General features: G+C 58.0%; 49 protein-coding genes, 2 tRNA genes and 1 pseudogene (2 of these 52 running past the window's edge). 21 read left to right on the top strand and 31 right to left on the bottom strand.

Annotated features, from left to right (window positions below; translation table 11 throughout):
* From F5897_RS03990 to F5897_RS03945, 10 genes and pseudogenes are all read left to right on the top strand, one after another.
* Positions 1–551, top strand: partial view of an LpqB family beta-propeller domain-containing protein gene (locus F5897_RS03990; protein ID WP_183304553.1) — the 3' portion only. Its footprint begins 787 nt before the window's first position; only the last 551 of its 1,338 coding nucleotides appear in the window; its start codon lies beyond the left edge, outside the window; it ends in the stop codon at positions 549–551.
* Positions 552–685: 134 nt separating this feature from the next.
* Positions 686–1,450, top strand: a complete 765-nt coding sequence (locus F5897_RS03985) for a ComF family protein (protein WP_124824814.1) — start codon at positions 686–688, stop codon at positions 1,448–1,450.
* A gap of 107 nt (positions 1,451–1,557) precedes the next feature.
* Complete coding sequence (gene hpf / locus F5897_RS03980) at positions 1,558–2,196, top strand: ribosome hibernation-promoting factor, HPF/YfiA family (protein ID WP_183304552.1); 639 nt, start codon at positions 1,558–1,560, stop codon at positions 2,194–2,196.
* Between the two features lie 148 nt (positions 2,197–2,344).
* Positions 2,345–4,840: pseudogene (secA, locus tag F5897_RS03975) on the top strand (preprotein translocase subunit SecA); the annotation flags it as partial.
* 241 nt (positions 4,841–5,081) lie between these two features.
* On the top strand, positions 5,082–6,023 hold the full coding sequence (locus tag F5897_RS03970; RefSeq protein ID WP_183304550.1) for a DsbA family protein: 942 nt from the start codon (positions 5,082–5,084) through the stop codon (positions 6,021–6,023).
* A 108-nt stretch (positions 6,024–6,131) separates the two neighbouring features.
* Positions 6,132–6,207 (top strand) — tRNA-Thr (locus F5897_RS03965).
* Between the two features lie 315 nt (positions 6,208–6,522).
* Complete coding sequence (gene ccsB, locus F5897_RS03960; protein ID WP_183304566.1) at positions 6,523–7,362, top strand: c-type cytochrome biogenesis protein CcsB; 840 nt, start codon at positions 6,523–6,525, stop codon at positions 7,360–7,362.
* A 21-nt stretch (positions 7,363–7,383) separates the two neighbouring features.
* Positions 7,384–8,754, top strand: coding sequence for an O-antigen ligase family protein (locus F5897_RS03955; RefSeq protein ID WP_183304549.1), 1,371 nt, complete (start codon positions 7,384–7,386; stop codon positions 8,752–8,754).
* Positions 8,755–8,823: 69 nt separating this feature from the next.
* Complete coding sequence (locus F5897_RS03950; protein WP_183304548.1) at positions 8,824–10,875, top strand: acyltransferase family protein; 2,052 nt, start codon at positions 8,824–8,826, stop codon at positions 10,873–10,875.
* A gap of 284 nt (positions 10,876–11,159) precedes the next feature.
* Positions 11,160–11,540, top strand: a complete 381-nt coding sequence (locus tag F5897_RS03945; RefSeq protein ID WP_183304547.1) for a hypothetical protein — start codon at positions 11,160–11,162, stop codon at positions 11,538–11,540.
* Positions 11,541–11,598: 58 nt separating this feature from the next.
* Here the strand turns inward: F5897_RS03945 and glf are convergent, their stop codons facing one another.
* A complete protein-coding gene (gene glf / locus F5897_RS03940) occupies positions 11,599–12,750 on the bottom strand; it encodes a UDP-galactopyranose mutase (RefSeq protein WP_183304546.1) in 1,152 nt (383 codons plus the stop codon).
* Between the two features lie 35 nt (positions 12,751–12,785).
* On the bottom strand, positions 12,786–14,678 hold the full coding sequence (locus F5897_RS03935; RefSeq protein WP_183304545.1) for a DUF6541 family protein: 1,893 nt from the start codon (positions 14,676–14,678) through the stop codon (positions 12,786–12,788).
* A gap of 196 nt (positions 14,679–14,874) precedes the next feature.
* Here F5897_RS03935 and F5897_RS03930 point away from each other — a divergent pair, with 196 nt between their 5' ends.
* From F5897_RS03930 to F5897_RS03915, 4 genes are read left to right on the top strand one after another with little or no spacing between them, the layout of a single operon-like run.
* Positions 14,875–16,545, top strand: coding sequence for a glycosyltransferase (locus F5897_RS03930; RefSeq protein ID WP_183304544.1), 1,671 nt, complete (start codon positions 14,875–14,877; stop codon positions 16,543–16,545).
* Positions 16,533–17,423, top strand: a complete 891-nt coding sequence (locus tag F5897_RS03925) for a glycosyltransferase family 2 protein (protein WP_183304543.1) — start codon at positions 16,533–16,535, stop codon at positions 17,421–17,423. The genes F5897_RS03930 and F5897_RS03925 overlap by 13 nt, the downstream gene beginning before the upstream one ends.
* 44 nt (positions 17,424–17,467) lie before the next feature.
* Positions 17,468–18,343, top strand: a complete 876-nt coding sequence (locus F5897_RS03920; RefSeq protein ID WP_233574364.1) for an ABC transporter permease — start codon at positions 17,468–17,470, stop codon at positions 18,341–18,343.
* Positions 18,344–18,368: 25 nt separating this feature from the next.
* The gene (locus tag F5897_RS03915; protein ID WP_124824854.1) at positions 18,369–19,115 is read left to right on the top strand and encodes an ABC transporter ATP-binding protein; all 747 of its coding nucleotides are present in this window, start codon (positions 18,369–18,371) and stop codon (positions 19,113–19,115) included.
* A 60-nt stretch (positions 19,116–19,175) separates the two neighbouring features.
* Here F5897_RS03915 and F5897_RS03910 read toward each other — a convergent pair whose 3' ends face one another.
* The 5 genes from F5897_RS03910 to galE are packed head-to-tail and all read right to left on the bottom strand — an operon-like array spanning position 19,176 to position 24,910.
* Positions 19,176–20,516 (bottom strand): M20/M25/M40 family metallo-hydrolase, encoded by a 1,341-nt coding sequence (locus F5897_RS03910; protein WP_183304542.1) that lies wholly within the window; start codon positions 20,514–20,516, stop codon positions 19,176–19,178.
* Positions 20,516–21,391 (bottom strand): glycosyltransferase, encoded by an 876-nt coding sequence (locus F5897_RS03905; RefSeq protein ID WP_183304541.1) that lies wholly within the window; start codon positions 21,389–21,391, stop codon positions 20,516–20,518. Before F5897_RS03905 ends, F5897_RS03910 begins: the two co-directional genes overlap by 1 nt.
* On the bottom strand, positions 21,388–22,434 hold the full coding sequence (locus F5897_RS03900; protein WP_246332227.1) for a glycosyltransferase family 2 protein: 1,047 nt from the start codon (positions 22,432–22,434) through the stop codon (positions 21,388–21,390). Before F5897_RS03900 ends, F5897_RS03905 begins: the two co-directional genes overlap by 4 nt.
* A 13-nt stretch (positions 22,435–22,447) precedes the next feature.
* Positions 22,448–23,830, bottom strand: coding sequence for an LCP family protein (locus F5897_RS03895; RefSeq protein ID WP_183304540.1), 1,383 nt, complete (start codon positions 23,828–23,830; stop codon positions 22,448–22,450).
* Between the two features lie 54 nt (positions 23,831–23,884).
* A complete protein-coding gene (gene galE, locus F5897_RS03890; RefSeq protein WP_124824800.1) occupies positions 23,885–24,910 on the bottom strand; it encodes a UDP-glucose 4-epimerase GalE in 1,026 nt (341 codons plus the stop codon).
* 87 nt (positions 24,911–24,997) lie between these two features.
* Here galE and F5897_RS03885 point away from each other — a divergent pair, with 87 nt between their 5' ends.
* Positions 24,998–26,095, top strand: coding sequence for a glycosyltransferase family protein (locus F5897_RS03885; protein ID WP_124824799.1), 1,098 nt, complete (start codon positions 24,998–25,000; stop codon positions 26,093–26,095).
* Between the two features lie 151 nt (positions 26,096–26,246).
* Here F5897_RS03885 and F5897_RS03880 read toward each other — a convergent pair whose 3' ends face one another.
* The 8 genes from F5897_RS03880 to F5897_RS03845 all read right to left on the bottom strand — a co-directional run bounded on the left by F5897_RS03880 (position 26,247) and on the right by F5897_RS03845 (position 34,442).
* Entirely contained in the window at positions 26,247–28,775 is a 2,529-nt protein-coding gene (locus tag F5897_RS03880; RefSeq protein WP_183304539.1) for an LGFP repeat-containing protein, read from the bottom strand.
* Between the two features lie 99 nt (positions 28,776–28,874).
* Positions 28,875–29,387 (bottom strand): 5-(carboxyamino)imidazole ribonucleotide mutase, encoded by a 513-nt coding sequence (purE, locus tag F5897_RS03875; RefSeq protein ID WP_124824797.1) that lies wholly within the window; start codon positions 29,385–29,387, stop codon positions 28,875–28,877.
* A gap of 115 nt (positions 29,388–29,502) precedes the next feature.
* Positions 29,503–30,705, bottom strand: a complete 1,203-nt coding sequence (locus F5897_RS03870; protein WP_343048788.1) for a 5-(carboxyamino)imidazole ribonucleotide synthase — start codon at positions 30,703–30,705, stop codon at positions 29,503–29,505.
* Positions 30,706–30,880: 175 nt separating this feature from the next.
* The gene (locus F5897_RS03865; RefSeq protein ID WP_183304537.1) at positions 30,881–32,347 is read right to left on the bottom strand and encodes an aldehyde dehydrogenase (NADP(+)); all 1,467 of its coding nucleotides are present in this window, start codon (positions 32,345–32,347) and stop codon (positions 30,881–30,883) included.
* Between the two features lie 138 nt (positions 32,348–32,485).
* Positions 32,486–33,322 carry a PP2C family protein-serine/threonine phosphatase gene (locus F5897_RS03860; protein WP_183304536.1) on the bottom strand — a complete coding sequence of 279 codons (837 nt, stop codon included), beginning with the start codon at positions 33,320–33,322 and terminating at the stop codon, positions 32,486–32,488.
* Positions 33,323–33,335: 13 nt separating this feature from the next.
* Positions 33,336–34,037, bottom strand: a complete 702-nt coding sequence (gene nusG, locus F5897_RS03855) for a transcription termination/antitermination protein NusG (protein WP_124824793.1) — start codon at positions 34,035–34,037, stop codon at positions 33,336–33,338.
* A gap of 35 nt (positions 34,038–34,072) precedes the next feature.
* Positions 34,073–34,333: a preprotein translocase subunit SecE gene (secE, locus tag F5897_RS03850; RefSeq protein WP_124824792.1), complete on the bottom strand. Its 261-nt coding sequence runs from the start codon at positions 34,331–34,333 to the stop codon at positions 34,073–34,075.
* Positions 34,334–34,366: 33 nt separating this feature from the next.
* Positions 34,367–34,442 (bottom strand) — tRNA-Trp (locus F5897_RS03845).
* A 144-nt stretch (positions 34,443–34,586) separates the two neighbouring features.
* On the opposite strand from F5897_RS03845, the gene F5897_RS03840 reads away from it, so the two are divergent.
* Positions 34,587–35,789, top strand: coding sequence for an aminotransferase class I/II-fold pyridoxal phosphate-dependent enzyme (locus F5897_RS03840; protein WP_183304535.1), 1,203 nt, complete (start codon positions 34,587–34,589; stop codon positions 35,787–35,789).
* A gap of 79 nt (positions 35,790–35,868) precedes the next feature.
* On the opposite strand, the gene F5897_RS03835 is transcribed toward F5897_RS03840, so the two are convergent.
* Both F5897_RS03835 and F5897_RS03830 read right to left on the bottom strand, forming a co-directional pair.
* A complete protein-coding gene (locus F5897_RS03835) occupies positions 35,869–37,269 on the bottom strand; it encodes an aspartate aminotransferase family protein (RefSeq protein ID WP_183304534.1) in 1,401 nt (466 codons plus the stop codon).
* A gap of 26 nt (positions 37,270–37,295) precedes the next feature.
* Positions 37,296–37,952, bottom strand: a complete 657-nt coding sequence (locus F5897_RS03830) for a Maf family protein (RefSeq protein WP_124824789.1) — start codon at positions 37,950–37,952, stop codon at positions 37,296–37,298.
* A 110-nt stretch (positions 37,953–38,062) separates the two neighbouring features.
* Between F5897_RS03830 and F5897_RS03825 the strand changes: the two genes are divergently transcribed.
* Positions 38,063–39,349 carry a class I SAM-dependent RNA methyltransferase gene (locus tag F5897_RS03825; RefSeq protein WP_183304533.1) on the top strand — a complete coding sequence of 429 codons (1,287 nt, stop codon included), beginning with the start codon at positions 38,063–38,065 and terminating at the stop codon, positions 39,347–39,349.
* 130 nt (positions 39,350–39,479) lie between these two features.
* Here F5897_RS03825 and F5897_RS03820 read toward each other — a convergent pair whose 3' ends face one another.
* The 3 genes from F5897_RS03820 to ubiE form a co-directional block, all read right to left on the bottom strand.
* Positions 39,480–40,880 carry an FAD-dependent oxidoreductase gene (locus tag F5897_RS03820; protein ID WP_246332226.1) on the bottom strand — a complete coding sequence of 467 codons (1,401 nt, stop codon included), beginning with the start codon at positions 40,878–40,880 and terminating at the stop codon, positions 39,480–39,482.
* 101 nt (positions 40,881–40,981) lie between these two features.
* Positions 40,982–42,037, bottom strand: a complete 1,056-nt coding sequence (locus F5897_RS03815; RefSeq protein WP_183304532.1) for a polyprenyl synthetase family protein — start codon at positions 42,035–42,037, stop codon at positions 40,982–40,984.
* 3 nt (positions 42,038–42,040) lie between these two features.
* Complete coding sequence (ubiE, locus tag F5897_RS03810; protein ID WP_183304531.1) at positions 42,041–42,766, bottom strand: bifunctional demethylmenaquinone methyltransferase/2-methoxy-6-polyprenyl-1,4-benzoquinol methylase UbiE; 726 nt, start codon at positions 42,764–42,766, stop codon at positions 42,041–42,043.
* 68 nt (positions 42,767–42,834) lie between these two features.
* On the opposite strand from ubiE, the gene F5897_RS03805 reads away from it, so the two are divergent.
* Complete coding sequence (locus F5897_RS03805; protein ID WP_183304530.1) at positions 42,835–44,199, top strand: chorismate-binding protein; 1,365 nt, start codon at positions 42,835–42,837, stop codon at positions 44,197–44,199.
* Between the two features lie 89 nt (positions 44,200–44,288).
* On the opposite strand, the gene menD is transcribed toward F5897_RS03805, so the two are convergent.
* Entirely contained in the window at positions 44,289–46,073 is a 1,785-nt protein-coding gene (menD, locus tag F5897_RS03800) for a 2-succinyl-5-enolpyruvyl-6-hydroxy-3-cyclohexene-1-carboxylic-acid synthase (protein WP_183304529.1), read from the bottom strand.
* Positions 46,070–46,594, bottom strand: a complete 525-nt coding sequence (locus F5897_RS03795) for a PLD nuclease N-terminal domain-containing protein (protein WP_183304528.1) — start codon at positions 46,592–46,594, stop codon at positions 46,070–46,072. Before F5897_RS03795 ends, menD begins: the two co-directional genes overlap by 4 nt.
* Before the next feature lie 65 nt (positions 46,595–46,659).
* On the opposite strand from F5897_RS03795, the gene F5897_RS03790 reads away from it, so the two are divergent.
* The gene (locus tag F5897_RS03790) at positions 46,660–47,082 is read left to right on the top strand and encodes a DUF4229 domain-containing protein (protein WP_158608083.1); all 423 of its coding nucleotides are present in this window, start codon (positions 46,660–46,662) and stop codon (positions 47,080–47,082) included.
* On the opposite strand, the gene F5897_RS03785 is transcribed toward F5897_RS03790, so the two are convergent.
* The 3 genes from F5897_RS03785 to F5897_RS03775 form a co-directional block, all read right to left on the bottom strand.
* Positions 47,079–47,975: a 1,4-dihydroxy-2-naphthoate polyprenyltransferase gene (locus tag F5897_RS03785; protein ID WP_246332233.1), complete on the bottom strand. Its 897-nt coding sequence runs from the start codon at positions 47,973–47,975 to the stop codon at positions 47,079–47,081. The two genes, F5897_RS03790 and F5897_RS03785, sit on opposite strands and share 4 nt — an antisense overlap.
* A gap of 64 nt (positions 47,976–48,039) precedes the next feature.
* Positions 48,040–49,236 (bottom strand): AMP-binding protein, encoded by a 1,197-nt coding sequence (locus F5897_RS03780; RefSeq protein WP_246332225.1) that lies wholly within the window; start codon positions 49,234–49,236, stop codon positions 48,040–48,042.
* A gap of 8 nt (positions 49,237–49,244) precedes the next feature.
* Positions 49,245–50,171: a 1,4-dihydroxy-2-naphthoyl-CoA synthase gene (locus F5897_RS03775; RefSeq protein WP_183304526.1), complete on the bottom strand. Its 927-nt coding sequence runs from the start codon at positions 50,169–50,171 to the stop codon at positions 49,245–49,247.
* A gap of 62 nt (positions 50,172–50,233) precedes the next feature.
* On the opposite strand from F5897_RS03775, the gene F5897_RS03770 reads away from it, so the two are divergent.
* Entirely contained in the window at positions 50,234–51,289 is a 1,056-nt protein-coding gene (locus tag F5897_RS03770) for an o-succinylbenzoate synthase (RefSeq protein ID WP_343048785.1), read from the top strand.
* A gap of 129 nt (positions 51,290–51,418) precedes the next feature.
* On the opposite strand, the gene F5897_RS03765 is transcribed toward F5897_RS03770, so the two are convergent.
* The 6 genes from F5897_RS03765 to F5897_RS03740 all read right to left on the bottom strand — a co-directional run bounded on the left by F5897_RS03765 (position 51,419) and on the right by F5897_RS03740 (position 57,076).
* Entirely contained in the window at positions 51,419–53,152 is a 1,734-nt protein-coding gene (locus F5897_RS03765) for an ABC transporter ATP-binding protein (protein WP_183304525.1), read from the bottom strand.
* Positions 53,152–54,810, bottom strand: coding sequence for an ATP-binding cassette domain-containing protein (locus F5897_RS03760; protein WP_183304524.1), 1,659 nt, complete (start codon positions 54,808–54,810; stop codon positions 53,152–53,154). Before F5897_RS03760 ends, F5897_RS03765 begins: the two co-directional genes overlap by 1 nt.
* A gap of 55 nt (positions 54,811–54,865) precedes the next feature.
* On the bottom strand, positions 54,866–55,180 hold the full coding sequence (locus F5897_RS03755; protein ID WP_183304523.1) for a glutaredoxin family protein: 315 nt from the start codon (positions 55,178–55,180) through the stop codon (positions 54,866–54,868).
* Positions 55,181–55,332: 152 nt separating this feature from the next.
* Positions 55,333–55,431: a 30S ribosomal protein bS22 gene (locus F5897_RS03750; RefSeq protein ID WP_005504750.1), complete on the bottom strand. Its 99-nt coding sequence runs from the start codon at positions 55,429–55,431 to the stop codon at positions 55,333–55,335.
* Between the two features lie 103 nt (positions 55,432–55,534).
* Positions 55,535–56,608: a nucleoside hydrolase gene (locus F5897_RS03745; protein WP_183304522.1), complete on the bottom strand. Its 1,074-nt coding sequence runs from the start codon at positions 56,606–56,608 to the stop codon at positions 55,535–55,537.
* Between the two features lie 9 nt (positions 56,609–56,617).
* On the bottom strand, positions 56,618–57,076 hold the full coding sequence (locus F5897_RS03740) for an ArsR/SmtB family transcription factor (RefSeq protein ID WP_124824775.1): 459 nt from the start codon (positions 57,074–57,076) through the stop codon (positions 56,618–56,620).
* Positions 57,077–57,236: 160 nt separating this feature from the next.
* On the opposite strand from F5897_RS03740, the gene F5897_RS03735 reads away from it, so the two are divergent.
* Positions 57,237–57,671 carry the 5' end (the start) of a potassium transporter TrkG gene (locus F5897_RS03735; protein WP_233574359.1) on the top strand. The gene runs 1,026 nt beyond the window's last position, so the window shows 435 of its 1,461 coding nt (coding positions 1–435); the start codon lies at positions 57,237–57,239; its stop codon lies beyond the right edge, outside the window.

Genomic DNA, 57,671 nt, shown 5'->3' with positions numbered 1-57,671 from the left:
CGCCAACCATTGACCGCTGGGGATTCGTGTGGTCAGCCACCGCTGCTGATCAAGCACTATTACAAGTGTCCAATGCGAGCAATAAAACTTTCGAGTTTGCAATGCCGAGTTTTGCGCCCGCAACCGTGCACGGCATCCGACTCTCGCCTGATGGTTCGAAGCTGGCCGTGATGCTCACAACCAGTGTTGGCACCCAGGTCATGGTTACCGAAGTGCGCCGTGACGCGCTGGGGCTGCCGCTCGGTCTCGGCAGCAGTTTTCAATTGGTGGCACACAGCGCCGGGGCACCTATTGATTTGGCCTGGCTCGACAGCTCTCGCATCGCGATCCTCAGCAGCAGCGCTGGTGGCAGCAGTAAGGTTACCGTCGGCGGTGTCGGATTATTTGGGGTGGATCGCGGCATCGTGCCCGGCGGCACCGCAATCTCTGGCACGTGGCGTACAAACAGCCTACGGGTGTTAGGCGGCGACGGCAAAGTTTATCGGCCACAGGGCAATTCGCGGTGGGAACAAATTTTCAGCGACGTCAACCTGCTTATCAAAAACAACTAGGATTCTGCGGCGCCGCCACCTCATTGCGCTCCGCCGCCCCCAATTAAGAGCCGCCGCGCTGTGGAAAACCGTGTTTTGCACCGCTTTGCGGACCCGCTGCCATCGCGCACGACCGGGATCCGATACTTTAAGACATGAGCACCCTCAAGATGTCATACCTAGCCGTAGCCCTGCAGCTATTGTCGCAGTGCCGTAGCTTCGTGTTGCCGGCGCAGTGCTGCTGCTGCGGGCGTCACGGTTTAAGCCTGTGCGCTGGCTGCAAACGCCGACTGCACGCGCTGCCCGCCGCCCCGCTGCGCACCCTGCTTCCAACCCCCGCCGGGCCACCGCTCAGAGTCTACAGCGCAGCTGTTTACAGCGGAGCACCGCAAAAGCTGTTGGTGCATTTTAAACACGGTGACACCCCGCAGCACGCTGCACTGCTAGCCCCGCCGCTGCGTCGCACCCTCGTGACTGCGCTGCAGGAGCTTACCCGCCAGGCTCCGCGCAAAGCAGAGTTCGTGGTGGTTCCGTTGCCTTCCCGCACCAGCCGGGTGCGGCAGCGCGGCTATGATCACCTCACCCTGCTGCTACAACGCGCCGGGCTTAATCCCGCCCGTCTCGTGCCAGCGCTGCGCGCCACTGCCGGTAGGCAAGGCCAGGTAGGGCTTAGCGCTGCAGCGCGCCGCGCGAACGCGGCCCTGCTCACGCTACGCGGCAGAGATACGCCGCGCCTGCGCGGTAAACAGATTATCCTAGTTGACGATGTGTGCACCACCGGAGCTTCCCTCCTGGCGGCGCAGCAGACACTGCACCAGGCAGGGTTTACGGTGGCTGCCGCGGTGACACTGTGTGTTGCGTTACGGCGGGATAATCCACCCCCGGCAAAACCGAGCTGTTTAACACCGCTTTCTCAGTAAAATTTTGTGGCTTTTCTCTTGGTGTTTGCGGCACTTAGGAGTAGCCTGTTATTAAGGCGGGGCACGCGAACCCGCTGCCCGCCTTGTTGCATACAGAGGAGGCTAACATGGAAGTTAAGATCCACGGTCGCAGCGTGACTATCACCGATCGATTCGAAAATTATGTTGCGGCAAAAATCGAGAAAATCTCCACTCTCTTACCGAAGGCACTGCTCTTTGAAGCGCGAGTTTCTCGCACCAGCGATAAGAGCCCAGTGTACGGCGACCATGTAGAGCTGACCGTGACCGGGGTGGGCCCGGTAATTCGGGCGGAGGCAACCGCCACAGATAAATTCAGCGCCTTCGATATCGCTTACGGCCGACTACTGGAGCGGATTCGCCGACACAAAGATAAGCGGCGCGCTGATCATAAGCGCGGCAAGCCCAGCCTGGGCACCGTTGCAGCCCACGGCTTCGACACCCTTGATGTCACCCCGGCAGATGTCGAGTTGCTCACCGGTGCCACGGCGAGCGACGCCGCCGATGCCGCCGTAAACCCGGAGGCAGAATCTGACTACACCCCGGTTGTGATTCGGCACAAGAGTTTCCCTGCCGAGGTTATGTCTGCCGATGCCGCAGTTGACAGGATGGAGCTGGTCGGGCACGATTTCTTCCTCTTCATCGACGAAGCCAACAACCAGCCGAGCGTGGTTTACCGCCGCAAAGGCTGGAACTACGGCGTAATTTCGCTCACCGAGGAAGCATAGCGCATAAATTCTAAGCCAACTACCGTTTTTCAGCGCCTTGTTTCACAGGAAGCAAGGCGCTGAAAGTTGGTAGGCTTGAAGTTAGAGTGTCTTTAGGCGAGTGTCTTTGGGCACAGGTATAGATTGATCCACAAATTGGAGCACAAAAGTGGCAAAAGTTATTGAGAAGTTGCTGCGGATTGGCGAAGGCCGCACCCTGAAAAAGCTCGAGAAAATCGCGGAACAGGTGGAGAACCTCCGCGATACTTTCGCTGAGCTCAGTGATGAAGAGCTGCGCGGTGAAACCGCAGAGTTCCGGGAGCGGCTGGCTGCCGGCGAAACTCTGGATGACCTGCTCCCGGAGGCGTTTGCAGCGGTGCGCGAAGCCGCTAGCCGCACCATCGGTCTCACCCCGTACCCGGTACAGATTATGGGTGGCGCAAACCTCCACCTCGGCAATATCTCCGAGATGAAGACCGGTGAGGGTAAAACCCTTGTGGCAACCCTGCCAGCCTACCTTAATGCACTCGCCGGTAAGGGCGTGCACATCGTGACTGTCAACGACTTCCTCGCGGAATATCAGAGTGACCTGATGGGTCGTGTTTTCCGCGCCCTGGGCATGACCACCGGGTGCATTCTGTCGCAGCAATCACCGGCTGAGCGTCGCAAACAGTATGAGGCCGACATCACTTACGGCACCAACAACGAATTCGGTTTTGATTACCTGCGTGACAATATGGCAGCCACTGCTGCCGAGCGGGTGCAGCGCGGGCACTTCTTTGCGATTATCGACGAGGTCGACTCTATCCTCATCGACGAGGCACGTACCCCGTTGATTATTTCCGGCCCGGCATCGGGTGAAGCTAACCGCTGGTTTACTGACTTCGCAAAGGTTGCGAAAACCCTCAAACCCGGAGTCGACTACGAGGTTGACGAGAAGAAACGCACCATCGGTGTGCTCGAAAGCGGTATTGAAAAGGTTGAAGATTACCTCGGCATCACCAATCTGTACGAATCAGTAAACACCCCACTAATTTCCTTCCTCAACAACGCGATTAAAGCTAACGCGCTGTTCACCCGCGATAAAGACTATGTGGTGCTCAACGGTGAAGTGATGATTGTTGATGAGCACACCGGCCGTATTCTCGCGGGACGCCGCTACAATGAGGGCCTGCACCAGGCAATCGAAGCGAAAGAGGGGGTGCAGGTTAAAGCCGAAAATCAGATGCTGGCAACCGTTACCCTGCAGAATTACTTCCGCCTCTACGATAAACTCAGCGGCATGACCGGCACCGCAGAAACTGAAGCTGCCGAGTTCATGAGCACCTACAAGCTCGGTGTCGTGCCGATTCCAACCAATAAGCCAATGCAGCGGATCGACCAGCCTGATCTCGTTTACAAGAATGAGCAGGTGAAGTTCGATGCCGTTGTGAAAGATATTGTGGAGCGCCATGAGAAAGGGCAGCCAGTGCTGGTTGGCACCACCAGCGTCGAAAAGAGCGAGTACCTGTCTCGGCTGCTAGCGAAACAGGGCGTGCGCCACGAAGTTTTGAACGCCAAGAACCACGGCCGCGAAGCTGCGATTGTAGCGCAAGCTGGGCGCCTGGGCGCGGTTACTGTGGCAACCAATATGGCTGGCCGCGGCACCGACATCATGCTCGGCGGTAACGCAGAATTTTTAGCTGTGCAGGAGATGGCTTCACGTGGCCTGTCGGCCGATGAAAACCCCGAAGAGTATGAGGCAGCATGGCCGGGCGTGTTCGCAGCTGTGAAAGCAGCGGTTGCAGCCGAAGCTGAAAAGGTTGTGACAACCGGTGGCCTGTATGTGCTAGGCACTGAGCGGCACGAGTCGCGCCGCATCGATAATCAGCTGCGTGGTCGCTCCGGACGCCAGGGTGACCCAGGCGAGAGCCGCTTCTATCTGTCACTGACCGATAACTTGATGCGCCTGTTTAAGCAGGGAGCTGCGCAGGCGCTGATGAACCGTCCGGGCATCCCTGACGACACCCAGTTGGAAAGCAAACTGGTCAGCCGTGCTATCCAGTCAGCGCAGACTCAAGTGGAGGCTCGTAACGCGGAAATTCGCAAGAATGTGTTGAAATATGACGATGTGCTGAGTCGGCAACGCGAGGCGATTTATGGTGACCGCAGTGAAATTCTTGACGGTGGCGAGATTTCTGATCGCATTGCGCAGTTCCGCAGCGACACCATTAGTGCGATTATTGACTCCCACGCGGATTCCAACGGCGGCTGGGATCTCGACGCAATGTGGAACGATTTGAAGCAGCTCTACCCAATCGGAATCACCGTTGATGAGGTTGTGAGCGAAGCTAACGGACGTCTCGAAAAACACGGCAAAGATTATCTGCTGAGCGAAATCATGAGCGATGCGGAGCACGCCTACGCTGTACGAGAAGAGCAACTTGGCTCTCCTGCAATGCGGGAGCTTGAACGCCGCGTCGTGCTGGCGACAATTGACCGCCACTGGCGTGATCATCTATACGAGATGGAGTATCTCAAGGAAGGCATCGGTCTGCGCGCGATGGCGCAGCGTGATCCGCTTGTGGAATACCAGCGAGAGGGCTACGAGTTATTCCTCACCATGATGGACCAGATCAAAGAAGAGTCACTTGGCATGATCCACAACCTTGAAGTGCAAGTACAGCCAGCGCAACCGGGCACGCCGGACGCGGCTGAGCATCCGCTGCTCAGCGGTGGCGGGCTCGACGAAACCTCTCAGGTCGACGACTCACAGCTCAGCTACACCGCTCCGACAGAAGACGGCAGCGCGAAAACGGAGAAGCACACCAAGAAAAAATAAGACCTTCAACAGCTACTTGCGCAGGCGGTAGCTGCAGTACCAGTTGCTCTCGTGGCAACTTTTACGAACAACAAAGGAAAAACATATGAATTCTCAGGGAACTGAGCGTCAAACTAAAAACGAACGCCGCGCCCAGGCGCGGGAGCAGGCACGTGTGGCGCGCCAGGCGCAGCAGCAGCGTGAGAAGCGCAACCGGCTGCTGATGCAGGGTGGTGTTGTGGTAGCCGTGCTTGCGTTACTGGCAATCGCAGCTATTGTTATCACCAACACGCTGCGCCCTGCTGGTCCCGCGGTATTCCCAGCGAATATGGCATCCGGCGGTGTGGTGTTTAGCAAAGATTTGAAGGTTGCGGAAACTGCAAAGCTTGAAGAGGGCGCTGACTTCCAGCCAACAGCCTACGACGCAAGCAAAAAGCCGCAGCACGTGCGCGTTTTCGTTGACTTCATGTGCCCTGCTTGCAACAATTTTGAGCAAACCTACGGCAACATGCTAGAGCAGTACACCGGAGCGGGCGACATCGAGCTGGAAATTCAGCCGGTGAACTTCCTAGATCCGCAGTCTGCCGGCACCAAGTATTCAACCCGTGCCGCTAACCTGTTCGCCTGCGTGGTAGAGCAGCAGCCAGATCAGGCCTACAGCCTGTTCAAGAAACTTTTCGAGGTGCAGCCTGCTGAGGGCACCACCGGTCTCACCACTCAGGAGCTACTGGATCACGCTTACGCTGCGGGTGTAGCACAGACTGAAGAGCTTAAGAGCTGCGCCGCGAACCTGCCATTCGCGCCATTTTTAGATCGCGTCACAAAGCAGGTACTGCAGACTGAGATTCTCGGCATCGAAAAAGGTACTGCGCTGGTAGCTGTGCCGCAGACTGGAGAGCTGCAGGATCCAGAAAAGCCACAGACTCTGGTTTCAACTCCAACCGTTCTTGTTAACGGCGAACAGTGGTACCAACCGCGCGATGGTGACCTGGAGCAGTTCATTCTCAAGAAACTACAGGGAACCAGCACCTCCAACTCTTCAAACTAGCTGTCAAGCACGGCAACCAAATGCCGAAGCTAATGCCCAGTTGATTTTATTTTCAGCTGGGCATTAGCTATACTTATCTAAGTGCTAACCGCCATGGTTAAAGCACACGCCGCCTTGGCGCAATCGGTAGCGCAGTGCTCTTGTAAAGCGAAGGTTGCGGGTTCGAGTCCCGCAGGCGGCTCCAAAAGCCCCGGAAAATCAATGAAAACCGGGGTATTCTTTTACCCACAAAGCACCGCCAGTAAACATTCAGTAAACCTAGCCTGATTATGCGTTTCTAAAATCTGGCGCATCTGGGATCACTATGCAAAGGCTGTGCACCACCAAAACCGCCCGCAAACATGCGACGGACGCACTCGGCAGCATTTTGATAACGCTGTATACTACTGGCTGCATATTTTCACTGCGCAGGCTATAGACTTATTAAGTGCATCTTTTGTTAAACAGTGATACTCTGGTCGCGCTCGAAACATACTCGCTGCAGTCGCTGGCCGCGGCGATGGTGATTTACGCTCTGGCGTTTGTTTTCTATGTTTTCGACATGGTGAGCCGGGCTGATTCCCGCACAGCCACAACTGCCGTCACCCGCTACGGCAAAATCGGCTACTCTCTCACCGTGATTGCGGCGCTGCTACACCTGGCAGCAACTATTTTGCGTGGAGTCGGTGCCGGCCGAGTTCCCTGGGCGAACATGTATGAGTTTGCGCTGAGCGCAACTCTTGCAGCAGTGCTGGTGTTCCTCGGCACCCAGTTCTTCATCGAACTGCGATATCTTGGCTCCCTCGTGACCGGCCTGGTTGAGTTGTTTTTGGGCGTCACCCGCGTTAACTACTACGTAGAAGTCGCACCCCTGGAGGTTGCGCTTAACTCTTACTGGTTGGTGATCCACATTATTGTGGCGATTCTTGCAGTAGGCTTCCTAACCCTGTCATTCGGCTTTTCAACCCTACAATTGCTGCAAAACTGGCGCGCAACCACCAAGAATCCGCGGGCTGCTCGCGCCCTGAAACTGCTGCGCGGCATTCCAAACGCCGACCAGCTCGAAAGCTTCTCGTATCGTGTCGCGATTATCGGTTTCGTATTCTGGACATTCACCCTCATTGCCGGCGCTATCTGGGCAGAACAAGCCTGGAGTCGCTACTGGGGCTGGGATGTCAAAGAGGTCTGGACCTTTGTCATCTGGGTGCTTTACGCTGGTTTTATTCACGCCCGCGCCACCCGTGGCTGGCGCGGCACCCGCTCCGCTTGGCTATCCGTTGCCAGCTACTGTGCGGTTATCTTTAATTTCGCAATCGTAAACGTTTATTTCAAAGGCCTGCACGCTTACTCCGGGCTCTAACCGTCACCGCTGAGAACTCTTATGACCGCTCAAACCGCACCAGCTAAAACGAGACTCGCCATCAGCGCTTACGCAGTGCTGTGTTTCATCTACATGCTCGGCTCGATAGCCGTCAGAAACGTGGTGAACTGGCACGGTTTTCTGGTCATTGGAGCGGCGCTGCTGGTCTGGGGCGGGGTGCTTTTTAAGCGCTATCGCAATCCTCGCTTCACATGGCACCGCATGCCAAAACCGCTGCTGCTGTTTTTACTGCTGTGCGCACTGAGCATTTTCTGGTCTGCCTATCGCTTGGAAACAGCGCTCGGCGTTGCGGCACAGTTGCTAACAACCGCGTTTGGTGTGATCCTCGCCACCGTACTCACCTGGCACGAGCTGCTGCGCACCTTCGCCACAGCACTACGCTACATTCTGGGGCTGTCGCTGGTTTTTGAGCTGGTGGTAACCTTCATTATTCAAGAACCGGTGCTGCAAAACTTTATCACCGTCAACAACCCGCACCGCCCCTCCGTTTTGCTTTATTGGAGCCACAATCAGCTACCAGACGGAGGCCCGATTCAGGGCATCGTCGCTAACGCAGCACTGCTGGGCGGTTTTGCACTGTTTGGTTTAATTGTTTTCGCGGTGCAGCTACGCGGTGGCCTGGTACGCCCAGTTAAAGGCTGGTTCTGGATTGCCGTCGCGGTCACAGTGCTGCTACTCACGCAGTCTGCGACGATCCGACTTGCGCTGGTAGTGGTCGGCGTCACCGCGTTCTTTGTGAAGTGGGCGCGGCTCGTTGGAGACAAGCGCCGCCCGGTCTATATTGTCGGTTTTCTGCTGTTTGCTGCAACCTTGACATTCATCTCGGTTAACAGGGAGTGGATGGTCACGGCCCTTGGCAAGAGCCGCACCCTCACTGGTCGCACTGAAATTTGGGCAAAAGTAGCAACTCTCGCGAACGAAAAGCCGTTCTTCGGTTGGGGTTGGGTGAGCCACTGGGCACCCTGGGCGGAGCCGTTCAAATCGCTCGACACAAAAAACGGTCTGCAGGTGATGCACGCACACAGCGCCCTCATGGATGTCCGCTTCCAGCTTGGCTGGGTCGGTGTCGCTATTTTCCTGATGCTGCTACTGATGACGCTGCAACGCTTATGGTGCCGGGCGGTGGATCAACCCCGCCGCGGTGTCGGAGCTCCCCTGCCTTATGCGACCAGCGCGGTTTTCCCGCTGCTGGTGTTTGTGGCGCTGCTGGTGCAGTCGTTGACGGAAAGCCGTCTGCTTGTAGAATGGGGCTGGCTGCTGCTCACGATTTTCGCGGTCAAAGTACGCATCGACTATGAGCTACCGTCGAAAGTTTCCGAACCGCTCGCAAAATCTTGGCAGAAAGTCCCGATTTTACGGCAAACCCAGTAAATACTAGAATTATTCTCTGTTACTTTAGGCTCAGTAGTTGTTTTCGCAGAACTGTCTAAGTTAAATTTTATGTCAGAATCAAAAACCACAGCTTCCCCCGCGCGCCGCCTGGATCTTCATGGGCTGCGCGGCTTAGCTGTGCTACTGGTGGTTGTTTATCACGTTTTTGTCGGCAAAGTCTCGGGCGGAGTAGATGTTTTTCTATTTCTCTCGGCATATTTCTTAACCGGTGGATTTATGCGACAGCTGCACGAACGTCAGCTTCCGCACGCCCCAAAATACTGGCTGGTCGCTTTCAAACGACTGCTGCCTCCGGCGTTCACTGTGATTCTGCTGACTTTCTTAGCTGTTTACCTGCTACTGCCAAGTGGCACTCACATGCCGGCGCTACAAGACGGCATCTTTGCGGTTTTGCAGGCTGAAAACTGGTGGCTCATCAGTCAGAGCACCGACTACTATGCGCTAGACCGCACCAGCGCCTCTCCGTACCAGCATTTTTGGTCACTCGCGATCCAGAGCCAAATTTTTATCGTATGGCCGCTGCTATTCTTGCTGGTGGGGCTGCTGTTGCGGCTCACCACATCTGCAACGACCACTTCTAAACGGCTGCGAGCACGCGCTAAAACCCTCACCTTTATAGTGTTCGGCCTGGTAACCGCTGCATCTTTTAGCTGGTCAGTTTACTCCACTGCCCTGCAGCAGGAAATCGCCTACTTCGACACATTTGCACGGGCTTGGGAGTTCGGTCTCGGAACCATCGTGGCATTGTTGTTCCCACTGACAAAGGTGCGAGCGGTGCTCACCGCGGGGCAGCAACGGCTGCGCTCCGCTGTTTCTCTGCTCGGAGTCACAGTGTTGGTCAGCATGGGGGCGCTGCTTGATGTGGCAGCTTCTTTTCCAGGGTGGATCGCGCTGTGGCCGCTTGCCGCAGCCACGCTCGTAATTGCTGCTGGCTCTAACCCGCTGCTAGAGTCTCGGGTGTTCCAGTTCTTCGGAGATATCAGCTACGCTTTTTACTTGGTGCACTGGCCGCTGCTGGTAGTCGTTATGACCTACTTTGATCGCCCCACGGCGTCGCTACGCGCTGGATTAGTCATCTTTGCGGTCAGTGTTGTTTTAGCTTGGGTATTGACCAAACTGGTGGATGATCCCTTCCGTAAACTTTCTTTGAACAGTCTCAAAGGTTGGGCAGCCCCGGCTACGATTACTGCCTGGGTTGCCGTAACGCTGGCGACTCTGCTCGGCACCCAGGCACTGTTTTTGGCGCAGCAACAAGAGCGGCTCCGTCTCGCTGCCCAGATTTCCCCAGCGCATCCGGGAGCTTTGATTTTTGATTCAGAATACAGCAGGGACGAGAACGCCGAGACGGCTGTTGCGGTAACACCCGCGGCAAGTGACTTAAGCACAGAATGGTGGACACTTCCTCACCCTTGCAGCGACTTTTTTGAAGTTCCCGCAAACCTGACAGATTTTTGTTCTGCGCGTTGGCAGAGTAAAACTGATCGCTCGAAACACATTGTCTACTGGGGCAATTCTCGCCTAGAGCAGCTCAGTAGCGGCATTGACGAGGTTGCGACTGAGCAAGGTTGGAAAGCAACCGCTGTGCTTATCGGCGGCTGCGCACCGGGATTCAACGACGATGCGTTTTGCCGTGATCGCAGCGCTGAGACACTTGAATATTTGTTAAAAACGCGCCCCGATGCTGTAGTTATACAAACCTCATTCATAGACTTTGCTGAATCACCATTCGAACAAAGCAGCCCCGAGACGCAACAAATAGTCAAGCAACTCACAGCTGCTGGAATTAGCGTGATTGCGTTACGCGACCACGCAAGGCTTCAGCTTTCACCAACAACCTGCCATGAAACCCGCACCGTTGCAGAGTGTTCGGAAACCGTGACTTCACAGTTTGCGAACACCAGAATCGACACAGAAATGCTGTCGATAGCTAAGGTTTACCCGCTGGATTTCAATGAACAGATCTGCCCTGCCGGGGATTGCGTACCGGTTATCGGCAACATTCATGTTTTCTTAGATGAAAACCACATCACCAAAACTTACTCCCGCACGCTGCGTAACGCTGTTGCGGCGCAGCTGGCAGCGCAGGATTTCCAGTGGTGACACGGATACAATGCTGCAAACCGGTGACAAGATAAAACACTGCAACCCACCGGGGCACAAGCAGCGCTAGCAGGCACCCCGTCGTTAACGAAACAATAACGACTTTCACTCCCTAGTTTTTTAATTTCTCTGGGGGGTATTCTATATAAATACAGTGCTAGCTTCATCAGGCTGCATTGTGCTCTAGACAACTGATGGTCAAAAGCCTGAAACCAAAGGAGCAGAGATGCATAGATTATTTATCCCATTGCTAATATCACGGCGACGTCAGGCGGGTGGTTAAGATGCGACAAACAACGCTGGAAAGAATAGTGTTTGCTGTCGCCCCGGTTTTGTGTTTGCTGCTGTCGTTTGTATTGCCGCTGAGCATAGTAAGCAGCCTGGTGCTATTTGTGGTTTGCGGCATCTGGTTGCTGCGCAGCCGCTACTACAGCAGCTCACAAAAAATCTTGTTGTTGAGCTTTTGGCTCGTTGCAGCGGGGGCCACGGTAGGCTTCTTCTATTCCTTTGGGGAGGCTGTTACTGCCGCAGACACCGGAGCACTCACCGCAACAACACAAACGCTGCCGTGGGTTTTTGCAGCGCTCGCAGCGCTCATAATTATAGTGAACCTGTTTTATGGACTGTTGCTGCGGCAACAGGAAGCGGTAGCTGCTGCCAGCTAGCTGCGTTAAAACAAAAGCGGTGGGGGAAACCTCTCCCCCACCGCTTTACTGTTGCTGGCTATTTTGACAGCACGTCAACCAGTTCGTTGCGGAACATTGATAGCGCAGAACCAATCGCCATGTGCATATCAAGATACTGATAGGTGCCCAAACGGCCACCGAAGAAGACCTCCGGTTCCTGAGCCGCACGCTCGCGGTACTTCAGCAGCATTTCGCGATCTTCCGGGGTGTTAACCGGGTAGTAAGGCTCGTCGTCTTTGGTCGCGAAGCGGGAATATTCGCGCATGATAACGGTCTTATCTTTTGGATACCAATCACGCTCCGGATGGAAATGGCGGAACTCGTGAATCCGAGTATACGGCACATCTGCATCAGCATAGTTCATCACGCTGGTGCCCTGATAGTCCCCGACGTTCACAACTTCTTCTTCAAAGTCAAGGGTGCGCCACGCCAACTCGCCCTCTGCGTAGTCGAAGTAGCGATCAACTGGACCGGTGTAGACAATCGACACTTTACCCACGAGGGCCTTTTTGTTGAGCGGCTGTGACTCATCAAAGAAATCAGTGTTGAGACGCACCTCAATGTTCGGATGATCCGCCATCCGCTCCAACCATGCGGTGTAACCGTCTACGGGTAGCCCCTCATAGGTGTCGTTGAAGTAGCGATTATCGTAGTTGTAGCGCACCGGCAGGCGGCTGATGATGCTCCCCGGCAGCTCGGTGATCGGGGTCTGCCACTGCTTCGCGGTGTAGTCGCGGATAAACGCCTCAAACAGCGGGCGCCCAATCAGGGAAATACCCTTCTCTTCCAGGTTTTTAGCCTCTTTGGTGTCAAACTCGCTGGCCTGCTCTGCAATCAGCGCTTTAGCTGACTCGGGAGAGTGCGCAGCCCGGAAAAACTGGTTAATAGTGCCAAGGTTAATCGGCAGCGGGTAAACCTCACCCTTAAAATTGCTGTAAACACGGTGCTGGTAGTTGGTGAACTTGGTGAACTTGTTCACATACTCCCACACCTGCTCGTTTGAAGTGTGAAACAGGTGAGCGCCGTAGCGGTGCACCTCAATCCCGGTTTCTGCCTCGTTCTCAGAGTAGGCATTACCGCCGATGTGGCTGCGCCGCTCAATGATTACAACTTTTTTATTCAGCTCGGTTGCGGCACGCTCGGCAATTGTAAGACCGAACAGCCCAGAACCAACTACTACAAGATCCATAATTTCCATTCTATAAGAGGTAATCCGCGCACGGCCTAGTTACAGGCTGTCACCCGGTAAAGTTTAGCTTCGCCGACCTGCTTGACCAGCTCGAATTTATCTGCTGGGAAGGTGTCAAACCCCGGGTAAATATGCTCTGCCCCGTGCACCTCGCGCGGACCAAAATCAAGCACCCAGTAAGAGCGCAGCTCTTGCACCGCAGCACAAATCTCGTTACCGAATGCTGCTTCATCAAGATGCTCTGTCACCAGCGAACGCTCCGGGGAAAACTCCCCCATAAACATGTGCGGCAACAGCGCCTCCCGCTCGGCAAAAGCGTAAGACAGCGAAGCACCGGTCCAAGGGCTGCCGACCACAACATCCTCCGCCGGCACAATCTCGTCAACTTCCTCCAACAACGCTGCTTCGTCGCTGCTCAAAAGCGGAGATTCAGCATCCATAGCGTAGGTGCCGCGAGTGTCTGCAAACATCTGACCGAACCCTGCAAGGCTGATTGAAGCGATGAAGAAAACAGCCAGAAACAGTGCTTTTGCAAAAGGCAGCAGCGGGAACTTTGCCGCCAGCTTCTCCAGTATCACGGTAATAGTTAAAGCCAGAATAGGCAGCAGCGCAATCACGAAAAGCGATGCCAGGCGCGGCGCATCACTGTACCAAACCTGCACCGGAATCCGAAACAGCCGATACGGCACACCAGCACTCACCAAGAATAAGCTGGCCCCCACCGCCCAAATACCGACCGCAGCGAACTTAGTGCGCTGATACGGCGGCACAAAAGCGCGGATAACGCCGAAGATTGTCACCGCCGCCAAAAGCACCGGCACACCATAACCCCACAGCTGCAGCAGCAAGGTTTGTTGCAAGGCTTCGCCCATACTCATACGCGGCTCCCAGGGGTTGGTAGGGCGCAGCTTCCACAGCAGGAAATAGCCCCCGGCCCCAAATCCCGCTAGCAACACCAGGCGCACAGCACGCTTCGCCGCGCTTAACTTAGTGAAGCCCGCGAAAGTCGCAACAACGGCTGCCGGCACAGTCAAAGCCAAAACCCCCATCATTGCTTGCGGGTGTGCCATCATCAACCCCGGCAGCACCCCAGCCAACAGCACTAGCTGCGGCAAAACCGTTGTAATGCGCTGTTGCAGTGTTACTCCCAGCAGATTTAGCACCAATGCCAAAACCGCTGGTAACAGCGTCAGCCCCATAAAGTACGGGTACAAAACCCCGTACTGCAGCATAAACAGCGGGAAGGCTGGGAACGACACCGCCAGCAGCGCGGCTACCCACACTCCTAACCTCGAAGCCCCGGTAAAGCCCCGGGCCAGCACCAGCACACCAAGCGGCCACACCGTGGCCATCAAAGCCATATTAAAGACGTTAATTGCCACCGGGATAGTGCTGCCGCTAAGCTGCTGCACCAATTGCACCCCCGCATGCCACATCCCAGGATAAAACGATGGTGCCGTATCAGGAGAGGTAAAGCCACCGATTGTTAATGGCGATGCCTGACCACTGACGGTGACGTGTTTAATTGCGTTGAGGTGAAATACGTTATCGAAGGTTTGCGAGATACCCGAAAACGGGCCAACCGCGAGCGCGAACTGCGTCATCAAAATCACGGTTGCTAACAGCAGCGCCGGTGCGGTGCCGCGCCACACAACCGTGTCAAATGTGAACCGTGCCCGCAGCGCGAAGCGGAAAATCACCGTTACAAGCAGCCCGAAAACCGCGGTAAACGCCAGAATCCCCAGCGGGCTCCAGGTCAGCCCCACAAACGGCAAAACCACGGCAGCGCCGGAGAGTATCGTGAGAGAAATCAGCGGGGCCAGCGCAAACAGCCACAGCCGCTTCAGCCCGATCGCAAAACCCAACAGCAAGCCCGGCACGAACAGCACAACCAGACTCGCTAAAAACCCCAGAATGATTTGTAACACCAAGTAACTCCCGATATTTGATACAGTGCTTTAAGCTTATCCAATCGGCACCGAAAATCAGGCGAGCAGATCCACCCTTTCGCAGCTTAAGCTGATTGTTCTCTAAACTTCGATTGCTAAAATTAAGCATCAGTTCTCTGCTGTCGCGGCATCCGCAGCGGTGGCGGCGCCTTCAGAATCGTAAGAAGTATCCTAAATGACCTTTGCTTTTTCTTCACCCTTGGTAGAGTTTGCCCCAGCGCAAGTTGAGCTGCTAGCAGACTTCACCGATTTGCAACGTGCACAGCTGCTTGCGGCGGCAAACTATCACGCGCTCCAAAACCCACAATCGGTGCTAGAACTGCGCATCGGGGTTGGCGACATTCAGCAAATGCCGGCGCTCACTGACCGCACCACGGTCCTGGGTGAAAGCGTGCAAGACTGCGGTGTCACCGTCACCGTGACCGGGCGGAGCCTGGCACACGGCTCTGTGCAGCGCACAGCGCCAGAGCGTCCGGTAGTGAGGTGGATCCGCCTCGCGCACCCTGCCGCGACTCCCGCTACAACTCAGCCGGTGGGGCGCCTCTCCGCAAAACACCGTGCCTACCGTGTACTTGAGAAGGAGAGCCCGGAACTCTTAGATATCGCCCGCGAAGCAATTATGACGAAGCGGGAACAAGACTCCTCCAAATACATTGTGCGCTACGACCTCGAAAAGGCAGCGCAGCATCCCGAGCATTTCAAGAACACCTGGCCACATCTGCCACAGTTGAACCTCGCCGGGAGCACCCAGAAAGCTGTACTGTTTGGGTTGCACTGGCTGCAAACCGGCGGTGCGGAACGGTGGGCGATTGAGTCTATCGCTATCGCGAAAGAGAGCGGGCTGCTGCCGATTGTAGTCACAGACCAAAACTCGGTGCATCCGTGGTTGACTCTGCCGGAGCTTAAAGACTGCGTTGTAATCACGATGAGCTTCTCCCACCACCATCAGCCGCTTGATGTGCGGCTCGGTCATGCCTTGCTCGAAAACTTTAACATCGTCGGAGTTATGCTGCACCACTGCCATTGGCTATATCACATGCTGCCGTGGTTGAAACAGCAGAACCCGCAGTTACCAATCATCGATTCTTTGCACATCGTAGAATATCTTGGCGGTGGCTACCCCGGTATTTCCAGTCATTTTGATGACTACATTGACGTGCACCACGTTATCTCTCCAGCACTGCTTAAATGGCTAACTCGTAACCAGCAGGTTGACACTAAAAAAATAGCACTCGCTCCACTGGCAGAGCTGACAGCTGAGGGAGACAGCAAATTCAAGCCACGCAACCTGTCACGTCCATTTACTATTTCTTTTATTGGCCGTTTGTCGCGGCAGAAGCGCCCAGATATCTTCCTCCGACTCGTCAATAAAGTCAAGAAGCTGGGGCAAAAGCAGGGGGTTGAGATCCACGCGATTCTGTACGGTGATGGCGAGATGCGCGACATCGTCGAAAGCTACATTGATCGCTTCAAGCTGCGCGGCATTGTGGAGCAGCGTTTTTCTGAAAAAACCGTGACTGAAACGCTGCAGGAAACTGACCTGCTAACTATTACCTCAATTAACGAGGGCATAACCCTCACAACCTTCGAGGCTGCCGCAGCTGGAGTGCCAGTACTCTCCGCTGATGTCGGATCACAAGAAACAATTGTGCAGGGTGAGCTGCTAGTGCCGCGCCCCGGCCCAAGTTTTATCAACCAAGCCGCTAAAGTTATTATTAAACTCGCGCTTGACGAACAGGCCCGTGAGCAAGCCTGGCAAGAGCAGCAAGCGCGAATCACCGAGTTTAAAAAACTACCAACAGCTCACTCATGGACGAAAGAGACCTTTGAAAAATGGCAAATGTAGCAGCAGTTGTAGTTACCTTTAACCGCCTTGAGAAGCTCCGGAAAGTTATCGCCTCACTAGAGGCCCAAACCATGCCGCCGAGTGTTTTGGTCGTTGTTGATAACGCTTCTACCGACGGCACTGACAAGTATCTGGCGCAGCTCGACACCAAAATTCAGCTCGAAGTGGTGTCCCTGGCGAAAAACTCCGGTGGTGCTGGTGGCTTCTCTGCCGGGATGCGGCGCGGCTATGAACTGGGCGCAGATTTTGTGTGGATCATGGACGACGACGGCTACCCCGCGCCAGACGCCCTCGAAAAACTGACTGCCGGCTTTGACGCTGCCGTAGCGGAGCTCGGTGACGAGGTGCCTTTTGCATGCTCCGTGGTGCAGTTCACCGACGGCTCCATCTGTGAGATGAACAATCCGGTGCCAACCTGGGATTGGGGTCGGCTCCTGGTGAAGGGGCAAAACTCCGTAATGGTCAGCAGCTGCTCCTTCGTGTCGGTGCTGGTGCCACGCTGGGCTATTGAAAAGCATGGCCTGCCATACAAGGAATACTTCATCTGGTTTGACGACGCCGAGTACACCATGCGACTTACCCGCAACTGCCCTGGCGTGCAGGTGCTCGACAGCGTCACCGTGCACGACATGGGTGAAAACAAGGGTGTTAACTGGGGCATGATTGACAGCAAGAACGCCTGGAAATTCGCCTACGGGGTGCGGAACCAGGCGTCGTTCCAGCTGCACCACCGCTCGCTGCTGCACTTCATCCAGTTCGCACTGCAGGTTGTGGTGGGGATGCGCCGCGGCGGCGTAAAGCCCCGGCTGCGCCGCAAGATGTACCGCAAACTGTGGGAGGGCGTGCGTTTTAACCCGCGCGTAGATCGCGTAATTTAAGCGCGGCAGCGATCCACCCACCAAACAGTAAGTAGACTAAGACTGTGACAACGAACTCACTGGCTAAATACCGCAACGACCCGGATTATTCAACGCCGGGCAAGAGTCGCGGTCTAATCGATGTGTTCACGCACCGCTATCTGCTGCAGCTGCTCACCAATAAGGGCGTTGCCACCAGATATTACGGCTCGGTGCTGGGGTGGATCTGGTCATACATTAAGCCGGGTGCCCAGTTCCTAATGTACTACCTGGTAATTGGTCTTATTTTGGGCGTGCATCGCGGCATCGACTGGTTCCACATTTATCTCTTCACGGGCATTGTGATGGTTAACCTGTTCAGCGAGATTATGAACAACACCACCACCTCGGTGCTCGATAATGGCTCTCTCGTGAGCAAGATTTTCTTGCCGCGCGAGCTGTTTCCGGTGTCTGCCTGCGCGGTTGCGATTATTCACTTCTTCCCGCAGGTGCTGTTGCTGTTCGCCATTACCCTGTTTAGCGGCTGGGTTTTCAGCTGGGGCGCCGTTTTGGCGTTCATCGGGGCGCTGGTTTTGACGCTGTCGTTTGCGCTCGGCCTCGGAATGTTCTTTGGCAGCATTAACGCGCTCTACCGGGATGCAAAAAACTTTGTAGATCTGCTTTTGATGTTTGCCACCTGGGCGAGCCCGGTGCTTTACAGCTTTGAAATGGTGCGGGATGCGGCTCCGAGCTGGTTCTACCACCTGTATATGTCTAACCCTTTGACAGTGGCGGTGGAGCTGTTCCACGACGCATTCTGGGCACCGCTGACTCCAGAATCTGCCCGCCCTGAAAACTTCGGAATGTATACGCTCATCGCCTTTGCGATTGCGTTTACCACGCTGCTTATCGGGCAGCTCACCTTTAGAAAACTGGAGGCGTCTTTTGCACAGCGACTCTAATTCCAACATCGAAAATCCGCTGGAGCTGCCGAAACCAGGTTTTGATCCGCGACCCGCGATAATTGTCAACGAGGTGACCAAAAGCTTCGATATTAAGCACACACACTCGCTTAAAGAGACCGTTATCGCCGCGTTTCGCCGTAAAGAGCTGTCAACGCGGTTCCACGCTCTTAACAACGTATCTTTCCAAGTGCCGCAGGGCCAAACCCTGGCGATGCTGGGGCGCAACGGCTCCGGTAAATCAACCACGCTGAAGCTGCTCTCGGGGGTAATGCGTCCCGATAGCGGGTGGATTCGCACTCGTGGCCGTGTCGCCGGCCTGCTCGAAGTTGGCGCAGGCTTCCACCCCGACCTCACCGGCAGGGCCAATGTTTACCTTAACGCGGCGATTCTCGGGATGAGCAAAGAAGAGGTTGACGAGCGTTTCGATTCGATTCTAGAATTCAGCGAAATTGGTGAGTTTATCGACACCGAAGTGAAATTCTATAGTTCTGGAATGTACTCACGGCTGGGGTTTGCGGTGGCTATTCACACCGAAATGGATATTCTGTTGGTTGATGAAATCCTGTCGGTTGGTGATGCCCAGTTCCGCGAAAAATGCCACAATAAAATCTTTGAATTGCAGGAGCAGGGCAAAACCATGTTTATTGTGAGCCACGCCGCTGATCAGGTCAAAATGCTATGCGAGCGCGGTATTGTGCTCGATCACGGCAAGGTGGCCTTTGATGGCCCTATTGACGAGGCTGTTGAGCACCTCAACGCCCCCCGCTAAAAATAGCCCACGGCTTAGTGTGATCCGGCGCTTAAACATGTAAGTACGTTGACACCAACGTCAGCATGTGAGCCGACGCTGCAGCACATAAGTGAGACCCTGCAGTGTCAACGCTATCGATTCCACGTCGATGCGCTCATTATGCGCATGAATTCGCGCCCGGTACTGCTCATAGCTCCACTGTGAACTAAACAGCGCGAAACCGTAAGCCGGAATGCCACGCTGCCGGAAGAAACGACAGTCTGAGCCGCCAGCGGCGACCAGCGGTAGCACCGCGGCACCGGTAAACTCCCGTACCGCATCACACAACACCGCAAACAGCTCGGTTGCGGCACTTGATTTCGTCGCTTCCCACCCAAGCAGGTGTTTAATCTCGTACTGTCCCTTAAGCGGCGCCAGGGCGGTGTGCAGCAGCTGATCCACCGCAGCATCATCAACGCCCGGCAACGTGCGAATATCTAAGGTCAGCTGCGCCGTACCGGGTATCACGTTGTGTGCGGTACCGGCGTGGAACTTAGTGACTGCGATTGTGGTGCGGCTCACCGCATGTGCATAGCCCGCAATAGCACCCAACTGCGGCAACGCGACGGGTAAAGTTGCAGCATCCAGCAATTGTTTTTGCAACTGTGGATCAGCCACCCGCGCCCGCACAAACGCCTCCCAGGTGTCCCCGAGGTGCAGCTGCGCTGGTGCCTGCTGCAGCAACTGCAGCGCCTGTGCAGCGACGTCAATCGCGCCGTCGCCCGCGTACGGAATCGAAGCGTGTGCCGGATTACCGGTGAAGGTGATACGGCGGCCGGCAGATCCCTTCTCCCCGACCTCGATGGCGACGTGCTCGCCGAACCGCATCCCGCCGGATTCTCCGATTACCTCGGTGATTTCGGCAAGCTCTGCCTGGGTTTCAAACAGCCATTTCACGCCGTGCTCGCCGCCGGCCTCCTCGTCGGCTACTGCCAGCAGAATCAGGTCGCCGCGCGGCGGGTTCCCGGCGGCTGCGGCGCGCGCCACCTCTCGGAACTGGGCTGCGAAAGCCGCGGTTAAAAACAGCATGTCTACGGCGCCACGCCCCCACACTTCGCCGTCTATCAGCTCACCGCTGAAGGGGTCGCGATCCCAGTATGCGCGCTCCACCGGAACCACGTCGAGGTGGCCCAGCAGCCCCACCACTGGCGCAGCCGGGTCACTGCCAGGCACCCTGGCGATAATCGAGGCGCGGCCCGGTGCCGCCTCTACAATTTTGATGCTCGCGCCGCAGCCACGCAAAAACTCAGCGATGATTTTCGCGCTGCGGATTTCCTGTGCGCCCTGCAAACTCCCGTCGTTAACGCAGGCGGCGCGAATCAAATCCTGTAGCAACTCCACTGTGTCAGCAACCGCCGCCGCACTGAATTTCTTCGTCATTACTTTTTGTCTCCCGGCAGCCCAGGCGCGATAAAACGCTTAAACAGCACCTGTTTTATCCGTACCGGCAGCAACCGATACACGGTTTTCATGACGCAGTTGCGTATGAACTGTGCCGGAGTAATAAACCCGATACGCAGCATTTCCCGTTGCAACCGCAGCTCAGTTGCAGCGGTTTCCATCCCCCCACGGCGACGGTAAACCCCCCTGCCTGCGCGGTAGCGCAGCAACGGTTCGCGCAGATTATCAACCTTTGCGCCAGCTGCAATCAACCGCACAAACAGCCAGTAGTCCTCCATGCTACCCATTTCCCGATAGCCGCCGTGCTCCAGCACTGTTGCTTTGCGGTACATCACGGTTGGGTGATTAAACGGACTGTGGGTAATAGCGTGTTGGCGAATCCGCGCTGCACCCGCCGGAGCCATCCGCAAGCTCACCGTTTGCAAGCTGTCGTCAGCAAACTCCTCCATCGCTGTGCCGAGCACGTCCAGCTGCCCATCATTAAAACGCTGCCACTGTTTGGCGAAGCGCTCCGGAAGGCTGATGTCGTCGGCGTCCATCCGCGCCACAACCTCATAGCCACAGTGTTGCAGACCGTAGTTAAGGGCGTTAGCGAGTCCTTTATTTTGCGCTATTTGCAACACTCGCAGCGGCACCGGCGACAGGCTCGCCCGCCACTGCTCTAGTACAGCGGTGATTGCTGGCGGCACCGGACCATCTTGCACCACGATAATCTCCGCGGGTTTAAGTGTTTGCTGCACCAGACAGCTTTCCAGTGCAGCGCTCAGCTGCGCCGCGGTATCGCCGGCGTAGACCGGCAGCAGCAGCGAAAAAGGCGCGGTTTGGGTGTTTGTAATGGTAACCGCCGCGCTCATCGCCGCCACCTGCCGTGTTTGCTCGCGGTAGCGGGATCCAGCGCCGCAATTACGGTGGCGACATCTTGCGGTACCCCAGCGCCCTGCAGCACCATGCTGTTTGGCAGCGGGGCGGCCCGGTAAGCTTCTTTAAGCCCCTGCTCGCAGGCGCGAGCTAGTACCACCGGGGCACTGCTACGCTTGAAAGTGCGAACCCAGCGACGCGCGGTCGCGGCACGGTAAGCGGCACGCTCCCATGGTTTCAACGCCCGAGAGTGTTTAAACAACCATATTTTGTTGCGTACCTCATACCGGAAACGCTCTCCCGGGTCATGATCGCTGGAGCCAAGCGCTTTGGTTTTGTGAGTCACCACGCTGTGCGGCACATAGATGCCATGTGCCCCGTGCAGCAGGCGTGCGGAGTATTCAAAGTCGTCGTTCCACAGAAAATAGGCGGCAACAGGCAAGCCTACCTCCTGGATGCGCGAAGTTCGCAGCAAGGCTGACACGAAAGAGATGGAGCGAATAGCGGTGGCACCCACTACTTCGCTACGCGCCACTTCCGAGCTTGTAACCCCGATTTTCTGTTTCGGGGTGTTCATAGGATGCTCCTGGCCGTTGGTCCAGACCACCCGGGAGCCGATAACAGCGAGCGAATCAGGACCGGTTGCCGCGTACTCGCGGTGGGCGTGCAGTGCGGTTTCCAGCGCGGTAGGATGCGGCACCGTGTCGTCGTCCATAACCCACACCCAGTCGGGCGCAAATCCCTCCAGCTCGGTGTTGATAGCGGCCGCAATGCCAACTGCAAAACCACCGGCGCCACCAGTGTTGTGCTGCAGCTTAATGAGCTGGCCAGCTGCCCCCAGCTGTTCCAAATTGTGCGCAGCCACGGCCGCTGCGTCGTCAGTGCTGCCGTTATCGACCACAATCACCGCGTCGGGGCGCACAGTTTGCGCCAGTAACGCTTGCAGGGTTTCCTGCAGTAGGTCGCGGCGATTGTACGACACCACAACTGCCGCCACGCGCAGCCGCTGCAAATCTCCCTGCGGTTGCAAAAATGTCATCGCTGTCTGCTCACTACTGCCCATTTTCATCGCTTCCCGAGGCCTGCACAATAGCTTCCCGCACCATCTCGTGAATCCGGTCATAGTCTGGTGCTTCAGTGATAATTTCTGGCGGGCTCAATTCCACACGCACCGGCTCATGCTGTTTTGCGCGCAGGGCCAAATCAGTGAGGGTGCCGATCATGTTGTTCGGCACATCGGTTTCTGCGACGTGGGTGCCGCTCTGCAGAATCGCCTCGAAGCGTAGCAGCACGTTGCGCGGATCCATCTGTGCCAAAATCGCAGCCTGCAGCTCCCGCTGGCGTTCCATGCGATCATAGTCGCCACGCTCAGAGCCATAGCGTGAGCGCGCGTACCACAGCGCCTCATATCCGCTGAGTCGTCGCAGCCCGGGCTCCACATAGCCTTCCACACCGTTGCCAAACTCGTCACCGCCAATTGGCAGCGGCTCGGTGACGTTAATTTCCACCCCGCCGAGGGCGTCAATCAGCTCCTGGAAGCCCTCCATATTCAGCAGCACGTAGAAATGAATGTCAAGGCCGGTGGATCCCGCCACCCCGTCTTTAGTAGCCTCAATACCCGGGGTTGAGCCGTGCGCTGTCGCGTCCGGATACAGCTCCGGCAAGAAAATCTCACCCTCGCTAAACAGACTGTTCAGCCAGCACCTGCCAGTGTTGCAGCCGTCGATTGCACCGAAGCCCTCCGGGTAAATGGCGTACAGCGGACTGCTTGGTTTAAACTGTGGCTCGTTGAGCTCCCGTGGCAAGCCCACGAAAACCGACTTGCCGGTTGCGGCATCGATACTCACCAGGGTGATGCTGTCTGGGCGCACACCCTCACGATCAGCTCCCGCATCGGTGCCGAGCAGCAAAATATTGTATCGACCGTTTTCGTCGGGAGACACAGCCGGACGCTCCGCAAAAACCTCCGACACCACCTGCTTACTGGTCTGCAGTAGGTTTATACCCCACAGCCCCGCCGCCACCGGCAACACTGTCAGCAGCACCGTTACAAAAGCCAGCGGTGCTCGCCAGTTGCCGCGCACCCGGGTCAAACGCAGTAGCCGCATGGTATCAAAACCGAGAATCAGCCACATCAACAGATAGCAGCCGAGCACCACCTGCAGCGCGGTCAAAAACCACTGCTGTCCCAACAGATTCAGGGTTTGCACCCGAAACTGCCATAACCCCACGCCGAACGCCGCAACGCCCGCGAGCAACAGCCAAGTGGCAACCATTGCAAATCGCCCGAGTGCCTTCTTACCAGCCAGGATTTGCACGCTGCCAGGCAGCAAAAACCCGAGCACCACGAACCACCGCGCCCGCTTGGTCATAAAACGCGGATCGGTTTCATCCGGGTACCTCAGAGGTAAGCTCATCTGACGTTGCAAATCCATTTCGCCCTCTATCTTATACCGGTCACAGCACCGCTCTTTCGGTGCTGTCTCAGGTTAACCGTTGAAGCCGTTAGGGTTTTGCGATTGCCACTTCCAGGTGTCTGCGCAGGCCTGCTGCAGGCTCAGCTCAGTCTCCCAGTGTAGCTCCGAATTTGCTTTGTGTGGATCAGCCACCAGTTCCGCCACATCACCCGCGCGCGCTGGCAAAACTTCGTAGGCGATCCGTTGCCCACTTGCCTCTTCAAAGGCGGCAACAACCTGCAACACGCTGGAACCCACACCGGAGCCGAGGTTGTAGGCGGTAACCCCCTGCGTCGCCTGCTCAAGAGCAGCAATGTGGCCGGCGGCGAGATCCATCACATGAATATAGTCGCGCACCCCGGTGCCGTCAATGGTGTTGTAGCTGTTGCCGAAAACCCCGAGCTGCTCGCGCTTGCCAACCGCAACCTGCGCTACGAAAGGCATCAGGTTGTTTGGGATACCGCTTGGATCCTCGCCGATTTTACCTGATGGGTGCGCCCCCACCGGGTTGAAGTAACGCAGCAGCACAGCAGCCAGCTCTGGGTGCGGAACGACCGCGTCGCGTACCATCTGCTCAATCATGGCTTTGGTCCAGCCGTAAGGATTGGTGACGCCAACCCCGGTCGGGTGCTTTTCGTCAAGCGGCAGGTACTGCGGATCACCGTAAACAGTTGCCGAGCTTGAGAACACGAAGCGGTTAATCCCGAGGGTGCGCATTTCGTCTAGCACGTTGAGGGTAGAGTTAATGTTAACCCGGTAGTAACGGGTTGGCTGCGCCACCGACTCACCGACAGCTTTCAAGCCGGCAAAGTGGATAACCGCGTCCACCGGCGCCTTATCGTGTGCGGCGGCAAAAGCATCGCGTGCCTGTTTGCTAGATGCCAAATCTGCTTCTATTAGCTCAATGTCTGTGCCGGTGATTTCCTGAATACGCTCCACTGCTTTCGGGTGAGAGTTAGAGAAATCATCGATGATGACGATGTCATGGCCGCGTTCGGCCAACAAAACCGCTGTATGACTACCAATGTATCCGGCTCCGCCGGTCAATATAACTCGCATACTTTATAGCCTACATTGAGCTTCGACAGTTGTTTGCCTATTAAAATGATTAATATTCATAACTTTTTCAAGGGGCTAAGTTCTTAAATGGCAGTTATTAACCTCATCGGCGAAACCTTTGCCGACTACGATCACGCAGCGAACGCTGCCGCGCTGCGTGACCTGACCGCTGCTTTGGCACGCACCGCACCGCGGGCGTGCGCAGTGCGCGTGTTGCTTCCTCAGCACGTCGAGCTTAACTTACCAAGAAACCCTCGCATTAGCACCGCACAAATTCCGCTGCCAGCAAACATGTTAGGGCTGCTGTGGCATACTAACACCGCAGCACGACCACTTGACGGGGAAATGCTCCATGCGCAAACCCCATTAGTTCCTCTACGACCCCTGCAAAAACGTGAGACCGGAACGCAAGTCACAGTAGGGGTCCCGCACCTTGCATATCTAGACCAGGATTGTTGCTTTAGCCCCCAGCAGGTTAAACTCCAAAAAAATTTGTTAAAACGCGCTGTGAAACACGCAGATGTTTTAATTGCTCCAAATTTCGATGTGGCATCCCGACTACAGGCAGAATTTGGGGCGGTCAATGTCAGAGTTGTAAGCAATGCAGCACCGCAAGAATACATCGCCAGCGCCGAGGCCGCTGCACGTCGTGAAGAACTGCTCTTACCACAGCGTTACATGGTAACTACAGAGCCCTGTGACCCTGACCGCTTGGCCTGGCTGACCGAAGCTGTGGCTGCCAATACAAAGTTACCGCCGCTAGTAATCATCACCGCTGATGCAGCTACACCCGAGAGTAGCGGCGCAATCGCGCAGGAAGAAACCTCTCGCGTAATTCGTATTCAAACTACAGCGCTATCAGATTACGGGGCAATTCTGGGTGGCGCAGATTTATTAGTATTGCCCCATTACGGGCTAACCATGGCGTACGAGGCCTATGGCGCAATTGCCAACGGTGTACCTATTTTGCACGCGGAAATTCCCGCCGCGGCAGAAATTGCAGTAGATGCAGGGGCAGTTTTTAATAGCGCAGAATCACTGCAAGAACAGCTTGAGTTAATTTTTCTGAGTGAAGCAGCAAATCCTGTGTTAGAGCGGCTTAAAATTTTGGCTCAAGATCGCAGCAAAGTTTATAGCTGGGACACTACCGCTCTCACTCTGTGGGAAATTCACGCAGCAATCTAATACAGCTACAAACGGACGTGCTGCGGCGGCCTACTTAAGTTACTATGAACGGTTGAGAGAAAGGAATATTCCCCGCCGGTACCTGTCTCTAGCAAGCTAAAGCAGTATTTTTACTACCGACGGGGAATAACGCTAAATCACAACTGAATGATTATTTCGGCTGCACCTCTAATCCTGCAGCAGGAGTCCAAGTAACCACAACCTTCTGGAATTCTTGCCGATAAGTATCGCTCCCGAGGCTCTCCTCTGAAGAGATTGGGTAACCGAAACGGCCATTCTCCGCTCCCGTTCTCAAGAACTCAGATCTAATAGCGCCTTTTACGAACACAATCTCTCCGCTGCGTTGCTTAAACAAGGTTGCATGGCGGAATTCTTGTCTGGTACCGTGTGCGCTGCGAATCTCGTACCCGCGAGGGTGCCCCAACCAGCTACCGCTGCCTCCTGCTTCAAGATAAAAATCTCTAAAGTCGCCCTGCACGAATCCGATACCGATACCAGGAGCCCAAGTGACTGTGCCATTTTCAAACTCTTGGCTCCAGCCCCCGTTTTCATTAATTTCTGCGCTCAGTGGCCAGCCGAAACTACCAGTTTCCGCACCGTTTTCTTTATGTGCACCGCGGATCGCGCCCTTCACGTAAATAATCCCGTGCTGTGGTGTCCAATATGCAGTTCCGTGTTGGAAATCTTGACGATACCCTTCACCGGTTTGCACTTCAGCACCGACTGGGAAGCCCAGCCAACTGTTAGTACCGCCTAGCCGATTATATTCGTAGCGGAAAGCACCCTTTAGGAAACCGGCCCCGCTAGCAGGTGACCAGTAGGCTGTAGCCTGTTGGAACTCTTGTGCCCAACCGCCGGCGATGCGCTGTTCTTCAGCGAGTGGGTAACCATACTTCTGATAAGCCAACTCTTCATCAGCCATCAGCTCACCATGGAATGCCCCGTAAACGGCTACCGTATTACGTGGTGACCAGTATACATTGCCGTTCTCGAAGTGCTGAATCACTCTATCACCCGAAACAATTTCGACACCAAGCGGCAGCCCGAGCTTGCCATTTGGGCCTCCGAGACGATCAAAGTAAGCACGAATACCGTTCTTTACAACTCCCACAGTGCCATCTGTGGTGCGGTAGATAGTAGCGTTCTCAAACTCTTGTTTAGTGCCGCCACGCACCGCAGATTCGATTCCTGTAGGCAGCCCAATTGTACTGTTAGGGCCGCCCTGGTACTGGTACATGTCGTGGATATCGCCAGCGACAGCGTAAGCCCCAGTACGAGGAGTGTAATATGCGGTGCCGTATTCAAAGTGCTGCACAATATGATTGCCAACTTGATGTTCCATATTTAACGGGAAACCAAGCTGCCCTGCGGCACCGCCCAAACGCTTGTGCTCCGCTGCAAACCCGTTGCGTGTCCAGGTCACTGCTGTCAATGGTGACCAGAACATATAGCCACGCTGCGTGCGTTGCTGCACACCATTCGCAACTTTCTCCTCGACACCATAAGGAGCCCCGAGCAACGTCGGCAGGTTATTTTTCTGATTCAGATATGCCTCTTTGAAGCCATTAACCAGGAAAGCGGTTCCAGTGTGCGGAGTCCAGATTGCATGGGCATTACTGAAATGCTGTCGGTAAGTTCCGTTTTCAGCATATTCATTACCCCGCGGCACCCCGAACCGACTGCTTGATCCGCCCTGCAAATCATAGTAGTTGCGGATACCGCCGCGCACCGCTGCAATCTGCTGCCCTGGAGCAGCAAAAAGTGTGGCATGCTCAAAGCGTTGCTCAATAACTCCACCAGTTACTGTCACCGCGCCGCTGACTGGTTTCCCATAATGCCCAGGATTGCTGTTGTAGAGATCCCTAAAACTCTGATCCACACTAATGTTGACAGCGTCTCCGAACCATTTTTTATAAAGCTTATTGAAATTATAGTTACCGTATGCTGCACAGTTGTCGGGGCGTCCAGCAAGCACTGAACTATTTGGCACGTACGGGGTGTAGTAGTAAAGCCCTGCGGTGGCATGGTTTTCGATGCGAATTCGCTGTGTACCGCAGCTCGGGTTTGGGTGATGCTGCACATTAGCGTACCCTCCAACAGGGAACCAGGTAAACTGTCCGCTGTCGCGGTAGCGTTTCAACTGCCGCGCTGCATGCCAGACCTGATTTTGGAACCCAAAATAACTAGCGTCACAGTTTGCCCCAAAATTTGGTCCAGTGTCAGGGCAAGCGTACCCCATCGCACGCTGATAAGCGTAATCATTAGGAGATACTGTAGTGATGAGACTCTGCTCTTTCTGCAGCATCACTAACAGTGCTTTTTGGCTAATACCGCAGCCGCGCCCAACCTTCGCGATAATCTCTGCTGCAGTCTCTGAACCCGCACCAAGGTACCCGCCAGGGCAGTAGGCATCAGGCAGCTTACCCGTGGTAGCTTGGCTGTAATTACGTAAACTACGCGGTGTGCCATGCGGCACCTGCTGATTCAAAAAGTTTTGTACCTGTTGCGCAGACATCGCTTGGCCATCATAAAACAGCTCATCCTCAATAATGCGCCCAGGATTAAAATCAGAGGATGCGGCCGCCTCAGCCGGGGTCAGCACTGTAAAGGCCAACGCTCCCGCTGTTGCCATCACTGCAGCAAGGCGTCTCACTCTCTTAAAACTTGGTTTTTCTACCATATCCTCGTCACCTTGTAACTCGAAAAATAATCTAAACTACGAACAAGCACTCACTGCCAAACAGTGCTGCGCGCAACAACAGCACATCTAATGCAGCAGTTAAAGCTCAGCGGCAACTTGTTGCTGTAGCGCCGCGTTCTTAGCTTCGACCTGTGCAGTAAGCTCACTAGCATAAGCAGCAAGTTTTTGTTGCACATCAGGATTAAAAGCTCCGACTATTCTAGCAGCTAAAATACCCGCGTTTTTTGCTCCGCCTATCGACACTGTAGCGACCGGAATCCCGCCGGGCATTTGCACGATTGACAGCAGTGAGTCCATGCCGTCAAGTGTGTGCAGCGGCACCGGAACTCCAATAACAGGCAAGGTTGTCATTGAGGCGACCATTCCCGGCAGGTGTGCTGCTCCCCCTGCTCCGGCAATAATCACCTTCAGCCCCCTTGAGACCGCTGATTTCGCATAGTCAAACATCGCATCCGGGGTGCGATGAGCACTCACAACCTGCACCTCGTGTGCAATTTTAAATTCTCTGAGCATCTGCACTGCATCCGCCATCACGCGATAATCAGAGTCTGAGCCCATAATCACGCCAACAACTGGCTGTTGCTCGGTCATTTCTGCTCCTTCTAGCTGGCTACGCAGCTGCCTGTCATAGTGCCTTTTATTACCTGCGTGGTTGGAAAGTTAAATCCCGTGCTGTGCGCGGCGGTTCGGTCGGTGGCGGATCCGCCTAACCGTTTTCCATCTCGGCCGCGGCTGCACGAGCAGCTTGCAAAACCTGGGCGGTGTCGTCGCCGATAACGGTGACGTGTCCAACCTTACGCCCCGGTCGTGAATCCTTACCGTAGCTGTGGAACTTCGCCGCCGGATGCGCCGCCAATGCACGATTGTAGCGCACCGGCATCGGGCCTTCTGCCGGGCCGCCCAAAACATTGATCATAACCGCTGCGGGGCGGGTCATGGCGGTGCTGCCCAGCGGCAGGTCGGTGACGGCCCGCAGATGCTGTTCGAACTGGCTGGTGATACTGCCCTCGATTGAGAAGTGTCCGGAGTTGTGCGGGCGCATCGCGAGTTCGTTGACGAGCAAGCGACCGTCTAGGGTTTCAAACATTTCCACCGCCATCACTCCGGTAACTTCCAGGCCGGTGGCGATCTGGCGCCCGATAGCGGCCGCGGCTTCCTGTAGTTTTGCCGCGGTGGTTGCCACTGCCGGAGCCGGGGCAATAACCTCGGCGCACACTCCGTCTTGCTGCACGGTTTCAACAACCGGCCACAGGGCTACTTCCCCGCTGGGGCGACGCGCTACCAGCTGTGACAGCTCCCGCTCAAACGGCACCAGTTCTTCTGCCAGCAGCGCATCGCTAACTGGATCAGCCTCCAGTGCCGCAAACCAATCTGCGGCCTCAGCTGCAGCCGTGACTACCCGCACCCCTTTACCGTCGTAGCCACCACGCGCGGTTTTCACAACCGCTTTACCACCCACCTGCGCCAAGAAAGCGTCGAGCTCTGCCGGGTTTTGCACCGTGGCCCAGGTTGGCACCGGCACCCCGATTTCGCTGAGTTTTTGTCGCATCAAGATTTTGTCTTGCGCGTACTGCAGTGAGTGTGGTTGCGGGTGCACCTGCACTCCGGTGGCAAGCAACTGCGCCAGCACTTCTTGCGGCACGTGTTCGTGGTCAAAGGTGATGACGTCTACGGTTTCGGCGAACTGCATCACGGTTGCAGCATCACGACAGTCACCGACCGCGTCTGCGGCCCGGGCAGCGCTCATCCCAGGGGCTTCTGCAAGCACACTGATTTCTAAGCCGAGGTGGGTTGCTGGCGGTATCATCATCCGCGCCAGCTGCCCCCCACCGATCACGCCGACTCTGATTTTGCCTGCGCGACCCGCTGCCGTAGCCGCGGTTTCTGCACTGTGTGAATTGTTCGCCACCTTAGTTAAACCTCCGCATTCCATTCTAGCTGTGCGGCTGCCACGGCGCACTATAGGCCGTGGCAGCTCGGCACCCGAAGAGCTGTATCCCTGTGCGGGCCAGACCCGGAGCGCACAGGCATCCTGCACAGCTCAGCACTGCGGCGCCACCCGAGCTGGCGCCGCCAGCGCGTGCCTACAGCGGCTTGTACTTGCTGTGTTGATTTTCGACGCCGCCAACCACACCGTTGACGCGGCGTAACAGCGGGGTTTGCGGCTTGTCACGTAGCTCTTCCGGCAAAAATTGTTGTGGGAAGCCTTGATAAGCGACCGGGCGCAAGAACCGATAAATCGCGGCGGTACCGATTGCGGTGGAGCTCACCGCGGTGGTTGCGGGATATGGCCCACCGTGCTGCTGCGCATAGGTAACTGCCGCCCCCGGAGACCACTGATTCCAGAGCACTCGGCCAGCTTTTTCGCGAAGCTCGTCAAGCAGTGGCGCTACAATTTCGTCGTTTTCTTCGCCACAGATTGTGGCGGTAAGCTGCCCGTCGAGGATGCGAGCAAAAGCCAGCATCTCAGCTTCGTCTTCGTACGTCACAACCAGCCCGGTGGGGCCGAAACACTCGCGACAAATTTCTTCATAGTTGTCAAGAATCGCAGTGGCCGTGGTACTCAAAACCGTTGGCCCCGGAGCGGTGTCGTATGGTTCATCACCCTGGGCCAAAAGCTCGATTGCAGTGTGCTGCTGCAGCTCCTGCAGGGTATCAACATAACCCTGGTGGATGCGCTCATTCAAAAGTTTTTGCCCCTCCGGCAGCGCAGCAGTCGCAATCGCCTGTGACAGCCCGGAATCTCGCGGCACCACAATAATGCCCGGCTTGGTGCAGAATTGCCCTGATCCCAGAGTGATGTTACTGAGGTACTCCAGCGCAATCTGATTTTCCCGGTGTAGCGCTGCCTGCTTGGTCACGAAAACCGGGTTCAAGCTACCGAGCTCACCGAAGAACGGAATCGGCTCTGGGCGTGAGGTTGCAATATCAAACAAAGCTCGCCCCGCAGGAATCGACCCGGTAAAAGCACCGGCTTTGATCTCCGGCGCCTGCAACACTGCAATGCCATCGGCACGGCTTTCAATCAGTTGGAAAAGGTGCTCCGGCGCTCCCACGTTGTGCAGCGCGGAAGTCACCACTGCGGCAGTCTCCCGTGACAGTTCCGGGTGCCCGTTGTGCGCTTTCAAAATCACCGCGCAGCCCGCGGCAATAGCAGACGCGGTATCACCGCCGGCAACGCTAAAGGCAAACGGGAAGTTGCTTGCCGCAAAAATCACCACCGGCCCCAGCGCCTGGTTGGTGCGTCGCAGATCCGGCCGCGGCCCAGTCGCCCAGTCAGGGTTTTTTTCGTCGATACGCACGTCAAGATAGACGCCATCTCGCAGCACCTCTGCAAAGAGTCGCAGCTGGAAACTGGTGCGGTGCAGCTCTGCGGTGAGCCGATCCAACCGCAAATTAGTCTCCTCCCGCGCAATCGCCACGAGCTTTTCGCTGTTGGCAACTAGGCCATCAGCAATTGCTTCGAGCGCTAACGCACGAGTTTCACGCGGTGCACGGGACCAGCTGCGATATGCCTTGTGAGCATTTGCGACGAGGGTCTCAACTGTCATGAACTTCTCCTGGTTCGCCTTTGAGGTGCGACCCCACCGTGGTGCAGCGGGTCATCGCTAGGACATCTTAAATTGCTATATCTATAATATGGTGGATCCAGCTACAACCTGGAATTACCTAAAAATTCTGTAGCTGTGCTACAAACCTTTGCCGTACTCTGCTGTCTGCTGTACCGTCGCAGTGAGATCAGCTGTGTCACAATCATCAATAAATTTCTCGGCGGTGGCCACGCCAGGTTGCAGCTGCTGGTGCTGTCCAGCATCAAGCACGTCAACCAGCAACAGCGTGACGTTATCGCGCGGCAGCTTCTCGAGTGCCGTATCAAGCAAATAGTTGGCGCTGGTCTCGGTGACCGCGAGGGCCAGCCCAGCGGCTATTTCTGCATCTGAGAGCGTGTCCGTGAGGCCATCGCTGCACACCAGCAGACGTTCACCCGCGGTCAACGGCAGCAGCCAGGTATCGAGAGTATCTGCGCCACTACCAAGCGCCCGAGTGATCACGTTACCCGCGGGCAAGCGTGGATCATTGAGCGCCACCCCGCTGGCGAGCATCTCGTTGCGAAGCGTATGATCTACCGTAATCTGCTGCAGTTTGCCGTCACGAAAACGGTAAACTCGACTATCGCCAACGTTAATGATAAGCCAGGCGAAGCCCTGCTCCTGTCGGGTTAGGAAAATCCCGGTGAGGGTGGTGCCGGCACCCTGTTCGGTAGTGCCGGAGATGCGATTTACCGCAGCGCGAGCGCGCGCATACGCAGCACCTACCGCGTCAAGCGAGACATAAGGGTGCTGCGTCAGATGTGTGAAGGCATCGATTGCAGCGGCGGCTGCGATTTCACCGGCATCATGCCCACCGACACCGTCCGCGACCAAGAATACCGGGCCGGCGCACAGCATAGCATCTTCATTTACCTGCCGATAACTGCCAATATCAGTGCGTGCAGCGTACTTAAGCTGCGGCAACCGATATGACATAGCAGCCGACTGATTAGATCATTTTTGCGACCTGCCCGAAAGTGAGCTCAACAGGAGTCTCACGCTCGAACAGGCTCACCAGCACGGTGAGTTTTCCGCTTGCAGAGTTGATTTCACTGATGGTGCCAGGAAGACCGTTGAAAGAACCGTCTTTGATGGTAACGGTTTCGCCAATCTCGAAGTCGATTTCCACATTGCCTGCTGCGGCTGCGCGAGCAGCAGCGCTAGACTTGTTTTCAGCTTCCATCTCGAAGGTTGTTTTCAGCATTTCAAATGCCTCGTTAAACCGCAGTGGCACCGGGTTGTTGGCGTTACCCACGAAGCCAGTGACGCCAGGAGTGTGACGCACAATTGACCAGGTATCCTCATTAAGGTTCATGCGCACCATAACGTAGCCCGGAATACGCACCCTGGTAACCATTTTACGCTGGCCGTTTTTGACCTCCATGACGTCTTCCATCGGCACCTGAATTTCGTATATGTCATCTACGGCGCCCATGGTTTCACGGCGGTTCCACAGGTTTTCTTTAACCTTACGCTCATAACCGGCATAACTATGGATGACGTACCACTTGCCTGGCTTGCGACGCAGCTCGCGACGCATTTCTTTGTAAGGATCTACTTCTTCTACCTGCGGCGCAGCGGCAGTGGTGTCGCCTGCTGCCAGTGCATCGAGAGCGCCCTCCAGGCTTTCCTCAATTGAATTGTTAGTCATATTAATCAGCCTTGCCCTTGATTTTTAGCAGATGCCTAAACGGCAGTGCCGAATACAAACAGTGTTAAGAACCCGAACAGCTGGTCAAGCAGGGTGACAAAAACCATCATCACAATCACGAAGCCGAGTACCACGAAGAAGTAGTTCCGCAGCTGTTTCCAGGTTGGAGTGTTTACCTTTTTCAGCTCGGCGATAACCTGCTTGATAAAAAGAATGATGCGCAACACGAAGTTAGGCTTCTTCTCACCGCGCTTTTTTGCGGGAGTGTGGGCCTGCTCGATATCTGTGCTGCTCACGCATCTTCCTTTCTAGCAACTAGTTTAAGTAACTGGCAGGGCGGACAGGACTCGAACCTGCAACCGACGGTTTTGGAGACCGTTGCGCTACCAATTGTGCCACCGCCCTAGATAGCTTCTTTTAGTACTGTAGCGTCCTTTCCTGAACGTTTGCAGCACCAAAATTATTAGCTACTCGTGAAAGTTTACGGCATTGCGAGCAACTTGTCGAATTTAATCTCAAAATTACGTCCGAAAGTCGTAAGATAAAAGGGTGAACACTAAAACTAGACTCTCTAAAAAAATCTCTGCAATCGCAGAGTCAGCAACCCTCAAAGTAGATGCGAAAGCTAAGGCTCTCAAAGCAGAAGGCCGGCCAGTCATCAGCTACGCTGCGGGCGAACCAGATTTCCCAACGCCGCCACACATCGTTGATGCGGCTCGCGCTGCGCTTGATGATCCAGCTAACTTCCGCTACACCGCAGCTAACGGTCTGCCAGAGCTGCGCGCTGCCATCGCCGAAAAAACCGCAAAAGACTCCGGTATCACCGTCGACCCGGCGCAGATTATTGTGACCAACGGCGGCAAGCAGGCGGTTTACGAGGCGTTCCAGATTCTGTGTGATCCGGGCGACGAGGTAATTTTGCCTGGGCCATACTGGACAACCTACCCAGAGGCAATCGCCCTGGCTGACGGCGTTACAGTTCCAGTTTTTGCCGGTGCTGACCAAAACTACAAGGTCACCGTCGAGCAGCTTGAGGCGGCGCGCACCGAGCGCACCAAGGTGCTGGTTTTCGTGTCTCCTTCAAACCCTACAGGCGCGGTTTACACTCCGGAAGAGACTGCTGCTATCGGCCGCTGGGCATACGATAACGGCATCTGGGTTATCACCGATGAGATTTACCAGAACCTTACTTACGACGGGGTCACCGCTACTTCTATCGTTGCGGCAGTGCCAGAACTAGCAGAGCAGACCCTGCTGGTAAACGGTGTTGCTAAGACTTTTGCGATGACCGGTTGGCGCGTAGGGTGGATCATCGGCCCGCAGGACGTGATGAAGGGCTGCTCGAACCTGCAGTCACACCTAGCGAGCAACATTAACAACATTGCACAGCGTGCAGCGATTGCGGCCCTCACCGGCCCGCAAGAACCAATCCTGGAAATGCGTGAGGCGTTTAACCGCCGCCGCAAGCTGATTGTTGCCGAGCTCAACAAGGTGCCGGGCTTTAACTGCCCGATGCCTGACGGCGCTTTCTACGCATATGTTGACGTCAGCGAAGCGCTGGGTAAAGAAATCAACGGCAGGATCGCAAACACCTCTGTGGAGCTCGCAGAGATCATCCTCGAAGAAGCTGAAGTGGCAGCGGTTCCGGGCGAAGCATTCGGCCCAAGCGGTTACCTCCGCTTCAGCTACGCGCTGGGCGATGAGGCACTGCTTGAGGGTGTGCAGCGCATTCAGAAACTGCTTGGCGCTTAAACAGCAGCGGCACGCAGCTTGCAACACAGCGGGGGCACCGAATTTCATTCGGTGCCCCCGCTAGCTTATGCTGTAGGGTTTACTGTGCGCGCAGCGCCTCCGCCTCAGCATCTGCCACATCTAGCGCCGCGTCGATAATTTCCAACCCGCGCAACAGATCAGCCTCAGAAATAATCAGCGGCGGCGCAATCTGCAAGCGATTACCGGCGGCAAACGGCCACAGCCCCGCCTCTTTACATGCAGCAACAACGCGGCTCATCGGGGCAGCAGCCGCACCGCTCGCGTTAAACGGGACAAGCGGCTCGCGAGTTGCGCGATCCACCACCAGCTCCAAAGCCCAAAACAGCCCGCGGCCGCGCACCTCACCGACAGCCGGGTGTTTTGCTGCCAGCTCCGCTAGCCGCGGTGCCAGCACCCGCTCCCCGAGATCTCGCACGTGCGCGAGGAGCCCCGTGCTTTCAAACACCTCAAAAGTGGCAACGCCAGCGGCGCAGGCCAGCGGATGCCCGGAGTAAGTCAGCCCGCCCGGGAACGGCTTGTCAGCGAAAGAGTTGTGGACTTCTTCTGAAATAATCACTCCGCCGAGAGGCACGTAACCGGAGTTCACACCCTTGGCGAAGGTCACCAGATCAGGGGTAATGTCAAACTGTTGGAAAGCAAACATGCTACCGGTACGGCCGAACCCAACCATCACTTCGTCGCAGATCAGCATAATGCCGTGCCGCTTTGTGAGTGCGCGCACACCCTCAAGGTAGCCCGGGGTTGGTACCAGAATCCCGTTGGTGCCGGTTACGGTTTCCAACACCACCGCGGCGATAGTCTGCGGTCCCTCCAGCTCGATGGTGTGCTCCAGGTGCGCTAACGCCCGCGCGGTTTCTTCCTCTGGAGTGGTGGCGTGGAACTCTGAGCGGTAAGGGTACGGCCCAAAGAAGTGCATCACGTTCGCATCAAGCACTCCGTTCGCCCAACGGCGCGGCTCCCCCGTGAGGCTGATCGCGGTGGCGGTGGAACCGTGGTAGCTGCGGTAGCGGGACAGCACTTTCTGCCGCCCGGTGTGGTGCCGCGCCAGCCGCACCGCGTACTCGTTTGCCTCCGCACCACCGTTGGTGAAGAACACACTGCGCGCCCCCGCAAAACTGTTTTCCACAATCAGTTTCGCAAGCTCACCGCGCACATCATTGGCGACAGCCGGCTGAATTGTCGCCAACCGCCCCGCCTGCTGCTGCACCGCCCGCACCAACTCCGGATGCTGATGCCCAAGGTTAAGATTCACCAGCTGGGAGGAAAAGTCTAGATACTCGTTGCCGTCATAGTCCCAAAACCGCACACCTTCGCCCTTAGCAATTGGCAGTGGATCAATCTGCGCCTGCGCTGACCAGGAGTGGAAAACGTATCCGCGATCGTTTTCGCGCACCTGACGCTGCTCTGCGGTGTCTCCGAAAGCGTGCGCGTTGCCATGCCGGTCTGTGTAATCTGTCATGCTATCCCCTCGTCATTGTGAAGCAGTTACCTGCTATTTTCGCCGTTCTCACCCCAGAGCGCAACATATTCGTGACCCAGCTGTTGCATCAGGGCTCGCAGCGCCGGCAGCGACAGGCCCATGACGCAGCTTGGGGTGCCCTCGATTCTGTCGATGAACGCCCCGGCAAGCCCGTCAATCGCAAAGCCGCCGGCGAGCTCCAGCGGCTCCCCGGTCGCAATATAAGCCGCCAGCTCAGCGTCGGTGACATCTGCGTTAAGGCGCACCGTGGCAGTGTCTACCAGGCCGGCACTGTTCACAATCTCGCCATTTTGGCACTCCGCCAGCCAGTGCCCGGAATACAGCACCCCGGTTTTACCCCGGTGCGCGCGGGCGCGGTTCATCGCGATCTCCGGCAGGTGCGGCTTACCGAGAATCTCGCCGTCTAACAAAAACATACTGTCGCCTCCCAACACCAGACCGTCTGCCGCGGCGCCGTGCGCCGCAATCACGCTCTCGGCTTTGATACGCGCAAGAAACTGCACAGTTTCAGCGGCGGATAGCACCCGGTTTTGTGTGACCTGATGAGCGGCAAGCGCGGCCTCCTCGTCTACTGTCGGGGCGAAGCGCGCGGCAGGGGTGATTCCTGCTCCCTGCAAAACAGCTAGGCGAGCGGCGGAGGTGGAAGCTAACACGAGTCTCATACTGCCAGTCTAGTTGCCTTGGCGCCGTGGTGGCAGTTTTAGCGCTCAGGTCGGGCCCGCACCGCAACCCGCTCGCACCGCAGGCGCTAAAACCTGCGACAATAGATACCATGACTAACTCCGCAGCAGCACTTGAAACCGGCACCGAAATTACCCTGGAGGTGACAGGCATCGCGCACGGCGGTGTGGCTATCGCCCGTCACGAGGGGCGCGTTATTTTTGTGCACGATACCATGCCGGGCGAAACGGTGCGCGCGGAGCTAACCGAGGTTAAAAAGAATTTTGCGCGAGCGGTGACAACCGAGGTGTTGCAGGCCGCGCCGGAGCGAGTGCCGCACATCTGGCATGCGGCGAGCATTGACCGTAAACCCAAGTGGCGTGCCGGCGGCGCCGAGTTCGGCCACATTGAGCTTGCGGCCCAGCGGGAGCTGAAAACCCGGGTGCTTACTGACGCGCTGCAGCGCCAGGGCAAAATTGCGGCGAGCGAAATGCCAGAGTTTGAGGTGCTGCCGCTGGCGGGAGACGATGATGCAGGCGGCCTCGGCTGGCGCACCCGGGTGCGGTTGCAGGTGGATCGCGAAACCGGGGTGGTTGGCCCCTACGCGGCGCGCAGCCATCGCGTGGTGCCGGTCACCGATTTGCCTTTGGCGGTGCCGGAGCTGCTGCCGCTCGCACCGCTCGGGGAGAGCATGCCGGATGTCGCGGCAGTTGATTTGATTGCCCCAAACAGCGCGGATGCTCGCATGCTGCTCACCTATCACGGTGAGGCAGCTCCGGTGGGCGCTGATGATGTTGTGTATGAGACCGTGTTTGACAGCGAGTTTCAGGTGCGCGCCGGCGGGTTCTGGCAGGTCCACACCGGCGCTGCAGAGCGGCTTTACGCGGAGGTTGCGGGAGCCACCGCCGCGCTTGGGGAGCGGCTTGACCCGAGCGCCAATAACCTCGACCTGTATGGCGGGGTGGGGTTGCTGGCGGCCGCGTTTCTGGATACTGCCGGGGAGCGTGCCCGGATTGCCAGCATTGAGGCGGTAGAGTCTGCTACTGATTTAGCGGCGGAAAACCTCTCAGAGTTCACCGGCGCCCAAGCGCTAACTGCGCGCACCGAGGATTATCTTGCGGATCTGCTGCGCGGTTCTGCGCTTACCCGTGAAAAGCTGCGGCGCGCCACTGTGGTGGCTGATCCACCCCGCTCTGGCCTTGGCGTCAAAACCGTGGCGCAGCTGCTTGAGCTACAGCCAGCAAACCTGATTTACGTTGCCTGCGACCCGGTTGCGTTCGCGCGAGACACCCAACTGTTGCAGACGGGCGGTTACACACTGGTGGAGCTGCGCGGACTGGATATGTTCCCGCACACCCACCACTTTGAGACTATCGGGCTGTTTTTGCGCGATAACTAGGTTCGTGCTGGCACGTGTCGCGGGCGCGATGCTAGGCGGGCACGGCGCTAGACGGCGCGGTTAAGTGTCAACGCACGGCACCATGAACGAGCAGCATGTTAGGCACACGCTGCGGCCCACCACGCGAGCGCTAGTCTGCGCGGCTGATGTCTAGCATTTCTGCGCGCGGCACAACCTTGATGCGTTCTCGCCCCGCAGCTTCCCCGAGACTGATTTCGTGCGCGTCCAGCTGGTGCCACCCGGTGATGTCGGTGTACTGCACGCCGCGAGCAGTCAGCAGCTGTTCGATGGCCTCTGGTTCGGGTCGCTGCGGCTGCCACACTTTGCCTTCTTGCCAGTCTGCCAGCAGCCCCTCGAGGGTTTCACGCGCGTCTGATTTGGTGGCCCCGATAAGCCCCACCGGGCCGCGCTTGATCCACCCCGTTGCATACATGCCAGGCACTTGCTCGTCGCTGCCAGGAGCCGTAACAACCCGGCCAGCGTTGTTCGGAATCACACCGCGCAGCTCGTCAAACGGCACCTGCTCCAGCGCAGATCCGAAGTAGCCCACCGCGCGATACACGGCACCCACAGGCACTACCGTAAACTCTCCGGTGTCGATAACTCCGCCAGTGCCGTCAGGGCGAGTGCGCTCAATTTTAATGCCGGTGACGTGCCCTGCAGCATCGGTTTCAATTGCAACCGGCTTTGACCAGAAGTGGAACACCAGGCGTCGCGATGCGCGCGGCAGCTCACCAGCTTCCCGCTGCTGCTGTGTTTGCAGCCACTGCCCGAAGATGCGGCTCATCACCAGCACCTGTTTATTGCTGTTCTTCAGGCTTTCCAGGTGGTCGTCGGTGAGCTCGAAGTCTGCCGGATTCAAAACCATGTCAACGTCACGCACTTCGCCGAGCTCGCGCAGCTCCAGCGGAGTGAATTTAACCTGCAGCGGGCCCCGACGACCGAAGACGTGCAGTGTTTCGATAGGGTTTTGCTGCAGCCCTTGATACACGTTGTCGGGAATCTCTGTCGGCAGCAGATCTTCAGCATGCTTAATCAGTATGCGCGAGATGTCTAGCGCCACGTTACCGTTGCCGATAACCCCGACCTCGCGCGCCTGCAGCGGCCAGCTGCGGGGCACGTCGGGGTGGCCGTCAAACCAGCTCACAAAGTCTGCCGCGCCGTATGATTCTGGGGCGGCAATACCGGGGATTACCAGTGGCGCGTCAGTCACCGCCCCGGTGGCGAAAATCACCGCGTGATAGTGCTGTTGCAAATCGGCGAGGGTAATGTCGCGCCCAAAGTGCACATTGCCGAAGAAGCGAATATTTCCAGCGTCTAACACCTCGCGCAGCGCGTTCACAATGCCCTTAATGCGTGGATGATCTGGCGCCACCCCATAACGCACCAGGCCGTACGGTGCCGGCAGATGCTCAAACAAATCAACTGCAACATCAAAATCACGCTCGGTTTTTAACAGGATGTCAGCGGCGTAAATACCAGCCGGCCCGGCGCCCACAATCGCCAAACGCATTTGTTCTTTTGCAGTCATGCTGAGTGTTTATCCTTTGCTGCCGCGGGGTATCGCGGGCGTTGCTTCTCTATCACAAACTTGTAGCGAATATCATGCCGCGCACTGTCACGTGCCGTGCACTATCCGACGCGATCGACGATGGTTTCCGCCAACCGCACCAGGGCAGTTTTTACCGCACCCTGCGGCAGCGGAGCCAGCGCAGTGGTGGCGGCAGTGGCAATCTGCCGGGCACGCTCCGCGGTTGCTGCGGTGACTTCGTGCTGATACAGCTCGGCAACCTCGGCATCCATTACCTCGGGGGCGGCGCCGGCGGCAACCGCTGCAACACCCTCATCGATGCGGCGCAGCAAATCTGCGGCGGCTGCATCTGTTGCGGCGCGCTGCTTCAGCAGCAACAGTGGCAAGGTGACAACTCCGGCGCGCAGGTCGGTACCGGCACGTTTGCCCGTGTCTTGTTTCGCCGGAGACAAATCAATCACATCGTCAACCAGTTGGAAAGCCAGGCCAATAGCCTCACCGTACTCGGTTACCGGGTCGAGGTATTCCCGCGGCGCTCCGCTAACCAGCACGCCCATGCGAGCAGCGCATGAAATCAGCGCGCCCGTTTTATCTGCGAGCACCTGCAGGTAGAAGGCTTCTTCATCGTCTTCTGGCTGCGGCCCAACAGTTTCGTGCAACTGCCCCAAGCACAGTCGCTCAAATGTCTCAGCCTGCAGCAGAATCGCTTCTTCACCCATGCCGGCAACCAGGCTGGAGGCTCGTGCAAACAGCAAATCTCCGGCAAGGATAGCCACCGAGTTTGACCAGCTCACGTGCGCGGTGGGAACCCCGCGCCGGGTGCCAGCCTCATCCATCACATCATCGTGATACAGCGACGCCAGGTGGGTGAGCTCAATCGCCTGCGCAACAGTACGCACCCGGTCATTAACGCCGTCACCTAGCTGGCTGGTCAGCAGAGTTAGCAGAGGGCGGATCCGCTTCCCGCCGGCTTCGGCGAGGTAGCGTGCAGCGGCATCCGCGACCGGTGAAGCGAAGCGTGTTTGCTCAAGCAGCCCCTGCTCCACCTCGGCGAGCTGCGCTTCTAGCTCTTTAACTTTGCGTTTCTCCGCAACGGATTGAAAAAGTTTACCCGGCAACGCTTGGGTTGCGGTTGCGATTGTAATCTTTTCAGTCATTGTTTATTCTGCTTTCTGCGCAGCCTTTGCGGGGACGAAGCCGCGATGCAGCGCCGCGATACCGCCGGAGAGGTTGCGGTATCGCACCCGCTCCAAGCCTGCCTGCTGCAGTTTTACAGCGAGCAACTCCTGGCTTGGCCAGCTCTCAATCGATTGGTTGAGGTACTCGTAAGCTGCTTTATTGCCGGTGATTTTGCCGGCGATGCACGGTAGTAACCGAGAGCTATAGAAGTTGTAGGGTGCCCGCAACGGCGCGATGGGGGTTGAGAACTCGCACACCACGACGCGCCCGCCTGGTTTTACCACCCGCACCATTTCGCTGAGAGCAGCAGCAACATCTTGCACGTTGCGCAGCCCGAAAGAGATGGTTGCGGCGTCGAAGGTGTTGTCATCAAACGGCAGCTCGGTGGCGTCTGCCCACACGAACTCCAAAAGCGGGTTATCGGCGTGGCGCTTACGACCCACAGCGAGCATCCCCTCAGAGAAGTCTGCTGCGGTAACCGCCGCGCCGCGCTTTGCGAGAGCTGCGCTGGAGGTGCCGGTGCCGGCGGCAAGGTCTAGAATTTGCTGCCCTGGCTGCGGCGCTACCGCGTTAACAGCGGCGATCCGCCACAGGCGATCAATACCCAGCGACAGCAGATCGTTCGTAAAATCGTATTTCTCGGCAACCGTGTCAAACATGCCTGACACATCTGCGGCTTTTTTCGTTTCAACGTTAGGGCGATTCACGCTCTCTATGCTACCCGGATTTCCTGGCAAGCACCGCAGAACTATCACACAAGCGGTAAGCTAGACGGGTGAGTGCTGTTCCTTTAGTTGTGACTAGCCGCCGCTTGCCGGCGTCTGAGCAGACGCAAACCGTCGCTCAACTGTTGCGCTACGCTGATCCACACAATCCTCTGGTGTGGGTGCAATCACACGCTGCCGCGGTTGGAATCGGCGCAGCGGTCACTTTGCAAGCCGCTGGCCCGGAACGCTTCACCCAGTTGCAAACCCAGTGGGAACAGCTGGTGGCGGCGGCTCAAATTAGTGACGAGGTACAGGTGCCTGGCAGCGGCCTGGTGGCTTTCGGCACTATCGCTTATGGCGACGACAGTAGCAGCATCTCGCTGCTGGTGGTGCCGGAGATTATTGTGCAGCGCCACCATGACGAGTTTTTTATTACCACGGTGCAGCGCTCCGCCGCCGGGCAGATTCCGCAACCGCTGCCGCCACTCACTGCAACCGCGCTTGACTTCGCAACTTGGCGGGGCTGCGATTTGCGCCCTGTCGGCACCACCGCACAACAGCAGGAATACCGCACCGCAGCGGCCACGCTGCTGCAGGAAATCACGGCAGGCAACGTCCAAAAAGCGGTGCTCTCGCGACAGATTAGCGCCGAGATTTCGGTAACTGCTGATTTGCGCATCCCACTTTCCCGGCTCGCGCAGCAGTACAGCGAGTGCGCGGTTTTCGCGATTGACGGCTTCCTTGGAGCCTCGCCGGAGACTCTCGCCCGCACTATTCAGGGAAGCGTCCGCACCAGAGTGCTTGCAGGCACCGCACCCCGCGACACCACTGACGCCACTGCTGACGCTGCAGCCGGTGATTCGCTGCTGCATTCGGCACAGATCACTGCAGAGCACGAGTTTGCTGCGGCAAGCGTAATTGATGCCCTGACTCCGTTGGTGACCGAACTTGACACCAACACGAAACCACTCGTGATTGGGCTGCCGAACGTGTGGCATCGTGCCACCGATATTAACGCGAAAATTTCTGGTGAAATTTCCTGTCTTGATTTGGTTGCGGCAATGCACCCGACCGCCGCGGTTGCCGGCACCCCAACGACCGCTGCAGTGCCGCTGTTGCAGCGGGTTGAGAGTTTTGATCGGGGCCGCTACGCGGGTGCGGTAGGGTGGATCAGCGCCGCCGGTGATGGCGAGTGGGCGCTGGCGCTCAGGTGTGCCCAGGTGTCGCCGCTGCCTGGTGACCCGGAGGCTATAATGCGGGAGGATGGATCCACCACCGCAAATGGCAGCGCAAATTCCGCCGCGAGCAGCGCCGCGACTCGGACTGTGACCGCAACCGCCGGCGGGGGGTTGGTAGCGGGCAGCGAGATCACCACGGAGTACGCGGAAACAGTTGCGAAGTTTGCGCCGATTGTGGCGGCGTTTGCGCCATAAATAGCGCAGCACCGGGGTGCGGCACGAGGGCAGCGGGCGCTGCGCAAGCCGGGGTGCAGCACGGGGCAGCGCACACTGCACAAGCGGGGTTAGGCCGTGAACGGCACCTCAATAAGCGCCGGGCCGGTAACCGGGCCGGTAAGGAAATCTTCTAGCTCTCCACGAGTCTGCAGCAGGTGATACTCCCAGCCGTAAGCCGCGGCGAGAGCCGCGAAATCAGCGCTGTGGGGGGTTGTCATTACCCGCGCGAAAGCCGCGTCGGCAGCAACCTCACGCACCTCCAGGCCGTTAAAAATCGTGCCGCCACAGTCGTTTGCAACGAAAAGCTGCAACCGCGGCAGCGGCTCACCAGGGGTTAGCGCCAGCGAGCCGGCGTCGTGCAGCAGCGCCAGATCCCCCAGCAGCACCCGGGTCACCCCGGCAGCTGCCGCCGGGCTCTCGCTGCCTTGCGAGGCAGCGGCGATTCCCCGCGCGGTGGCGACGGTGCCGTCAATTCCCGCAACCCCGCGATTCGCGTGAATCTGCACGGGCCGCGGCTGCGCCACCCGATCTAACACTCGCACCAGCCGGGAGGCGGCAACAACCAGGCGGTCGTGCGGCCAGGTGGCGCGCCAGACACTGTCAACCAGCAACTCTCGGGTGATTTTTTCGCGCTTCGCAGCGAGCTCCTGCCGGGCGTACGCACTGCGCTCTTTATAGCCGTTTTCACGGGCTAGTGCGGTGTCTGGCTCGTGCACCGTAGAGACCTCTGCGGCGAGCACTCGGGCGGCGCGGATCCACATTCCTAACCAGGTGTGCTGCGCTTGCGTGTCGTAGTCTGCTGCGAGGTGAATTTCGCGGGTTTGCACCGCGTGCGGCGGCCCGTAGTGCTCTCCGAGGTGCGGATCAACCACGATGATTTCTTTGTCCGTCAGCTCTACCAGGCGCGCAACCTCGCGGGTCAGGGTGGGGTGGCCGAAAATCACCACGCGCTCAATCATCTCAATGGTTTCGGCGTCTTGCAGCAGCCGCTGGTAGCAGGCAATCGCTTCGCGGCCGTAACGCACCCCGCTCACAACCTCGGGCAGCAGCGGTAGGTGCGCGGCGTGCGCAAAGGCTTCGGCGGCGGCTGTAGCTCCGGATCCGGCAATAATCACGGTGCGCTTCGTGCTGTCGAGAGTGTAGCTGTAAAGCTGCGGCGCGGCCGGCAGCACGGAGGTTTCGAAGGAGGAGCCCGCAAGCTGCTCAAACGAAGTTGCTGCCGCAACCGGCATAGTTTGAGCGGCGGCGGTGATCGCTGCAGTGACTGTTTCAGGTAGCTCGGCAGCGAGCGGCTCCTGCAGCCCCAAATTTAGCTGCACAGGGCCGGGCGCTTCCTGCCCTTCGCCGCCGCAGGCAGCAGCCCACAGCGCATCGGTTAGCGCGTCGAAATCTGGGTACGGTGCGGTGTGTGGATCAGCCAACCCCGGCACCTCAAAAGCCTGTTCGGCACGCAAAAACGGTGTGAATATTCCGGTTTGTAAAATCGTTTGGCTGCTGCGGCGGCGATGCAGCCGAGCAGGTCGATCAGCAGTTAAAAGCAGCAGCGGCACTCTTCCGGCGTGGGCTTCCATTACCGCTGGCAGCAGGTTTCCCACAGCGCTGCCGCTGGTTACAATCACCACCGCGGGGCGGCCGGTTTCTTTGCCGATGCCGAGCGCGTAAAAGGCTGCGCTACGCTCATCAATCGCAACGTGTAACCTGATCAGGCCGCTGGCTTCGAGCGCCGCCGCCCGCAGCGCTAAGGCCTGGGAGCGAGACCCGGGGCACACCACCACATCGGTGAGCCCCAGCTGTGTCAGCCGCGCAAAGAGCCGGGTTGCGGTGATGGTTGCGGCGCAATATAAAGTACTCACAGAGGGCGGCCTTCTGCAGTGTCGGCGGGATCTTCTGGCGCGTTGGTTGTCGCCGGGGTTTGGTTTCCGGCTGCGGTTTGGTTTTCAGCCGGATCTGCTTGCTGCGGCTGCGAGGCCGGCTGCCCGGTATGGTTTTGCTGCGCCGCCGGATCCACCCCAGCTGCCCGATGCTCGGCAGCAGCAGCCTCAGCGTCAAGCTCCTGCAGCCGCCGTTCGAGCTCGGAAATTTTGTCGTCAGAGGCCGAAACACGCTGCGCCTTCAGCTCTTCATTTACTGTTGCCGCGGAACCGCCCGGCGCGGTGTCATAGGCATTACCACTCGCCTGGCCTGCTGCTGCTTTCGGGCGCCCAAAAATAAACCACAGCACACTGCCCAGCACCGGCAGCAGCACAATAATCGGCAACCAAATGTGTTTCGGCAGCGTGCGCACACTGTCTCGCGGGGTCATAATCGCGGTGACCAGGGTGTAAATACTAAATGCCACCGCGACAATCGCGAGGAGAATATATATGCGCACCATGGTTATTAATTTTACCCCCACTCGCGCACCGGCGTTACAGAGGTTTTCTAGTCTACAATAAGGCTGTGAGTTTTAAAAAAGCATGGGTTCTGTACACCGTTTTACGTCTGCTGTTCTTCACGGTGCCGTTCATCGGCATTATGTTGCTGCTGCCGGCCGAGCAGCGTAACGGTCTGACCTGGGGCGTGGTTTTTGCCGCCGTCACCGCCGGAGTTATTGCGGTTGCGCTGTCCGTGCTTTTGCTGTCAAAACTGCGCCAGCAGGCTGCCGCTGGGGTCGCCCACTGGCGCGCAAAGGGCCACCAGGATGAAGCCGCCGCAGAGGATGAGCTAATCGACGCAGCGGAGGCTGCGCGCTCCGCCGAGGCGGCGCCTGCGTCTGGCGAAGCGGCACACACTGCAGCTGCAGAAGCCGCACACCCCGCCGCGCAAACTGCGGCTCAGCTCCCAGCGCAGCCGGCAACCCAGCCGAGCAGCGACCGGGTTTAGCCGGCGAAACCGAGCGCCAGCAGCACCGCGTACAGCAGCGCCGCGAAGCTGGTCAGCTGCAACACCAGAATCAGCTCCTTCGGGGTTTTCCCAGTGAGCATAATAATGCAGCTCGGAATCACCAAAAACAGCGCAAAGAAAACCAGCACTAGGCCGCTGTAAAACAGCCCGTAAACTGCAGGCACCGCGAACGGCAGCAGCACGCACAAAACATACAGAACCCGGCTTGCACGATCGCCCAGCAGCACCGCAAGCGTGCGCTTACCGGCGAGCTTATCGGTTGCGATATCACGGGTGTTGTTAGCAATCAGCACCGCCACCGCAAACAACCCGACTGCCGCGGCCGCCCACCAGATTTCCTGCACCACGATGTCAGACTGCAAATAATACGTGCCAGCGGTTGCCACCAGCCCAAAGAAAATAAACACAAAAACTTCGCCGAGCGCCATATACCCGTAGGGTTTTTTACCGCCGGTGTAAAACCAGGCGGCAATAATCGCCACTACGCCGAGCGCTAAAAACCACCATTTCCCGCTCAGCACCACCGCGATTAAGCCGGCAACCGCCGCACCCAAGAAACAGCTCAGCGCCGCTCGCAAAACCAGTCGCGGATTCACCTCGCCTGAGCCGGTCAGCCGCGCCGGCCCCACCCGAAACTCGTCGGTGCCGCGAATCCCGTCAGAGTAGTCGTTAGCGTAATTCACGCCAATCTGCAGCAGCACCGCCACCACGAGCGCCAACAGCGTCAGGGTGAGACTAAAGCTTTGCACCGCGTCAGCGATGCCCGCGCCGGCAATCACCGGGGCGAACGCCAACGGCAGGGTGCGCAGGCGCGCGCCGGCGATCCACTCCCTGAGTGTTGGGCGGCGGTATGCGTCGCTGTCTGCAAACATGGCTTTTTTAGCGTTCTCCCGAATTCTATCCTCGTGTTTTTCCCAGCGGGCGTTAAAAAATAAATCATTCGTGCGCATTTTGGGCTCCCTCCGCGCCAACTTGCTCCTCGCGCAGCAACTGTGATGCGAGCTGCGTTGCGATTACCCAGTCTATTTTGCCATTGCTCAGACGTGGCAACGCTGAGACTGTATAAATCCGCAGCAGTTTCGCGGCGGGCCCCAGCTCAGCAGCAATCGCAGCGTTTAACTCCGTAAGCTGCATACTATTTTCGGGGCTGCCCGCTTCGGCCGCTTGCAGCAGCACTGCCCGCTCACCCCACTGCGTATCAGCCACGGCAACCGCCGCAACCTCGCTGCCGGGCAACATTTTTTCGCACACCGCGGTGAGGCGATCCAGCGCCACATTCACGCCCCCGGAAATAAAAACTCTGTCGCGCCGGCCCGTAATCTCCAGCATCCCGCCCAGCAAATTACCGCTGTCACCGGTGCGATACCACCGTGTACCCGCAGTATCAGTGATAAAAGCCGCAGCTGTCGCCTCCGGGTCACCCAAATAGCCGAGTGCGAGGTTGCTGCCGGCAAGCTGCACTTCGCCATCGCGCACGCGGATCAGCGTGTCGCCGATTTCCACCCCGTCATAGACGCAGCCGCCAGCGGTTTCGGTGGAGCCGTAGGTGCGCACCAGGTTCACGCCGAGCTCCCAGGCGAGCTGCCGATCCGCCACCGCAACAGGCCCGCCACCAACCAGCACCGCCGCCAGCCCCGCGAGGGTTTCGCGCGCGGCCAGATCAGCGGCGGCTAACCGCAGCAGCCGCTGCAACTGCACCGGCACCACCGCCAGATACCGTCTCTCGTGCGGCATTGCGGCGGCCCGCTGCAGCAGTGTCGCCGCATCGACGTCAAGCGCGAACTCCGGCTTAATGCCGCTGTGAATACTACGCACCACCTGCCCGAGACCGCCCATATACTCCAGCGGCAGGGCAACCAGCCACTGCCCGGCTCCGCCGAGTGCCTCGTGCGCGGCGGCGGCGTTCGCGAGCAGTGCGGCGCTGCTGAGCTCCACCGCTTTCGGGTAGCCGCTAGAGCCTGAGGTGCGAATAATCACCGCGGTTTCCGGGCGCAGCTGGGCAAGCTCGGCGGCACTTAACGGCGCGGCTCCTTGGGAGAGCGGCACCAGCACCGCGCGATCCGCCAACGCATCCTGCAGCGCGCCATACAGCAGCGCAATATCTGCGGTGGGGATTTGTAAGACTTTCTTCATCGCCAAACCTAAAAGTGATACGGGAAGGCTGACCAGTCAGGGTCGCGCTTTTCGAGGAAGCTATCGCGCCCCTCAACCGCTTCGTCGGTGCCGTAAGCCAGGCGAGTGGCTTCGCCGGCAAACAGCTGCTGCCCGACAATGCCGTCATCAACGGCGTTAAACGCGTACTTCAGCATCCGAATCGCGGTCGGCGACTTGCCGAGAATTGTGCGCGCCCACGCGATACCAGTCTGTTCCAGCTCGGCGTGCGGCACCACCCGGTTTACCACGCCCATCTGATAGGCGCGCTCCGCATCATAGGTTTCCGCCAGGAAGAACACCTCCCGCGCAAATTTTTGCCCGATTTGTCGCGCAAAATAGGCGCTGCCGTAGCCCGCATCAAACGATCCCACATCAGCGTCGGTTTGCTTAAACAGGGCGTGTTCGCGGCTCGCGATCGTAAGGTCGCACACCACGTTAAGGGAGTGCCCGCCACCCGCGGCCCACCCCGGCACCAGCGCGATAACCACCTTCGGCATGAAACGAATCAGCCGCTGCACCTCAAGAATATGCAGCCGCCCGGCACGCGCCTGCTCGCGCGGTGTCACCTCGGTTTCCGCCTCCGCGTATTTGTAGCCGTCGCGCCCGCGGATACGCTGATCGCCGCCAGAGCAAAACGCCCAGCCGCCGTCTTTCGGGCTCGGCCCATTACCGGTGAGAAGCACCACACCGACGGCCGGATCCACCCGCACCCGTTCTAGCGCGTCGTAAAGCTCATCAACGGTTTGCGGCCGAAAAGCGTTACGCACTTCGGGCCGGTTAAACGCGATGCGCGCAATCTTGCCATCTAGGCTGAGGTGCGCCGTGATGTCAGTGTAGTGCTCGCTGCCGGCGGCGGGGCGCCACTGGCTCGCGTCGAACAGCTCCGAAACCTGATTTTCCGCTTTTTCTGCCATGCTTTAAGTGTACCTGTTATGCTTTGTTGCAGTTTTGCACCCGGGAAGAAAGGATGGTGCTGGTGGATCCGCACTCAGCTGCTTTTTCCCTGCCACCGCTGCTCAGCACCCCGCTGCCTGACCTGGCGACGCTGCAAGCTGCCGCGCACGTGGTGGCGCTGCCGCTAAACACCCGGTTCCGCGGAGTCACGCACCGGGAGGCGATGCTGTTTCACGGGCCGTCCGGGTGGAGCGAATTCGCGCCGTTTTTGGAGTATCAGCCGGCTGAAGCGGCACAGTGGCTCGCCGCTGCCATCAACCACGGTTGGGGCGCTCAGCCCGCAATCTATCGCGATGCGGTGCCGGTGAACGCCAGCGTTCCTGCGGTGGATCCGGCTGACGTCAGGGCTGTGTTGCAGCGGTTTCCGGGCTGCACTACGGTGAAGCTGAAGGTTGCGGAGCGCGGCCAGACGCTCCGTGATGACGTGGCGCGGGTGCGCGCGGTGCACGCTGATTTTGCGCGGCGCGACCTGCCACCGCCGCTGTTGCGCTTGGACGCGAACGGCGGCTGGGATGTGCACACCGCGCTTGCTGCGGCGCGCGAATTGGCGCCGTATCATCTCGACTATTTGGAGCAGCCCTGCGCCACGGTTGCGGAGCTGGCTGAGCTGCGGGCGCAGCTTCAGGCGGCAGGGCTCGCGGTGCGGGTGGCGGCGGATGAGAGTATCCGCAAGGCGTCTGATCCGCTCGCGGTGGCGCGGGCGAATGCTGCGGATTTGCTGGTTGTGAAGGCGGCGCCTTTGGGCGGTGCGGCGCGGGCGTTGCAGCTGGTTGCGGCGGCGGGCTTGCCGGCGGTGGTTTCCAGCGCACTCGACACCAGTGTGGGCATCGCCGCCGGGGTGCAGCTTGCCGCGGCGTTGCCACCGCACCTGTTTGGCGGTGCGTGCGGGTTGGGCACTGCGGCACTGTTGCAGGCTGATGTGACACGCGAGCCACTGCTGCCGGTTGCGGGGCAGTTGCCGGTGGTTGCGGCGCAGCCGGATGCTGCTTTGCTGCGTGAATATGCGGTGGATCCGGCTCGCCGCCGCTGGTGGTTTGACCGCTTAGCCGCGTGCTACGAGGTTTTGGCCGCCGCCTAAAGCCCTGCTGCCGAAACCGCGCTCCGCACACGACTGGCCGCCAGCCGCCGCGCACTGTAGGCGCGCCGTCGCGGGGCTCGGCTCAGCCGTACACCTTGCGCCACCGCGGGGCTCGGCTCAGCCGCACACTCAGGCGCGGGCGAAAATCTCCTCCGGCGTGCCGGTGGCAACAATTTCGCCCTCCTCCAGCAGCACCGCGCGCTGCGCCAGCCCCGCGATCCGCGCGTCGTGGCTAATCACGATCACGGTGCGCCCGGCCATCAGCCCCCGTACTGATTCTGCCGCGTCGAGCAGCTCCAGTTGGGTTGTGGATTCATCAAGAATTATGATGTGCGGATCCGCCAACGCAATCCGCGCCAGCGACAGCTGCTGCACCTGATCGCGCGTCAGAGTGGTGCCGCCGTCTCCGAGCACGGTGTCAAGCCCTTGCGGCAGCTCGTCAGCCCAGGTAGCTCCCACGGTTGCCAGCGCCGCGCGCATCGCCTCCGGGGTCGCATCAGGCGCAACCACCGTGAGATTGTCTGCCAGGGTGCCCACAAATTGGTGTGCTTCCTGGGTGCAAATCAAGAGCCGCGGTCTGCCATCAGCTGCTTTTTCAGTTGGGAAGAGCCCCGCACCGACAGCTTTACCGAGCACCGTCACGGTGCCCTGGTCAGCGGTCAGGGAACCCGCGATGAGCCGCGCCAGGGTGGTTTTACCCGACCCGGAGCGCCCCACCAGGGCGAGCGACTCCCCCGGCTGCAGCTTAAGGTTAATGTCTTTCATCACCGGGCGCTCTACATCGTAACCGTAAACCACGTTCTGCGCCGCAACCGCGGTATCATTGCCGCCTGTCGCCTGCAGCTGTTGCTGCGCCTGCTCGCGGGTTGCGCGCTGTTTTTCAGCGAGCTCAATAACCCCGCACACCCGGCTCAGCATCACCGAGCCTTCACGAATCTTATCGAGGCACCACGCGAACTCGTCGATAACCCAGCGCAGGTTAAACAGGGTGATGGCAACGGTGGCGACCACGCCCCAGGTTGTCCACCCCTGATTTACGGTGTAAAAACCCCACAGCAGCGACACGATAAGCGGCAGGTCAGCGACCAGCACAATGCTGCCCCACAGGGTTGTGCGCAGCCGCACCATCTGCCGTTCTAGCGCAAACAGCCGCCGGTTTTGCGCCGCCAACACTTCCTCGCGGGCATCGAGAATATCGAGCTCTTTGATAGTGCTCAGGCCCCGCACATTTTCGGTGACCTTGGTTGACAGCGCCGCGGTTTCGCGGGTCACTTCCACCACCCGTTTAGAGATGCGCGGGAGGATCTGCCACAGCAGCACCGGCACCCCAATTACCGTGATAATCAGCGGCACCGCAGCCACCGGGCTGAGCGTCACAATCGTGAAGAACATCACCACGAGGTAGACCAGAGAGAAAATCACGATCGGGAAGAAACGCAGCACGTTGTCGTTAACCGCGTCAAGATCGTTGGTGGCGCGGGTCACCAGGTCGCCGCTGCCGGCATCCTCAATAGTTTGCGCGTTCAAATCAAGCGAGGCGGCCATCACCTCAACACCAAGGTCGCGGTTGATGCTGCTACCAATCTTATTGCCCTGATACTGCCACAGCATCGACGTGATTGCGCGCACCACGATCGCGGCGAGAATCACCCCGAGCGCCAGCCACGGGAATCCGGTGAGCTCGCCGGCGGCGGCTTGATCCACCAATTTACCGATCATGATGGGGGTAACCAGCGCCGCGAACGCAGAGATCACGAAGGCGAAGGCGACCACGATGAGGCTGAGGCGGTTGCGCAGCGCTAATTTGCCGAGCTTCGCCCAGGTGGTTTTAGTGCTCGCCAGAGGCAGAGTTTTTTCGGTCATTACTTTGCCTCCTTCGTGGTGTGCGCCGCTGCTGCGGTGGCAGCTGTGGTTGTTGCACCGGGCGTGGTTGCGGTGGCAGTCGTGGTAGCGGTACCGGGCGCGGTCGCTGCCGCTTGCGCCGCGGCGACGCGGTTTTGCACCTGCGAGGTGGTGCTCACCACAATCACCTGCCGCAGGTGTTGCAGCAGCCGATGTGAGCCCAACTCCTGTTCGAGCCGATCAAAAATGTATTTCTGGCTCGGCTCGTCGACCGAGTTCAGCGGTTCGGCGCAGATCAGCACCGCCGCCGGCTGCAGCAGGGCCCGCGCCAACGCCAGGCGCTGCCGCTGCCCGCCCGAGAGGTTCGCGCCCTCGGAGCTGATTTCGGCCGCGAAATACTCTGCCGGGTCTGCCCCGCCGAGACGGTGCGCGATTTCTAGCGAGTCGGTGAGCTCCAGCATCCAGGTGAGGTCAGCGTCGCTCACCGCAAGTTCGTCGCAGGTCAGGTGGGAGCGCAGCGATCCCGCAAAAATAGTGGGGTTTGACTGACTTAACAGCACCCGCCCACGCTGCTGCTCCCGCATTTTTGCGGCGAGAGATTCGGCGTACTCTTGGGCGCTTAAACCTGCGGAGCGTGGATCCACATACACCAGCTGCTGCCCGGCGAGAATCTCGGCTGGCACCGTCAGCTCTGCCAGGGCGGCAGGCTTTTCGTACTGTTTTTGCTCAAGGGTTTTGATGCGTCGCAGTGCGACGCGTGTTTCCCGATAGCCGACCAACATCATTTCGAAGGTCCAGATCGGGCCGACCATCAACGCCACAGTACCGGCGACGGCGACCAGCTGGCTCGGCTCCACGTTGGTGCGCCACACTCCGTCTACCAGGTTGCCGGTGAGCGCCATGCCCACCGCGAGCAAAGTCGTAATGCCGACGAGGGTCAGCCGCGCCCCGGTTGTGAGCATCGCGACCCGGGCGTATGCGACGTTCGCGTTACGCAGGTTATGGGCAGCATCACGGTGCCGACGGCGCATCTCCGCGCCGGCGCCAAGGCCCGCAATAGTGCGCAGACTGGTTGCAATATCGGTGGCTCGGGCAGCGTTTTCGCCGGTGCGTTGGCGGCGCACGGTGCCGCGTTTTTCTAGCAGCTTCGAGATTAGTGACAGCGCCACACCCGCCAAAATAATGCCGCTGAGCGCGGTGACCGCGAGCGCGGGGCTGATGAGCCACAGTTGAACAGTGCCGACAACCGCTACCACCACTGAGCCGGCAGCATCCGGGAAGGAGAACAGCAGCATCGCAATGCTCTTGCTGTCTTTCACCACAACAGAGATGACCTCGCCGGGGTCAACCTGCTTCGGAGTTTTTTTGATCAGCTGGAAAATATAGTTACGCCAGTCGCGAATCACCTCGAACTGCAGCCGCATGATAATCGCGAACGTGGTTTTTTCGTTGGTGACCTGCAGCAACAAAGACAGGACAATAAACATCAGTAGGCGCAGCGCAGCGGTGACGTTGCCCGCTGCGAACTCTGAAATAATCGCACCCACAGCGGTGGGCACCATAATTAGCGTCGCAGCAGCGACAGCGTTAATCAGCATCGGGACCACAAAACGCCATTTTGCGTAGCTGTATCCCGGAGCGGTAATTCTGAATTTTACCGCGTCGTTATCAGAACTCATTTTTTACCTCGGAGAGCAATTATACACGCGCTGCGAGGCGTTAAATTACCTCGCGCTATTTACGGCGGCGCCACCAGCGGCGGGCTTTGGCGCGCATCCGGTCACGCTCGTGCAAGATCGCGTAGGCGAGCTTGTCTTCATAAATGTGGAAGGAAGCGTAGGGGCTGCCGTTAAGCAACACGACAGGAATTTCTTCGCCGTATTTTTCAGCCATCTGGTTGTTTTCAAGAATGTTAACCTCGACATACTGCAACCCGATTTCATTGCTCGCGGCTGCTTTGCGCACGCGCTCAATCACCTCTTTTGCATCGTCACAAAGGTGACAATCAGGTTTCCCCACGAGGGTGAGTTCAACTACTTCGCTTGCCATGTCATCCTGTCGATATCGCCAGTAGGTACCCTTCTAGTGTGCCCTACCCGACATGAAAACAAGCTGCGAAAGCGCCCGGCGGGGCAGCCCGCACCACCGCCCAGCTGCACAAAAAAGTAAAGCGCCGAGAAAACTCTCGACGCTTTACTTTTTTACTTCTTGTTACGACGCTGGTGACGTGTCTTACGAAGCAACTTGCGGTGCTTCTTCTTTGACATGCGCTTGCGACGCTTCTTAATAACTGAACCCATGGTGTTCACCTCATGTCTAGAAGGTTTTTGGTATACCTGAGCTGATTTCACAGCCCACAATTTTTATAGTTTACTCTGAAAAGCTGAGTTAAGCCAATACAGGCTACATGCGGGCGGCCCGCTGCGCGGCTGCAAACAGCCGCTCAGCCATAAACTCCCGAAACCGCGGCACATCAACCGCGGTCGCCACCCGCACCCGCCCGGGCTGCCCCGCAGCACCAACGCCGGCAGCAGCGCCAGCGCCAGCAGCAGCAGCAGCGGCTGTGTCGGCAGCATCCGCAGAAGCTGCGCCAGCAGCACCAGCAGCATCGACACCTGCAACATAGCTCACCTCGGTCTCGCCGCGGCGTTCCCCGGGCATCACGTGCACTCGCACCTGAGCCGGGCGCAGCGTCAAAAGCTCCGGCCTGAGCACCGCAGTGAGCGCCAAAGAATCATGCTGCGCGGTGAGCCCCGCCTCTTCGGGAGTGTCTTTATAGGCCCCGAGCATTACCTGCACACCTTCCGCGACCGGCCCGCCGTGCGCCAACAATTGCGGCAAATGCGCAGCTCCCAGGGTTGCCAACTCCGTGACGTTAAGCCCTACCATAGTCACCGGCACCCCGCTGTTAAACACAATCGCGGCAGCCTCCGGGTCAGTGTAAATATTAAACTCTGCGCGCGGGGTCACATTACCGAGGCGCTCCCCGTCACCGCCGCCCATCACCACAATCTCCGCGATTAAATCACTCGCGGCAGCGTCCGCGACCAGCAGCTGCGCAATATTCGTGAGCGGCCCCACCGCCACAATCGTCGCCCGCTGCCCCGCAGCGGCAGCGCTGCGCAATAACCTACTGAGCAGCCCCAGTGCGGCCTCTGGCTGAGCAGTCGCTGGCGGATCCGCGATACGCCACCCGCCTAAACCGTCTGCGCCGTGAATATGCGCCGCATCGCGCGACCCGTGTGCCGCGAGCGAGCGCCACGCTCCTTTGCCCACGGGACACTGCAAATCCAGCAGCTGGCACAGCGCTAAAGCGTTACGGGTTGTCACCTCAACCCCGACATTGCCCGCAACCGTGGTGATGCCGAGCAGTTCAATTTCGGGGCTGACCGCGGCAAGCATCAGCGCCACCGCGTCATCAATCCCCGGATCGGTGTCAAGAATCACCGGCCGCGCCACGGCACCCACAGCTGTCACCCGAGCCGCCTAGCCGCGCAGCCTAAACCGCGCAACCAGCTCTTTCACCGGTTTCGCGGCGAGCGCCGCAGCACGACCAACCTCTGCGGCGGCCTGCGACACCGGCTCCGGCAGCACACTCTGCGACTCCAGGTCACCCAGGTTTTCGCCGTTTTCAGAAATATACTCCACGGTAATTTCTGCATCAGCGTCGGTAATCAGGAAGCTCAGCACGAAATCTTCGACCTCTTGCAGGGGCTCCACATCGAGTTTGTAATACCTGGCTGCGCCCTCTTCGCGCACCGTCACAACCGCAGCGTCGCGGAGCACTTTGAGGTGTTTTGAAACTGTGGGCTGACTGATCTGCAGCTCCTCTACCAGGTCTGAAACCCTCAATTCCCCATCTTTGCGGGTCTCTTTTGCCTCCAGCAGGGTCACTAAGATATCGCGCCGCGTAGCATCAGCAATCACGTTAAAGATGTCAGACATACCATTAAGCCTACAGCTTTTAACTGGCGTGTTAACTGCTACGAGCGTAAAATTGGCTGCGTGCTGCCACACCGGCAGCTTTCGGTCAGCTGCGACGACTGTTTGGCTGCCGCGGTGACCGCCCTTATAAACCCATATTTTGCATTCAGATCGGAGCTGCGTGGCGCGCTTTCTAGCTAGCGGATCACGACCTACCTCGACCGGCACTAACCTGTCGCGAGGGCAGGCGGTGAGGCACGCCTTCCGCACGGTTCCGGCGCGCTTCGCAATCGTGGTTTTTACCCTGCTAATCGGGGTCTGGACGCTGCTTTTATCGCTCCCCATCGCCGCCGCCGATGGCAAAGCCACCCCGGTTATCGACGCTTTTTTCACCGCGGTTTCGGCAATCTGCGTCACCGGCCTGACGGTTGTTGACAGCGCCACACACTGGTCGGTTTTCGGCGACGTCATAATTCTGCTCGGCGCCCAAATCGGCGGCATCGGGGTGCTCTCGCTCGCGGCGATTCTGGGTCTCACCGTGACTCGCAAACTGGGTTTGCGTCAACGTCTGCTCGCCAAGAGCGACGGCGGCGCGCTGCAACACGACTACAACGCT

This window comes from Canibacter oris, assembly GCF_014197205.1.
Taxonomy (GTDB): domain Bacteria; phylum Actinomycetota; class Actinomycetes; order Actinomycetales; family Microbacteriaceae; genus Canibacter; species Canibacter oris.
Note: the sequence above shows the minus strand (reverse complement) of the source record. Positions and strands in the feature narration are given on the sequence as shown.

What these genes read in the sequence shown, in the direction of transcription:
- F5897_RS03985 (WP_124824814.1), top strand. Translation starts at nt 686, where the DNA reads ATGAGCACCCTCAAGATGTCATACCTAGCCGTAGCCCTGCAGCTATTG.
- hpf (WP_183304552.1), top strand. Translation starts at nt 1,558, where the DNA reads ATGGAAGTTAAGATCCACGGTCGCAGCGTGACTATCACCGATCGATTC.
- F5897_RS03970 (WP_183304550.1), top strand. Translation starts at nt 5,082, where the DNA reads ATGAATTCTCAGGGAACTGAGCGTCAAACTAAAAACGAACGCCGCGCC.
- ccsB (WP_183304566.1), top strand. Translation starts at nt 6,523, where the DNA reads ATGGTGATTTACGCTCTGGCGTTTGTTTTCTATGTTTTCGACATGGTG.
- F5897_RS03955 (WP_183304549.1), top strand. Translation starts at nt 7,384, where the DNA reads ATGACCGCTCAAACCGCACCAGCTAAAACGAGACTCGCCATCAGCGCT.
- F5897_RS03950 (WP_183304548.1), top strand. Translation starts at nt 8,824, where the DNA reads ATGTCAGAATCAAAAACCACAGCTTCCCCCGCGCGCCGCCTGGATCTT.
- F5897_RS03945 (WP_183304547.1), top strand. Translation starts at nt 11,160, where the DNA reads ATGCGACAAACAACGCTGGAAAGAATAGTGTTTGCTGTCGCCCCGGTT.
- glf (WP_183304546.1), bottom strand. Translation starts at nt 12,750, where the DNA reads ATGGATCTTGTAGTAGTTGGTTCTGGGCTGTTCGGTCTTACAATTGCC.
- F5897_RS03930 (WP_183304544.1), top strand. Translation starts at nt 14,875, where the DNA reads ATGACCTTTGCTTTTTCTTCACCCTTGGTAGAGTTTGCCCCAGCGCAA.
- F5897_RS03925 (WP_183304543.1), top strand. Translation starts at nt 16,533, where the DNA reads ATGGCAAATGTAGCAGCAGTTGTAGTTACCTTTAACCGCCTTGAGAAG.
- F5897_RS03910 (WP_183304542.1), bottom strand. Translation starts at nt 20,516, where the DNA reads ATGACGAAGAAATTCAGTGCGGCGGCGGTTGCTGACACAGTGGAGTTG.
- F5897_RS03905 (WP_183304541.1), bottom strand. Translation starts at nt 21,391, where the DNA reads ATGAGCGCGGCGGTTACCATTACAAACACCCAAACCGCGCCTTTTTCG.
- F5897_RS03900 (WP_246332227.1), bottom strand. Translation starts at nt 22,434, where the DNA reads ATGACATTTTTGCAACCGCAGGGAGATTTGCAGCGGCTGCGCGTGGCG.
- F5897_RS03895 (WP_183304540.1), bottom strand. Translation starts at nt 23,830, where the DNA reads ATGGATTTGCAACGTCAGATGAGCTTACCTCTGAGGTACCCGGATGAA.
- galE (WP_124824800.1), bottom strand. Translation starts at nt 24,910, where the DNA reads ATGCGAGTTATATTGACCGGCGGAGCCGGATACATTGGTAGTCATACA.
- F5897_RS03885 (WP_124824799.1), top strand. Translation starts at nt 24,998, where the DNA reads ATGGCAGTTATTAACCTCATCGGCGAAACCTTTGCCGACTACGATCAC.
- F5897_RS03880 (WP_183304539.1), bottom strand. Translation starts at nt 28,775, where the DNA reads ATGGTAGAAAAACCAAGTTTTAAGAGAGTGAGACGCCTTGCTGCAGTG.
- purE (WP_124824797.1), bottom strand. Translation starts at nt 29,387, where the DNA reads ATGACCGAGCAACAGCCAGTTGTTGGCGTGATTATGGGCTCAGACTCT.
- F5897_RS03865 (WP_183304537.1), bottom strand. Translation starts at nt 32,347, where the DNA reads ATGACAGTTGAGACCCTCGTCGCAAATGCTCACAAGGCATATCGCAGC.
- F5897_RS03860 (WP_183304536.1), bottom strand. Translation starts at nt 33,322, where the DNA reads ATGTCATATCGGTTGCCGCAGCTTAAGTACGCTGCACGCACTGATATT.
- nusG (WP_124824793.1), bottom strand. Translation starts at nt 34,037, where the DNA reads ATGACTAACAATTCAATTGAGGAAAGCCTGGAGGGCGCTCTCGATGCA.
- F5897_RS03835 (WP_183304534.1), bottom strand. Translation starts at nt 37,269, where the DNA reads ATGACAGATTACACAGACCGGCATGGCAACGCGCACGCTTTCGGAGAC.
- F5897_RS03830 (WP_124824789.1), bottom strand. Translation starts at nt 37,952, where the DNA reads ATGAGACTCGTGTTAGCTTCCACCTCCGCCGCTCGCCTAGCTGTTTTG.
- F5897_RS03825 (WP_183304533.1), top strand. Translation starts at nt 38,063, where the DNA reads ATGACTAACTCCGCAGCAGCACTTGAAACCGGCACCGAAATTACCCTG.
- F5897_RS03820 (WP_246332226.1), bottom strand. Translation starts at nt 40,880, where the DNA reads ATGACTGCAAAAGAACAAATGCGTTTGGCGATTGTGGGCGCCGGGCCG.
- F5897_RS03815 (WP_183304532.1), bottom strand. Translation starts at nt 42,037, where the DNA reads ATGACTGAAAAGATTACAATCGCAACCGCAACCCAAGCGTTGCCGGGT.
- F5897_RS03795 (WP_183304528.1), bottom strand. Translation starts at nt 46,594, where the DNA reads ATGGTGCGCATATATATTCTCCTCGCGATTGTCGCGGTGGCATTTAGT.
- F5897_RS03785 (WP_246332233.1), bottom strand. Translation starts at nt 47,975, where the DNA reads ATGTTTGCAGACAGCGACGCATACCGCCGCCCAACACTCAGGGAGTGG.
- F5897_RS03780 (WP_246332225.1), bottom strand. Translation starts at nt 49,236, where the DNA reads ATGAAGAAAGTCTTACAAATCCCCACCGCAGATATTGCGCTGCTGTAT.
- F5897_RS03775 (WP_183304526.1), bottom strand. Translation starts at nt 50,171, where the DNA reads ATGGCAGAAAAAGCGGAAAATCAGGTTTCGGAGCTGTTCGACGCGAGC.
- F5897_RS03765 (WP_183304525.1), bottom strand. Translation starts at nt 53,152, where the DNA reads ATGACCGAAAAAACTCTGCCTCTGGCGAGCACTAAAACCACCTGGGCG.
- F5897_RS03760 (WP_183304524.1), bottom strand. Translation starts at nt 54,810, where the DNA reads ATGAGTTCTGATAACGACGCGGTAAAATTCAGAATTACCGCTCCGGGA.
- F5897_RS03755 (WP_183304523.1), bottom strand. Translation starts at nt 55,180, where the DNA reads ATGGCAAGCGAAGTAGTTGAACTCACCCTCGTGGGGAAACCTGATTGT.
- F5897_RS03750 (WP_005504750.1), bottom strand. Translation starts at nt 55,431, where the DNA reads ATGGGTTCAGTTATTAAGAAGCGTCGCAAGCGCATGTCAAAGAAGAAG.
- F5897_RS03740 (WP_124824775.1), bottom strand. Translation starts at nt 57,076, where the DNA reads ATGTCTGACATCTTTAACGTGATTGCTGATGCTACGCGGCGCGATATC.